Source organism: Stenotrophomonas sp. STEN029 (genome assembly GCF_056760015.1).
Genome location: NZ_JBRREC010000030.1, coordinates 1 through 45047, shown reverse-complemented (window position 1 = coordinate 45047; position 45047 = coordinate 1). Strand labels below are relative to the sequence as shown.

Below are 45047 nucleotides of genomic sequence, written 5' to 3'. Positions count from 1 at the left end.
TTTTTTTTTTTTTTGCGCGGGGTGGTGGGGGGGCGGGTCCTCGCTCTCCTGGGGGGGGGTGCCGGCTCTGGGCGCCCCACTACATGAAGCGGGGCAATGCCGAGCATGGCTTGGCACCACCTGCATAAAAAGCCGGGCCCGGAATGATCCAGGCCCGGCGGGTCACGCTATCCGGCAATGTTGCCTGCCGGCATGGATCAGAACTTGAAACGCAGGTTGGCCATGTAGCGGCGGCCGGTGAAGTATTCCGCAGCCAGTGCCTCTTCCTGGGCAACATACTGGCGGTACTTCTCGTTGAGCAGGTTCATCGCATCCAGCGACAGGCTCAGGTTGTCGGTGAAGTTCCAGCCCAGGCTTGCGCTCAGGTCGGCATACGCGGCGGTGGTGGCCGCCGGTGCACCGGCAACATAGCCAACGCCTTCGTACTTGCTGCGCCAGTTGTAGTTGACACGGGCGCTGAACTGCTCGTTTTCAAAGTACGGGCTGACGCTGACGGTGCTGCGCGACAGGTAGGGCATGTTGTTGCCGGCATCGGTATCGCCGGTTGCGTAGGTGTAGTTCGCGATCAAGCCCAGGCCGGTGTCGCCGAATGCCTGCTGGTAGTTGATGTTGAAGCCGCGGACGCTGGCGCCGCCAGCATTGCGCGGACGGGTGACGCTGTAGTCGCAGAAGCCATCGGCGGTACAGCCGTGCGAGCCAACCGTGGTCAACCAGGTGGTCGGGTTGCTGTCACGCATGGAGTTGTAACGACGCTCGGTGCCCGGGGTCTGCAGCACGTAGTTCTGGGTCTGCTTCAGGAACACCGAGCCTGCCAGCACCGACTGCGGGGCGAAGTACCACTCGGCCGAGAAGTTGAAGTTGTAGGCCTTGTACGGATCCAGGTCCGGGTTGCCACCCGAGCCGGTCATCATGGTGTCGTTGAGGAACAGGTTGTTCGACATCAGGTTGTACGGTGCCCAGGCGATGACCTTGGCAGCCGAAGCACGCAACACCACGTCGCCGCCATTGTCATACACCAGGTTGACGGACGGCAGCATGTTGCTCTTCTTGCTCTTGCTGGTCTGCCACCACTCGGCCGGCGCCGGCAGCACTGGCTGGTTGTCGCCGTACACATAGGCGCTGCTGTCGGTCTTGGTCTGGACCCAGCGTACGCCGAAGTTCCCGCGCAGGGCGCCGGTGGAGAAGTTCAGCTGCGTGTACGCGGCCGTGGTCTTCTGCTCCAGTTCCCAGGTGTTGTTCAACAGGCTGGACGCATCGGAACGCGAGTAGTCCACCGGGCTGCCATGCACCCAGCTGATCACGTTGCCCTGGCCGACCTGCGGGTGGTGGCTGGTGTTGCCGAACACGCCGCCCAGGCTGCCGAGCAGGTTGGTGTTGCCGATGGTGCCGACGTCGGCCAGGCTGCCGGTACGCACGCCGCCATACACGCCCAGGCCGTAGTTTTCGGTGTGCTCGGTGCGACGCACGCCGATCAGCAACTGGTTGAAGATGCTGTCGAAGTTCTTGCTGAAATCCAGCTGCGCGTACTTGTCCTTGGCTTCGGAGCTGAACACGCCGTTGTTGCCGAAGATGTTGCCCCAGTTCGCCGGATCGTAATACGCGGCCTGGTCATCAGCCTGGAAGCCCTTGCGGTAGTCCCAGCTGTAGGCGCCGCTGTAGACCGGCTCGATCAGGTACTGGCTGATGTTCGGGTTCTCGGACTTGCTGGTGCCGATCTTGCCGCCCAGCTTCCAGCCATCACCGCGGTACTGCAGGTCCAGGTCCACGCCCTTGGTGGTCACTTCCGAGAAGCGCACCTGGTTGTCGTAGATGATGCCGGTGCCGCTGCCGGGGTTGGCATTGGTGTGGCCGCCGGTGACGAAGCCGCCCGGGCCGGTCGGGTTGAAGTAGTCGACGGCTTGCATGGACGAGTTGTTCTGCGTCATGAAGTTGTACATCGACTGGTTGTAGCTGTCGAAGTTCTCCTTGATGTACAGGCCGCTCAAGGTGCCCTCGAACTGGTCGTTGGGCTTGAACTGCAGGTTCACCAGTGCGCTGTCACGCTTGCGCTCCTGCTGGAAGTAGGCAACGTTGATTTCCTGCGCGACCTTGTCGGTCGGGCGCAGTTCGCCCTTGCCGACCTGGGCGGCGACGTTCGGGTTGACCTTGGCAAAGTCGGCAACGGTGCTGTAGCCGAAGATTTCGATGCCCTGGCGGTCGACCTTTTCTTCATGGCGCTGGGCGGCGACGTTGACGCCCCAGGTGGAGTCGTCGTTCTTCCAGCTGTAGAGCACCGAGATGTTCGGGCTGCCCTTCTCGGCCTGGTCGTTGTAGCTGTAGCCGACCGAGCCGCTGACCGAATTGGCGTCCATGTCCAGCGGCTTGCGCGAATGCATCATCACGGTGCCGCCGAGGCTGCCTTCCGGCAGGCGGGCTTCGGAGGACTTGATGATTTCCAGGCGGCCCAGCACTTCCGGGGCCAGCATGGTGTAGTCGAAGCCACGGTTCGGCGACTCGCCGTACAGCCAGATGGCCTGTGCAACCGGATGGCCGTCGATGAAGCTCAGGTTGAGGCTCGGGTCGGTGCCGTCGATGCTGACGCGCTCACCCTGGCCGAAGCGACGGTCGATGGTGACGCCCGGGATCAGCGCCATGGCTTCGGCGGCGTTGGTGTTCGGGAACTTGCCGATGTCTTCAGCGGTGATCGACTCGGATACCGTGTCGTTGTTGCGCTTGGTATCCAGCGACTTTTCGAGACTGGCGCGGATGCCGGTGACGGTCACGGTGTCCAGGTCGGTGGCGGTCTTTGCGGCTTCCTGCGCGTGTGCGCTGAAAGCGAGACAGCTGATGATGGCTGCCGAAAGCATAGTCTTGCGATGCATGTTGTCTCTCCTCAACATCAAGATTGATTGGCACTGCGTGCCGCGTTACTACAGGGTCCTGCTGGTGGATCTGTTGCTTATGCTGCTGAAGGCTTACGTGGCCGACTTTTCCAGATACCAACTGGCGGCGCCGATGACGCCCAGTTGCCCGTGCTCTACCAGCTTCACGGGAATGCTTTGCAACGCCTTGCGCATCGGCCCCTTGTTGAGGAAGCGTTCGACGAAGGTGCTGTTCAGAAGAAACTGGCTGATCTTCGGCAGGATGCCGCCAGCCAGATAGATGCCGCCCTGCACGCCGTAGAGCAGGGCCATGTCACCGATGGTCGAGCCGAGGATTCCGCAGAACAGCTGCAGGGTTTCCACGGCCAGCGGATCGCTGCCATCGCAGGCGGCGGCGCTGACGGCATCGGGGGTGGTGTGCACCGGCGTGACGCCGCGCACTGCGCATAGCGCGTTGTACAGGTTGAGCAGGCCGGGGCCGGACAGTGCCTGTTCGATCGATACATGTGGACGGTCCTGCAGCATCTGCTGCAGCACCGCCATTTCCAGTTCGGTGGTGGCTGCCAGCGAGGCCTGGCCGGCTTCGGTCGCCAGGACCACCGAGCGGTTGCCGACCGGGATCCACACGGCGGCGCCCAGGCCGGTGCCCGGGCCGATCACCAGGGTCGGGCCGCGTTCGGCTTCGGCCGGGCCGGTCAACTGCAGGACCTGGCTGGCGCTGATGTGGCCGGCGGCATGCGCGACCGCTTCGAAATCGTTGACCAGATGCACGCCGGCAAAGCCAAGGTCATCGCGGATGCGGGTGGACGACAGCGGCCACGGCAGGTTGGCCGAGATCACCGTGCCGTCCGGCAGCGCGTAGCCGGCGGTGGCGATCACGCAATGCTCGACCGGTGGGTTATGGCTGGCGAAGTCGGACAGGATCGCGCTGAGGCTGGGATAGTCCGCGCAGCGGTACTTGCGATAGGACAGTACGTCGATCGACGGGTCGTTTGCTGCCGCGGCCCGGATCAGGCCGACGCGGACGTGCGTGCCACCCACGTCGGCGGCGAAGAAGGGCCGGGAGGCGGGGTCGAGGCGGGTGGTCTGCAGTGGGGGGACGACAGCTGTCACTCGGTTTCCCTATGGCGAGGCGGAGCGCCCGGAGGGGCACCATTGGGGGGCGAGTCTGTAATCGTTCTGACAACGATGTCAACGAATAATTGAAACTTTCGATGCTGCGCCGCAGCGTGTCTGCGCAAACCTTGCGCCGCCTGCATTTGTTGCATCCGATAGCGTGCAGGGGCTCAACTTGCGGGGTTTTCTGCCGAAAGCCTGATTCTTGCGGGCTTATGGGACATTCCCGATGCGGTGCCGGAATAACCCGGCGGAGCTGCGTTGTTGACAAACTTGTCCGCAGCAAACCATAAATGTGACAACGTTGTTCCCACGTAAGTCGCCGGACGGCCTCGATCCGTCTCCCGCATCCGCAGGAGCTTTGCCCATGTCTGCTGTTCCCGTCTCGACGCCGCGTACCAGCATGGCGTCGTCCATCGCCATCGTCGGCGTGCTGTTCTTCATCATCGGCTTCTGTACCTGGATCAACGGCCCGTTGATCACCTTCGTCAAGCTGGCCTTCGACGTGAACGAGGTATCAGCCTTCCTGGTACTGATGGTGTTCTACCTGTCTTACTTCTTCCTGGCCTTGCCTGCGTCCTGGATCCTCGGTCGCACCGGCATGAAGAAAGGCCTGGCGCTCAGTCTGGCGGTGATGGCGGTTGGTGCGATGGGCTTCGGTGAGTTCGCCACGCAGCGATGGTTCGGCGGTGCGCTCGCCGGCCTGTTCGTCATCGGCGGCGGCATGGCCCTGCTGCAGACTGCGGTCAATCCCTATATCAGCATCCTGGGTCCCATCGAGGGCGCCGCGCAGCGCATCGCGCTGATGGGCATCTGCAACAAGATTGCCGGCATCATCGCGCCAGTGGTGATCGGTACCTTCGTGCTGCACGGCATCGGCGACCTGGAAAGCCAGGTGCAGGCCGCAGACGCTGCCACCAAGGCCGATCTGCTCAATACATTCGCGGCCAAGATCCACACCCCGTACATGGTGATTGCTGGCGTGCTGCTGTTGGTCGCCGTGGGCGTGCTGTTCTCGCCGCTGCCGGAAGTGCAGCCGGACCAGGCCAACGCCGTGGCCAACGACGGCAAGGCCGCCAAGCGCAGCATCTTCCAGTTCCCGCACCTGTGGCTGGGCGTGATGTGTCTGTTCGTCTACGTCGGCGTGGAGGTGATGGCCGGTGACGCCATCGGTACCTACGGCAATGCCTTCGGCCTGCCGCTGGACCAGACCAAGCTGTTCACCTCCTACACCCTGTTCGCGATGCTGGTGGGCTACGTGATCGGCCTGTTGGTGATCCCGCGCTTCATCTCGCAGGAGAAGTACCTGGCGGTGTCGGCGGTGCTGGGCGTGGTCTTCACCCTGGGCGCGTACTTCACCCACGGCTATGTGTCGGTGGGCTTCGTTGCCGCGCTGGGCTTCGCCAACGCGATGATGTGGCCGGCGATCTTCCCGCTGGCGATCCGCGGCCTGGGCCGTTTCACCCAGATCGGTTCGGCCCTGCTGGTGATGGGTATTGCCGGCGGCGCGATCATCCCGCAGGCGTTTGCCCTGCTCAAGCACGCGTACCCGGAACACTTCCAGCTGGTGTTTGCTGCATTGATGATCCCCTGCTACCTGTACATCCTGTACTTCGGCACGGTTGGTCATAACGCGGGCAAGGCACGTGGCGCCTGAATCAAGCATCATGGCGGCAATCGAGCCAACGCGGGAACCGGTAATGCGTAGACCCACCATCAAGGATGTCGCCGAGCGGGCCAAGGTCTCTTTGAAGACCGTCTCGCGGGTGATCAACAACGAGCCTTCGGTGATGCAGGCCACCCGCGCGCGCGTGCTGCGTGCGGTGGCCGAGCTGGACTATGAGCCCGATCCTTCCGCGCGCAACCTGCGCAGCAACACTACTTTCGTGATCGGGCTGGTGTACGACAACCCCAATCCATACCACATCATCGGGGTACAGAACGGCGTGTTGTCGGCCTGCCGCGAGACCGGTTTCGGCCTGCAGATCCATCCCTGCGATTCGACCTCGCCGATGCTGGCCGAGGAACTGGCCGACTGGGTGCAGCGTTCGCGCCTGGCCGGGCTGGTGCTGACCGCACCGATGTCCGAGCGCCCGGAACTGGTGGCCGCACTCAATGCACGCGGCATCAAGACCGTGCGCATCATCGCCGCCACCGAGGACCCGGGCGATGGCCCCTGCGTGTTCGTCGATGACCGCGATGCCGCCTACGAGATCACCGAGCACCTGATCCAGCTCGGCCACCAGCGCATCGGCTTCCTGTGGGGCGGCACCTCGCACCGTTCCAGCGGCGAGCGCTACGCCGGCTACGAAGCGGCGCTGAAGGACTACGGCATCCCGCTGGACAAGCACCTGGTGATCCCGGGCGACTACACCTTTGACGATGGCTTCCGTGGTGCGCGCCGCCTGCTGGCGCTGCGTGAACCGCCTACCGCCATCTTCGGCTCCAACGACGAAATCGCCGCTGGCGTTTTGGCCGCAGCCAATTCGGCCGGCTTGAACGTGCCTTACGACCTGTCCATTGCCGGTTTCGAGGACAGCCCGTTCTCGCGCCAGTCGTGGCCGGCACTGACCACCGCCAAGCAGGCCACCGGCGACATCGCCCGCCATGCCGCGCGTTTGCTGATCAGCCAGCTGCGCACCGATGCCTACGAAGACAGCCCGGCACAGCTGCAGAACCAGGGCTTCGTACCGCAGCTGGTGGTACGTGGCTCCACCGCACCGCTGCGCCAGCAGCCGTCGCGACCTCCGTCATCTCCCCCCGACCTCTCCGAGTAACGATCCATGGCACTGCCGAGTGAAACCGAAACCCTGATGTTCAACGAGGCCGCGGAAAGCGCCTCTGTCATCGCCGCCCAGTTCGCACGCAACCGCGACGTGGTGCAGGCCCTGGCCGCAGACCTGCGCCAGAACCCGCCACCGTTCGTTGTCACCTGCGCCCGTGGCAGTTCCGATCACGCGGCTACCTATGCCAAGTACCTGTTCGAGACCCAGCTCGGCCTGGTGACCGCGTCGGCGTCGCCGTCGGTGGGCTCGGTCTATGAAGCGCCGCTGCAGCTGCGTGGCGCGCTGTATATCGTGATCTCACAGTCGGGCAAGAGCCCGGATCTGCTGCGCAATGCCGAGGCCGCCAAGGCTGCCGGCGCGCGTGTGGTGGCACTGGTCAATGTCGAGGATTCGCCGCTGGCATTGCTGGCCGAAACCGTCATCCCGCTGGGTGCCGGCGTCGAGCGCAGCGTCGCTGCGACCAAGAGCTATCTGGCGTCGCTGGCTGCGATCCTGCAGCTGGGTGCGTACTGGAAGAACGATCCGGCACTGATCGCCGCGCTGGATGCCTTGCCGGCGGCGATGTCCGAAGCATGGGCCTGCGATTGGACGGCGGTGACCGACGGCCTGGTCGATGCGCACAACCTGTTCGTGCTTGGCCGTGGCCCGGGCCTGGCCGCGGCGCAGGAAGCCGCGCTGAAGTTCAAGGAAACCTGCGGCCTGCACGCCGAAGGCTATAGCTCGGCGGAAGTGAAGCACGGGCCGATGGCGCTGGTTGGCCGCGATTTCCCGGTGCTGGCCTTCGCCCAGCCGGACGAAACCGGCGCCGGCACCCGTGCCGTGGCCGAAGAATTCGCCGCGCGCGGCGCGCAGGTATGGCTGACCGGCGAGGGTGGCAACCTGCCGACCGCAGTTGCTCCGCATCCGCTGTGCGCACCGCTGCTGACCATCCAGAGCTTCTACCGCGCGATCAATGCACTGGCGCTGCGCCGTGGCAACAACCCGGACCTGCCGCCGCACCTCAACAAGGTGACGGAAACGGTCTGATGAAAACCGCGCTGCGCAATGGCCGGGTACTTGCCGGCGAGAACTTCCGTGACGATGTCGCGGTGTTGATCGAAGACGGCCGCATCACTGCGCTCGTCGCCTGCGACGACCCGGCCGTTGCCGCGGCCGACGCGCAGGTGGATCTGGGCGGCGGCTGGTTGCTGCCCGGCTTCATCGACGCCCAGGTCAATGGCGGCGGCGGTGCATTGTTCAACAACCAGACCGACGTCGATGCGCTGCGCACGATGGTGGCCGGGCATCGCCGCTACGGCACCACCGGCATGCTGCCGACCCTGATCAGCGACGATGCCGAGGTGATGGCGCGCGCGGTGCAGGCCACCCGCGAGGCGATTGCTGCCAAGGTGCCGGGCGTGCTCGGCATCCACCTGGAAGGCCCCTACATCGCACCGGCACGCAAGGGAACGCACGATGCGGGCAAGTTCCGCGTACCGGATGCCGATGAAGTGCGCATGGCCACGGCGCTGGACAACGGCGTCACCCTGATTACCCTGGCACCCGAGCGCGTACCGCTGGCAACGATCCAGCAGATGGTCGCCAACGGCGCCATCGTTGCTGCCGGTCATACCGCCGGTACCTACGACGAGATCCGCGCCGGTCTGGACGCAGGCATCACCGGCTTCACCCATCTCTACAACGCGATGTCGCCGCTGCAGGGGCGTGATCCCGGTGCAGTGGGCGCGGCACTGGAAGATGCCGACAGCTGGTGCGGGGTGATCGTCGATGGCGTGCACGTGCACCCGGCCAGCCTGCGCGTGGCGCTGGCGGCCAAACCGCGCGGCAAAGTGTTCCTGGTCACCGATGCGATGCCGATGGTCGGTTCGGACAACCCGGCGTTCGAGCTGTACGGCGAGACCATCACCGCTGTTGATGGCGTGGTCCGCAATGCTGCGGGTGCTCTGGCCGGTTCTGCCTTGGACATGATCACCGCCGTGCGCAATACGGTTGGCCTGCTGGGTCTCTCGCTGGCCGAAGCTTCGCGCATGGCATCGACGTATCCAGCGCAGTTCCTGGGCCTGGATGATCGTTACGGGCAGATCGCAGCCGGCTACCAGGCTGATTTCGTCCTGCTGGACAGCGACCTGCAGGTGCAGGGCACGTGGATTGCCGGCCAGCGCGACTGAGTTCCAGCTTGTGAACAACGCCATGAATAAAGCCATCCGTTATGCCTCGGTGGATGCCCTGCGCGGCATCACCGTCGCGGCCATGCTGCTGGTCAACAACCCCGGCAGCTGGAGCCACGTCTACGCGCCCCTGCTGCATTCGGAATGGAACGGCTGCACGCCGACCGACCTGGTGTTTCCGTTCTTCCTGGTGATCGTCGGCGTGTCCATCGCGCTGGGCGTGGTGCCGCGGGTGGAGCAGGGCGCTGATCGTGGTGCATTGACGCGCACGGTATTGATCCGCGCCGGTCGTATCCTCGGTCTTGGCCTGCTGCTGCACTTCCTGGCCTGGTGGTGGTTGGATCTGGCGCACTACCGGCCATGGGGTGTGCTGCAACGCATTGGCCTGTGCTTCGCTGCTGCTGGCATGGCGGCGATCTGGTTGAAGCCGCGCTTGCAGTGGCTATGCATTGGCGTGTTGTTGACCGGCTACGCTGCGCTGTTGGTGGCAGGTGGCTCGCTGGAGCCCTGGCTCAATCTGAGCAGCCGCGTGGATACTTCGTTGTTCGGCGCGCTGCTGTATCAATATGACCCGGCGACCGGCCATGGCCATGATCCGGAAGGGCTGATGTCCACGCTGGGCGCATTGGCTTCGACCTTGCTCGGCCTGCGTGCCGGTGCCTTGCTGCGGCAACGTCCATGGCGATTGCTGCCTGCTGCGGTGTTGCTGTTGATTGCCGGCGGCCTGTGGGCGCAGTGGCTGCCCTTGAACAAGAACCTGTGGACCTCGTCGTATGTGCTGTGGACCGGCGGCTGGGCATTTGCGGGCCTGTGGCTGGCGCACATCCTGATCGACTGCCGGCAGTGGCCCGCGCTGGGGCGCCGCTTCGGTGTCAACGCGATCACCGCCTATGCAGGTTCCTCGGCGATGGTGCTGGCGATGATGGCCACCGGCAGCTGGGGCTGGCTGTGGGAACAGCTGTTCAACCGCTGGCTGACCCCGTTGGGCGGCGCACAGTTCGCCTCGCTGGTGATGGCCTTGAGCTTCGTGGCGATCTGGTGGTTGCCGATGGCGTGGATGGACCGCCGCAAAATCTATCTGAAGATCTGAAGTGGCTGGTTCTTGGCTGGTAGGAGCGGCGTAAGCCGCGAAGCTGGTGATGCATGGCCAACAGAGGAAATTGCAGTTGCACAATCCAGCGGTGTCTTTCGCATTCTCGGCTTCGCGGCTTACGCCGCTCCTACAAGCAGCCCCAGAATTTCTTTGTGTCTGAGGCAATCACCGCGCGGCGCTGATTGCCTTGATACGCGCCTTCTTCAAGGCTTCACCGATAGCTGGGCCTTGCAGGCCTTCAGTGGCGATATCACGTGCATTGATCGCCAGCGCAGCCGCATGCAGGCGCTGCAGGGTTGCGCGCTGTGGGTAGTCACTGTCCTCGAAGCCGAGCCGTCCGCGCTTGTCGCATTCGCAGACCAGGGCCATCTGTGCGATGCGTTCGGGGCGACGGAAACCGTCGCAGCGCTGGATCAGCTCCAGCACGGTGGCGTCGCGCAGTTCGTCGATGCGATGCACGTTGAGGTGTTCGCGGCAGACCGCTTCTGCCAACTGGCGATGGGCGATCGGAATCTTCAGGCGCTCACAGAGTTTGGCCAGCGGTTTCAGGCCGCGCTGCTCATGCATGATGTGGCGCGGCAGTTCGTCGGTTGGGGTCGAGGCCTTGCCAAGATCGTGGGTGAGGGCAGCGAAGCCGATCAGGTCATCGCCCGGTGCCAGCTGTGCGGCCATGTCGCTGACCATTTCCTGGTGCACGCCGGTATCCACTTCCGGGTGGAACTCGGCACGTTGCGGCACGCCATACAGCGCGTCCACTTCCGGCAGGATCACCGCCAGCGCGCCGGTGTCGTGCAGGCAGCGCAGGAAGGCGGAAGGTTGTTTCATGGTCAGGCTGCGGCGCAGCTCCTGCCAGATGCGTTCCGGCACCAAGGCATCGAGTTCACCGCTGGCTGCCATATCGCGCATCAATGCGGCGGTTTCCGGTGCCAGGGTGAAGCCCAAGGGGGCGAAGCGGGCCATGAAGCGTGCCGCACGCAGCACCCGCAACGGGTCTTCGACAAAGGCCGGGCCGACATGGCGCAGCACGCGCTGCTCGATATCGCGTACACCGCCCCAAGGATCGACCAGTTCGCCGGTTTCCTCGTCGCGGGCAATGGCATTGATGGTGAAATCGCGGCGCTGCAGGTCTTCTTCCAGCGTCACCGAGGGATCGGCATCCACCACGAAGCCGCGATAACCGCGGCCGGATTTGCGCTCGGTACGTGCCAGCGCGTGTTCCTCACCTGTCAGCGGATGCAGGAAAACCGGGAAATCCTTGCCCACGGCCTTGAAGCCGTCCGCTTCCATCTGCGCCTGCGTGGCACCGACCACCACCCAGTCACGGTCACCGGCCTGCAGGCCGAGCAGGGAATCGCGGACAGCGCCGCCGACGAGATAAGTCTTCATGCGGCCATGATAAGGCGGATGCGGTGCCGCACATGTAGTGCCGAGCCATGCTCGGCAAGGGGCGTTACCTGCCATGCATGTTCTTGTAGGAGCGGCGTAAGCCGCGAAGCCGACAATGCTGGAAGACCGCAAGAGCCGGCCCCTCCCCAACCCTCCCCTTCGCTGCGCGAAAGGGAGGGGGCAGCAGCGGTAGTGCCGAGCCATGCTCGGCGGGGGCTTTGCAAGCGAAAAAGCCGCCCTCACCCCAACCCCTCTCCCGCTAGCGGGAGAGGGGTTGAAGCGATAGTGCCGAGCATGGCTCGGCTCTACAGGTGTTATGGGGCTTGTTGGCAGCTGAAAGCTTTGCGCGCGCCCTGGGTCTTGCCGACCATGCGATCGCTCAGGGTCAAGGCGTTGTTGTTGAGGCGCCAGTCGTAGATCACGCTGAAGGCCAGCACGCGCGCCACGTATTCGCGGGTTTCCTTGTAGCTGATGGTCTCGATCCAGAAATCCGGGTCGTAGTTCGGGCGTTGACTCTGCCAGCGTGCGGTCGGGGTGGGGCCGGCGTTGTAGGCGGCGATGGTGACGTAGGGCAGGCCGTTGTACTTGTCCATCAGCTGGCGCAGATAGGCGGTACCGATGGCGATGTTGGTATCCGAGTCATACAGGCTGGACGCACCGCCATAGCCGCTCAGGCCAATGCTCTTGGCCACGTTGGCGCCGGTGGCGGGCAATACCTGCATCAAGCCCATGGCGTTGGCCGGCGAACGTGCATTCGGATTGAAGATGCTCTCGGCGCGGATTTCCGCCGCAATCCAGGCCGGGTCCAGCGCATTGCGAGCGGCTTCGCGGCGGATCGTGTCGTCGTGGTGCAGCGGGAAGCGCAGGTTGTACAGGCGCAACTCCTGCGGGCCCTTCAATGCAAACACCGCGCGGTCAAACCAACCGTTGTTGCTGGCTACTTCCACGGCGAGACGGCGCTGGCTGTCGTCGAAACGCGACAAGGCCTCCGCCCATTCGCGCGCGGCCCAGCTTGGGCGTTCGATCTTGAACAGCTCGATCGCCCGCACCAGCGCCGGGTCACGGCCGACGGTGGTCTTTGCCGCTGCGCTGTCGCCCGGATTCCACGGGCACAGGTTGTAGGGCTGCTTGAGCTTGTCGGCGGCCAGGAAGCCGTGGAAGGTCGGCTCGCTCGCAGCGGCGCGGTACAGCGCGGTCGCCTCGGCCGACTTGCCGGTCTTCTCCAGCAGGCGGGCCTCGAACCAGCGCCAGCGCGAATCATTGCGTTGGCTGGCCGGCATCTTGCGGATGGCGGTCAGTGCTGCCGGCCAATCGCCACGTGCCATCGCTTCGCGGGTGCGCCATTCGTGCAGGCGTTCGTCATAGGCCGACTCGGGCACGGCAGCCAAGCGTCGTGCCGAATCCGGCAGGTAGGAGGCCACCGTCCACAGTGCGATTTCGTACAACACCTTGCCTTGCTGCTCGGCGTTGAGGGCGAGTGCCTGGGCGTATTGCGGCAGCTGCAGCTCGGCGGCGCCGGGGTCGGCCTTTGCCAGCTTCTGCAGGCCGTCGACGGCGATGCGGCGGCTGCGTTCGTTCTTCGGCCAGTTCAGGGCGCGCGCGTCGGGCTTGTCGACGAAGGCGGCGTAGTCATTGGCCTGGGCCAGCTCGGCGGCTGGCAGGCCACGTGCGGCGGCACGCATTACCGCCGGTTGCTGCGCATCGGCGGCAGCGTCGATGCGTTCCCAGCGCAGCGCCGGGGTCAGGCCGCCGCGGCTGGCGAGTACCGCAAACACCGGGTCGCAGCCGTCGGGCAGCGACTTGCCGGCGCTGCGCCATACAGACTGGGCGTCGCTGGTCCATTGCGCATCGGCCTTGCCTGTTGCCTGGCGTGCGTTGAGCTCGGCACAGCGCAGGCCGGGATCGTTGCTGGTTTTCCAGTTGGCCAGCAGGGTCGGCCAGTCCTGGCGGCGGGCGAGGGCGGGCAACCAGGCCGAACGGAAGCTCTCGGCCACGGCCTGGCCCTGGTAGCGCTTGAGGAAATCCTGCGCTTGCGTGGTCGGCAACGTGTCGATGTTGCGACGCAGGGCGCTGAACTCCAGCCAGCCGTACAGCGGGTGGTTGCGCAGCGGCGCGGCGGCGTTGGCATCGAACTGCCCGCGCTCGGCATTGTCGATGGCGGTGCGCATCGCGGTGCGTTGTGCGTCCAGGTTCTGGGCCTGGACGCAGGCGCTGAGCAGCGCGGCGAGGGTAGCCAGAGGCAGCAGGAAGATTTTATTCATGGCGGAAGAATAACGGCCGCAGCGTCAACGGCAGAGCAGCAGCCCAACCCGCACATGAACAAGCGCGCCCCTTCCGTGCAAATGGAAGCTGAACAGAAGTCGCGGCATTGCTGGAAACCCTTGGAAGCAGGCGTAGCTTCGGTGGCGAGGCAGTCGGCCTCGCCCTGGGGGAACTGGAATGGCATTCAGTGCAGCAGGCAATAGCGGGCGTCCACTGGCCGATATCAACGTGACCCCATTGGTCGACGTGATGTTGGTGTTGTTGATCATCTTCATCGTGACCGCGCCGATGGTGGCGGTGCCGATCCCGGTGGATCTGCCACAACGAACCGACAAGATCGTGCAGCGTGTCGAACCGCCACCGCCTATCGAGTTGCGGGTGGATGCATCCGACCAGCTCTTCTGGAACGGTGAGTTGCTGGCGATAGGCGATTTGCAGGCGCGGCTGCAGGCACAGGCCGATCTGCATGAGGGCAACCAGCCCGAGTTGCGCATCGACGCCTCGCCGGATGCGCAGTACCAGGTGATGGCCAAGGTGTTGGCGGCGGCCAATAACACGCACATGCAGCGTATCGCCTTCATCCAGTAGCGTGCCGCGCGCGGCAGGCATCAACCAGCCGATGTGAAGGTTGATGCCTGTCGGGTGCTGATGGTGGCCGCACCGCCACGCAGGTCCGGCGACATCATCGGATCTGCCGCCCATCGCCATTTCGCCCAAGCGTTTGCAGCAGCGGCCGAATACACTAGCGGGATGCAAAATTCCCGATTCGCATCGCTGTTGCCGGTGCTGGCGGTGCTGGGCTCGGTGACCTCGTTGTCGATCGGCACCTCCTACGCCAAAAACCTGTTCCCCGTCATTGGCGCGCAAGGCACCAGCGCGTTGCGCGTGGGCTTTTCGGCGCTGTTCCTGTTGCTGCTGTGGCGGCCATGGCGCTGGCATACCAGTCGCGCCGATGGCGCGGCGATCCTGCGCTACGGGCTGACGCTGGGGCTGATGAACCTGCTGTTCTACATGGCGCTGCGCACGATCCCGTTCGGGATTGCCGTTGCCATCGAGTTCACCGGTCCGCTGGCGGTGGCGATGTTCTCCTCGCGGCGGCCGATTGATTTCGCCTGGGTTGGGTGTGCGCTGGTTGGGCTGGTGCTGCTGTTGCCACTCGATGGTGGCCAGGCCTTGGATCCAATCGGCGTGCTGTACGCCCTGGGTGCCGCGCTGTGCTGGGCGCTGTACATCATCTTCGGCAAGCGTGCCGGGCATCTGCATGCGGGCCACAGCGTGTCATTGGGCTTGCTGGCGGCATCGCTGGTGGTGGTGCCGGTGGGCGTTGCGCATGCCGGCATGGCGCTGCTGGAGCCCCAGATCCTGCTGGCCGGTTTCTTGGTGGCGGTGGTGTCCAGCGCCATTCCGATGTCGCTGGAGATGATGGCGCTCAAGCGCCTGCCCAAGGAAACCTTCGGCATCCTGATCAGCATGGAGCCGGCCGTGGCGGCGCTGTGGGCATTGCTGTTGCTGCACGAGCACCTGACCGGCCTGCAGTGGCTGGCGATCGGCTGTACGGTGTTGGCCTCGGCGGGCAGTACCTTGACTGCGCGGCGGCGACCACCGCCGGCGGCGATGGCCGGCTGAAGCGGCGCTCAGCGCAGGCTGTTGGCAGGGACTTCCACTTCCATTTCCACGGCCAGATGGTCCGAGTGCGCGGCGGGAACGGCGCGGGTGTCGATCATCTTCAGGCTGTCGGAAATCAGGATGTGGTCGATGGCGCGGTCCGGGCCCCAGCTGGGGAAGGTCGGCACCAGGCAGCTCGGCGGTTGCAGCCGGGTCTTGTGGTACAGCACGCGCATCTCCGGGCGATCCGCCTTGCAGTTGAAGTCACCCATCAATACCGCGTTGGGATGATCAGCCAGCACATCGGAAATGAAGTCCAGCTGCGACAGGCGCGAGCCGGTGCCCAGCGATAGATGCGCCACCGCCACCGTCAGGCCTTCGTCGCCATCGCCATAGCGGGCGACCAGCAGGCCGCGGCCACCGATGCGGCCGGGCAGGGCGTGGTCCTGAACTTCCACCGGCTCAAGCCGGCTCAGCAGGCCATTGGCGCTGGAGGCGACGCCGCCCATGCGCCGGTTGGGCTGGTGCGCCCAATAGTTGAAGCCCGCGCGTTCGGCCAGGTAATGGGTCTGGTTGGTGAAGCCCGAGCGCAGGCTGCCCGGATCGGCCTCCTGCAGGCCGACGATGTCACGGCCGCTGGCCAGCTTGGCGATCGCGTCAAGGCTGGAGCGCTTCTGGCCGGCAGGCAACGCATGTGACCAGCTGCGGGTCACATAGTCGCTGTAGCGGCGGGTGCTGGAGCCGGCCTGGATGTTGGCGGTCAGCAATCGCAATGTCTGGGTGGGGGATTTCACGACGGGTCGAACTCAAGGGCCTCGTTACCGAGGCCCTTGATACCTCACTTGGCGTTGGCAGCGCGTTCGCGCGCGATCAGGTGGTCGGCAATGCGGAGCATGTCCTCAAAGCTCTTGCCCTTGACCAGGTACTTGCCGTTGATGATCAGCGACGGGGTACCGGTGATCTTGCTGCGCTGGGCGAACTGCTTGCCGCGGTTGACCTTGGCGGCGACGCCGAAGCTGCCCATGGTGTCGGCGAAGGTCTTGGGGTCGACGCCGTACTTGCCGTAGAAGTTGGCGATGTCCTGCACCGAATCGGTGCCGCGCTCGCCCTTCAGGGTCTGCTCGATGTGGATGGCGGTGTACAGCGCGTCGTGGGTCTTTTCCTGCACGCCCAGGGTCTCGGCGGCGTAGAAGGCACGTGCGTAGTTATCCCAGATACCGCCGAAGGCGGCCGGTACGTAGACGAAGTTCACGTCCGAGGGCAGGCCAGCCTTCCACGAGCTGATCAGCGGCTGGAAGCGGGCGCAGGCCGGGCAGACGTAGCCGAAGATCTCGGTGACTTCGACCTTGCCGGTGGCCGGCTGGAACGGCTGGCCACCTTCGATGGCGACGTAGTCGGTGCCGGCAACCGGCTCCGGGCCGACCAGGCGGGCCTGCGCCGGGACCGGGGCTGCCGGAGCGGCGTCGGTGGCAGCCGGGGCAGCGGTGGCACCTTCAGGGCTTGCACCTTCAGCGGCCGGGGCCGGGGTGGCGGCTGCCGGAGCGGCCTCGGTTGCGGCCGGGGCTGCCGGAGCGGTGGTATCAGCAGTGCCGTCCTGGGCCTTGCAGGCAACCATCAGCGGCAACAGGGCAGTCAGGGCCAGGGCGAAGCGGATCTTCATCGGGAGGGATCTCCAGCAGGGTGTGTTTGGGGTGCCGGGCAGATGGGCTGCAACCGACGCGCGCAGGGACGCATTATGTGCGTATTCGGCTGAACAGGTGACCCGGCTCAGCCGGGCTTCAGCGGAGGTTTCAGCGGCGGCTGGCGCCAGTGCGTTCGCGGGCCACCAGGGCAGCGGCGATGCGCAGGGTGTCGTCAAACGTCCTGCCCTTGACCAGGTACTTGCCGTTGACGATCAGCATCGGCGTACCGGTGACCTTGACCCGCATGGCGAAGGCGCGGGCGTACTTGACCTTGTCATCCACCTGCTGGCTGCGCAGCGCTTCGATAAAGCGCTGTGGCTGCACGCCGTACTGGGCATAGAAGGTTGCCAGTTCGTCGGGCGTGACATTCTGTGCTGGCAGGCTGCCCTGCACATGCAGCGCCTTGAACACGTCGGCATGGCTGCGCTGGCGTACGCCGACCTGTTCGGCGGCATAGAAGGCACGCGCGTAGGAATCCCAGTAACCGCCAAACGCCGCCGGCACCGGGGTGAAGCGCACGTCGGCCGGCTGCTTGGCCACCCATGCCTCCAACTGCGGCTCGAAGTGGGCGCAGTGCGGGCAGGTGTAACCAAATACCTCGACGACCTCGATCTTGCCGGCCAGCGGCGCAAACGGACCCGGCTCGGCGATCACTTCATAGTCATCGCCTTCGACCAGCGCGGCAGGGGCGGCGGCACAGGCCGAGAGTGGGGCTATTGCCAGCAGCATCAGCAACAGTCGGGGGAACAACTTCATCGTGGGGAGTCTCCGTTGGAAAAACAGACGCCGACCTTGCGGCCGGCGTGTCTGCGTGAGGCAGTTGCCGGGTCGCCGGAGCGACCGGCGGGTATCAGGGTTGCGCGGCGGCGGTGGCTACCGCGGCATCGTTGGCTCGATCATGCAGGCCTTGGACGTAACTGGCTAGCGCCTGGATCTCCTGTCCGGTCAGCGCGTGGCTGATCTGGGCCATGATCTTGAACTGTGCGGCATCGGCCTCGCCGGTCTGGCCAGACTGGTAGCGCTGCAGACGTTGCGCGACGTAGCCGGCATGTTGGCCGCCGATATGCGGATAGGCTGGGCCCGGGTTACCAGCGCCGGTCGGACCATGGCAGGCGATGCAGGCCGGGATGTTGCGGCTGGCGTCACCGCCACGGTAGAGCTTCTGGCCGACTTCGAAGAACTTCATCCCCTGGTACGGGCCGTCGCTGACCACGGCGTCATCGGCCACACCGGCACCGGACTTCTGGGTGGCGAAGAAGGCGCCGATATCGCGCATGTCCTGCGGGGTAAGCCCCTGTACGAACGGCAGCATCGCGGCGACTGCGCCTTCGGTGCGCTGGCCACTGGCGATCAGGGCTGTTTCCTTGGCGATGTAGCGCTCGCTCTGCCCGGCCAGGCGCGGGTAGATCTCCACGGCGGAGTTGCCGTCGGCGCCGTGGCAGGCCGCACAGGTGGACGCTTTGGCCTCGCCGGCCTTGGCATCACCGGGCTTGGTCTTGCTGAAGTCGATTTCCAGCGAAGCGGTCTGTACAGGCGCATTGTCCGGCACGGCGATGACCGAGCTCTGGGCAAAAGCGACGGCGGCAATTACGGGGACTACCAGTGCTGCAACGGCAAGAACACGAGCATGGCGCATGCTGAAGCTCCGTGTGGACCGGGCCGGGCGGGGCTTTCCGCCGGCATCGCCCGGATTATCAACGGCGTTTTGCGGCACGGTCAACGCAGCAGTGCAGCAAAATCGGCCGGGTCGGTGGTCCCGGGACAGCGGCCAGGCCGACGCGCGGCGTCGCAACATGCGATCCTATGCCAATGTCATTGCTCATCGAACGCGCCCGTTACCACCTTTCCGCCCACAATTCCCGGCAGTTGCCGCCGGATCTGGGGGCCGAAGTGGCATTTGCCGGTCGCTCCAACGCCGGCAAGTCCAGCGCGCTCAACGCGCTGACCCGCCAAAATTCCCTGGCCCGCGTCTCCAAGACACCTGGCCGCACCCAGCAGCTGGTGTTCTTCGAGGTAACCCCCGAGGCGCACCTGGTCGATCTGCCCGGCTACGGTTACGCCAAGGTGCCGCTGGACCTGCAGGCGCACTGGCAGGCCTTCATCGACCAGTACTTCCGCACCCGCAATGCCCTCAAGGGCCTGGTGGTGGTGATGGATATCCGTCATCCGCTGAAGGACTACGACCGGCAGATGCTGGGGTATGCGGTCCAGCGCGGCCTGCCGGCGCATGCGCTGCTGACCAAGGCTGACAAGCTCGGCCGTGGCCAGCAGATGCAGACCCTGCAGAAGGTGCGCAAGGAACTGCACTCGGTTTTCGGTGACACGGTCAGCGTGCAGACCTTCTCCGGCGAATCGCGCCAGGGCGTGGACGAAGCGCGCGGCATCATCGGTGGCTGGCTGGGCCTGAACCCGCCGGCAGCTGACGGTGCAGAGGATGCAGGAGTGGCGTAAGAATTGTAGGAGCGGCGTAAGCCGCGAAGCCCAAGATGCTCGGATTGTGGGAGCGGCGTAAGCCGCGAAGCTGATGCTCTGTCAGTATCCACCGCAGAACAAACGCCGCCTTGTCAGGGCGGCGTTTTTGTTTTGTGGTTTTTTGGTTGTTGCCAAAGCCAAAGCCAAAGCTTCCCTCACCCCTACCCCTCTCCCGTAAACGGGAGAGGGGACAGCAACGGCAACGGCAAGAGCCACAGCCACAGCAACAGCCACAGCAACAGCCACAGCCACAGCCACAGCCACAGCATCACTTCAGCGGCGAGAACTCACCCGGTACCCACGCAAACGCCTCAGCTGCGCGACGCACATGGCCGAGACCCGGGAACGGCAGGTGCGCACCGGCGACCCACCAGCCCTGGTCGGATGCTTCGGCCATCAGCCGGCGGCGGCTGGCAATGGCGGCGGTGCGGTCGCTGTCGGCTTCGAAGGCGGCATCCGGGCGGGCGAACTGCACCGCATGGAAGTGCACGATGTCGCCCCACACCAGCAGCTGCTGATCGCTGCCGCCATCAAGCAGGTACGAGACATGGCCGGGAGTATGACCGTGGCTGTCCAGCGCGGCGATCCCTGCCGGCAGGGGCTCACCCGGACCGAACCGGTGCAACTTGCCGGCGGCCACATAAGGCGCCACCGCATGGCGGGCCAGGCCAAACGCGAACCGCAGCGGTTGCGGGGCAGTGGCTTCGCTGGCCGGATCGAGCCAATAGGCGGCATCGGCCTGCGACAGCCACACCGTGGCTTTCGGGAAGGTCGGCTTGCCCTGTGCATCCAGCAGGCCGCACATATGGTCCGGATGGGCGTGGGTCAGCAGCACGTCATCGACATCGGCCGGGTTGTAGCCGGCGGCGCGCAGGTTGCCCAGCACCTGGCCCAGGCCGATATCAGCGCCGAAGCATTGTGCAGTGCCGGTATCGATCAAACTCAGGTGGTCGCCGCGCTGCACCAGATAGGCGTTGACCGCGGTCTGCAGGCCTTTGCCATCCTCCGGTACATAGCCATGCTCAAGCAGGCGGGTGACCGCGCCGGGATCAATGCCGACCAGTTCCTGGCGGCCCAGTGCCACTGCGCCGTCAAACAAGGCGGTTACCTGCAGGTCGCCGATCTGTTGGTGATAGACACCGGCAACCTGCTGCTGCACGACATGCGTGCTGCGCGCCTGCGCGGTGCAACTGGCGGCGAGGATCAGCAAGGCAGCGGCGATACGGTGTCGGGGGCGGATGCGCATGGGGGGTCCTGCAGATACGGCTGTGCCGCGGGAACTCAATGCTGCGCCGGAGTGCCGCCGCGTTTCGCTCACAATGCTGCGCGAAACGCTCGCATCGCGGTCAGCTGTTGCCGATTGCCGCAGGCTCCAGGCCGTAGCGCGCGGCGAAGCGCTTGTTGAAGCTGCCCAGTGAGCGATAGCCGGCGCGCGCTGCCACGGTCTTCAGCGGCAGGCGGGTGGTGTAGAGCAGCTGCATGGCATGCGCCAGTCGCGCATCGGCTACCAGTTCGCGCACGCTGAGTTGTTCACCGGCCAAGCGCCGACGCAAGGTGGCACCGCTGATGCCCAGGTGCGATTCGAAATCACGGGACTGCCACTCGCGCTCCGGCTGCGCGGCAACCAGATCGCGGATACGGTCACCAATACCGGGTTCGGGTGCGGCGAGCAGGCTGCCATGGCCTCGACGGCAGAAGGCCACCACCAGAGCGGCCAGGGCCAGTCGCGCCTCGGTGTATTGGCCCTGCTGCAATGCCTGCCGCCATTGCAGCAGGGCCGCACCGTGTTCGGCCAGCGACAGGCATGCCAGCGCATTGCCGGCATCGGGCAGGGCGTCAGTCCACAAGGCGCGCGCTGCAGCCAGTACTTCCGGGCATAGCGGCACGATGGCACTCAGATACAAACCACTGTGCGGATCGGGAATATTGACCACGTCGATGCGGCTGCGACGGGTAATCAGGAACAGATCGCCAGGGCCGAATTCCAGCGACTGCTGTGCAGTACGGGCCTGCTTGCGCCCCTGCAGCAGGATGGCGAACTGTGGCTGCGGAATGTCCACCGAGCTTGCGCCGTGCTCGCGACGCGCGGTGATGCAGGCGTAGCCTTCGGCACGCTCGCAATCGACCAGGGAGGACAGCTGAGCCAGCAAGTTGAGTGTGGGATCGGCTTCGGTAGTCATCGTTTACACGGTGATCTGGAACAGGTGGCCGATGGCTGCGGCGGCGGCCATCGCCAATGCGCCCCAGAACACCACCCGCAACGCGCCGCGCAGCACGGGGGCGCCGCCGGCGCGCGCGGCCAGTGCGCCGGTGATGCACAGCCCGACCAGGGTGGCGGCGGTGGTCACCTGCGCTACCAGCGCATGCGGGGCCAGTAGTGCGGTCAGTACCGGCAGTGCCGCGCCGACGATGAAGGCGCGGGCTGACGCTGCCGCCGCCTGCAGCGGGCGGGCGCGCAGTTCCTCGGTGATGCCCAGCTCGTCGCGCGCATGCGCGGCGAGGGCGTCGCGGGCGGTCAGCTGCTCGGCAACCTGCTGGGCCAGATCGGGGCTGAGCCCGCGGCGGCGGTAGATGCCGGCCAGCTCCTGCAGCTCGCTGTGCGGGTCTTCGTGCAGCTCGCGTCGCTCCATGGCCAGATCGGCATGTTCGGTGTCGGCCTGGGACATCACCGAGACATATTCGCCAGCCGCCATCGACATGGCGCCGGCCACGGTGCCGGCGATGCCGGTGGCCAGGATCGCCGAGGCGCTGGCGCCGCCTGCGGCCACGCCGACAACGAGACCGGCGACCGAGACGATGCCGTCGTTCGCGCCCAGCACGGCGGCACGCAACCAGCCGACGCGGTCCGAACGGTGGGTTTCACGATGATGGGTGCGACTCATGCCTACAGTGTAGGACGAGTGCCCAGTCAGCCGCGGAATGACTCGCAGCCGCAGCGCCAGCGGCGGTCAAGTCTGCTTTTATAGGACGCTGAAAACCGCTGCCGTGACACGATGGCAATGTGCGCCACGATATAGTGCGCCCTTGCGATGGCGGGGGCTGGCCCCCACCTTCCCGCCCTGACCAGAATTCTGCGAGCCTGCCCTTGTCGAGCCCGAGCCACGTCGCTGACACACCCATCACCCACCGCGACCAGTTGGTCCAGAGCATCGCGGCGGGTGAAAAACCCAAGTCGCAATGGCGGATCGGCACCGAGCATGAGAAGTTCGGGTTCCGCCTGGATGACCTGCGCCCGCCCACCTTTGAAGGCGAGCGTGGCATCAATGCGGTGCTCGATGGGCTGACCCGCTTCGGCTGGGAGCCGGTGCAGGAGAACGGCAATACCATCGCGCTGCTGCGCGATGGTGCCTCGGTGACCCTGGAGCCGGCCGGTCAGCTGGAGCTCTCGGGCGCGGCGCTGGAAACCATCCACCAGACCTGCGTGGAGACCGGCAGCCACCTCAATGAAGTCGCACAGGTGGCCAGTGAGCTGCAGCTTGGCTTCCTCGGCATGGGCTTCCAGCCCAAGTGGGCACGTGCGGACATGCCGTGGATGCCCAAGGGCCGCTACCAGATCATGAAGAGCTATATGCCCAAGGTCGGTTCGCTCGGCCTGGACATGATGACCCGCACCTGCACCACCCAGGTCAACCTGGACTACGCCAGCGAAGCGGACATGGTGAAGAAGTTCCGCGTGTCCTTGGCGTTGCAGCCGATTGCCACCGCGCTGTTCGCCGATTCGCCGTTCACCGAGGGCAAGCCCAACGGCTACCTGAGCTACCGCTCGCACATCTGGACCGATACCGATCCGGACCGCACCGGCATGCTCGACTTCGTGTTCGAGGATGGCTTTGGTTACGAGCGCTACGTCGACTATCTGTTGGACGTCCCAATGTACTTCTCTTACCGCGACGGCATCTACCACGATGCCAGCGGGCAGAGCTTCCGTGATTTCCTGCAGGGCAGGTTGCCGGTGTTGCCGGGCGCGTTGCCGACCCTGCGTGACTGGTCGGACCACACCACGACCGCCTTCCCGGAAGTACGACTGAAGAAGTATCTGGAAATGCGCGGCGCCGATAGCGGCCCGTGGAGCCGCATCTGCGCGCTGCCGGCGTTCTGGGTTGGCTTGTTGTATGACGAGACCGCGTTGAATGCAGCCTGGGACCTGGTCAAGGACTTCAGCCTGGCCGAGCGCAACGTGCTGCGCGATGGCGTGCCCAGGCAGGCGATGAACCTGCCGTTCCGCAATGGCACGGTACGTGACCTGGCCCGCGAAGCCCTGGCGATTTCGCGCGATGGCCTGCGCCGTCGTGCCGCGCTCAATGCCGATGGTCAGGATGAAACGCGCTTCCTGGATGTGCTGCAGGAGATCGTGGATTCGGGCAAGACCGCGGCCGAGCGCAAGCTGGAGCTGTTCCATGGACGCTGGAATGGCAGCGTCGATCCCTTGTTCGGCGAGTTCGCCTATTGAGTCCGCGCGTGCAACCTGATCGGGTATCGGGTTGCTGCGTTCAAGCAAGCGCGCCTTGATCAGCAGGCAGGCACGGCAGCGTCATCAATGCACGAAGGCCGCCTTCGCTGCGGTTGTGCAGGCGCAAGCTGCCGCCGTGGTCCAGCACCACGCCATGTGCCACGGACAGGCCCAGGCCGATGCCGCCAGTATCGCGGTTGCGTGATTCGTCACCGCGCGCGAACGGCAGGAACAATTCGTTCTCGCGCGCAGGATCGATGCCGGGGCCGTCGTCATCCACCTCAAGCACGACATTGCCGTTGTCGCGGTAGAGCTGCAGCCGCGCGCTGCCGGCGTACTTGAGCGCGTTGTCGATCAGGTTGGATACCGCACGCCGCAGTGCCAACGGATCGCCCAACAGGACCGCCGGCTCGGCGGCAGTGAGCACCACGTCCTGGCCGGTATCCGCCAGGTCGCCGACCGCGCTTTCCACCAGGCTGGCGAAATCGAGGCGGTCGCGTGGGCCAGGCTGCGATTGGCCGTGCAGGAAGTCCAGCGCAGCGCTGATCATCCGGCTCATCTCGTCGATGTCGGCGCTGGCCTTGTCGCGTGCTTCCGCTGGTAGTGCCTGCAGGCGGAACGACAGCCGCGCCAGCGGTGTGCGCAGGTCATGGGCGATCGCGCCGATGGTGCGGGTGCGCTCGTCCAGCAAGCGGTTGATGCGGGCCTGCATGGTGTTGAACGAATCCGCCGCGCGCGCCAGTTCGGCCGGACCGCTGCGGTCCAGCGGCGCAGCACCGGGATGGCTGCCGAGGCGATCCGCAGCTTGGGCGAAGCGGCTTATGGGGGCGGACAAGGCGCGCGAAAACCACCATGCCAGCGGCAGCATCGCCACTGCGCCACACAGGAACAACAGGCCGACCTGGCGAGCGACGCTGGGCAATGGTCCGGGCATGCGGTGTACAACGCTGCGCCAATGGCCATCGGCTTTGCGTGTGGCGGCAACGAAGTTGCCGAACAGCGGTGCATTGGCGGGGAAGCCGTCATCCCCAGGCGGCATCGCATCGCGCATGGGTGGCGGGCGCCGCACAGCCGGCGGTACGGCAGGTTCTGTCCCTGCTTCGCCAGCGGCTGCTGGCGCAAACGCTGCCGCCCGGTCGGGGCCGGCGGGACGCTGGTGAAACGCGCTGCCGGGACCCAGCCCGGGCATGCGCATGCCGTTGCAGTAGCTCACCTGGTCCTCGGCCACCCCCAGCCAGCGAGCCAGGCGCATCCTCATGAAAGGGTCCTGGCGATGGCCTTCCGGGCAGGCCGGTCGCTCGCTGCTGTCGGAGACGGTCAGCCGGTCGTTGGTCGATGGCAGTTCGCTGGACAACAGTGCTACCACTTCCGACAGTGGTATGTCGGCCGGGCGCCGCGGGGGCATGGTCAACAACAGCGCGATGCCCAAGGCCAATGCCACCAGCAATGCGCCCAGCAGCAACAGGAAGGTGCGCGCGAAGATCGGCAGCGCTTTCACAGGCGGCGCACCGTGGGCAGCAGCAGATAGCCTTCGTTGCGAACGGTGCGGATCAGTTCCGGATGGCCGCGATCATTCAACTTGCGGCGCAGGCGGCTGATCTGGCTGTCGATGGCGCGGTCGTAGACGTCACTGCCGCGGTTGCGGGCGTTATCCAGCAACTGGTCGCGGCTCAGCACCCATTGCGGATGCTCGACGAAGGCACGAAGCAGGGTGAACTCGCTGTCCGACAAGGTGACGTAGACACCATCGGGGTCGCGCAGGTCACGCCGCAGCGCATCCAGTCGCCAGCCGCCGAATTCGTAGACCGGGTGAGGACTTTGGGTCTGTTCGGCATCGGCCTGCGTACGACGCAGGCGGGCGCGGATGCGCGCCAGCAGCTCGCGTGGATTGCAGGGTTTCGACAGATAGTCGTCGGCGCCCACTTCCAGGCCGATGATGCGGTCGGTGTCGCTGCCCAGTGCGCTGAGCATGATCACCGGCGGCGCGTTGCGTTCGCCGACCAGTTGGCGCATCGCGCTGAGGCCATCTTCGCCGGGCATCATCACGTCCAGCACCACCAGGTCGGGGCGCTGGCTGTTCATGGCCAGGCGCATCTGTGCTGCGCTGTCGGCGGTGGCTACGCTGTAACCATGCTGGCCGAGGAAGTCAGCTATCAGGTTGCGCAGATCGGGATCGTCGTCGACCACCAGGAGATGGGTGGGCATGGGCTTCCTTTCGCTGCGACCGTGCTGGGGGACTCCGCATCCGGGGCCGCGCGACGCATCATAGCGCGCCAATTTGTCAATGTTTGTCAGTGCCCGGCGGCCTGTCGCCCGGTTCAGCATCCGGCGGTGAAGACGGCTGCCTAGAGTGCGCCATCCCATTCTGGCGCACTCCACGATGACAGCCCCACGCGTTCGTTTGATCAGCCGCGAAAACGGTGTTGGCCTGAGCCGTGACCTGGATCTGATGCAGCGCTTGTTGGCGCCGCGATTTGCCACCGAGCGGGTGGGATTCGGCAGTACCGGGCGTACCCGCGCGCAGGTGGCCGGTCTGTGGGGACGCCGCCTGTTGCAGGGGCGGGTGCCGCTGCAGATTTTTTCCGAGCGGGTTTACCCGCGCTGCCTGCCATTGGCGGAGCGCAATTTCCTGCTGCCCAATCCGGAGTGGTTCCTGCCGCGCTGGCACCCGAGCCTGGCCAGGTTCGATGCGGTGCTGTGCAAGACCCGTCACGCCGAGCGGATCTTCGCCGGATTGGGTTGCACCACCCGATACATCGGCTTCACCAGCGAGGACCGCCTGCTTCCCGATGTGCCGCGGCAGCGGGTGTTCTTCCATCTGGCCGGGCGCAGCAGCGCCAAGGGCACGCGGGTGTTGCTGGATACCTGGCGCAGGCATCCGCAGTGGCCGCTGCTGATCGTGGTGCAGAATCCGCGCACCGCTGGCGAGCGGGTGATCGCGGACAACATCGACCATCGCATCGTGGTGCTCGATGAGGCGGAGCTACGCAGGTTGCAGAACCAATGCCTGTTCCATATCTGCCCCTCCGAGACCGAAGGCTACGGTCACTACCTGATGGAAGCCTTGAGCGTGGGTGCGGTGACGCTGACCACCGACGGTGAACCAATGAATGAGCTGGTCACTGCGCAGCGCGGGCTGCTGATGCTGCCGGCACAGGCAATCAAACGTGACCTTGCATGGCGCTATTACGTTGACCCGGCGGGCATCGAACTCGCAGTGACACGCGCGTTGCGGCTTTCCGAGGCTGCACTGGACGCCATGTCGCGGCAGGCACGGGAGCACTTCGTGGACAACCAGGAGGCCTTCATCCATCGCTTCCAGCGCGTGGTCACGGAAGGGCTGCCATTGCAGCAGCGGTCCATGCCGGCGCTGCTGCGGGTGAAGGAATGAATGCTGCCATCGGTCAGGTATTCCTGGTGGGGTGCCCGCGCTCGGGAACCACCTTGCTGCAACGCTTGCTGAGCACGCATCCGGATATCGTCTCGTTGCCGGAAACGCATTTCCTGCAGCGTCTGCTGCGCTACGGCGACCGCCATCGCGAATCAGTGCGGGCGTGGCGCTGGAAGCAGCTGCATGGCATGCGGCATGCGCTGCAGGCCTGGCTGGGGTGGGTGCCGGGCGGGCAGGTCCGGCGTGCCTGGGCTGGCGTTCCCGAACTGGCAGCTGCATCGCCATCGGCGTTCGCCCCGGTCAGCGCGCAGCTGCAGGCGTTTGCAGATGCGATGGCGGCGCACTGCGATGGTTCCGGCGGACAGCTCTGGTTGGAGAAAACGCCAGACCACCTGTTCTATCTGCGCTCGATCAGCAAGCACCTGCCGGATGCACGGGTGATCCATCTGCTGCGCGATGGCGAAGAAGTGGTGGCATCGCTGCATTCCGCTGCCGCGCGCTATCGGCCCTGGCATGTATACGCCGATGTCGATCGTGCGATCGATCGCTGGAATCGAGCGGTCGTTGAAAGCGGGGCGTGGTTGCATGACCGGCGCCATCTCTGGGTGCGCTACGAACAGCTCATCGCGCAACCGCAGCAGGAACTGGCGCGGATATTTGCGTTCCTGGGCTGCGGTGTCGTCGATTGCGCGACGGCAGGATCCGCTGATCTGAGCGTCCTGGTCCGCAGCGATGAACCCTGGAAACAGGACGCGGGCGAGGCGTTGCATGATCGCCGCAAATTCCAGTTTTGCTTCGATGCTGCACGACGCGCGTATATCCGCGCGCGCCTGATCCCGTTGTCCGACGACCTGCTCGCCGCAACGCGGCGCCCCTTTCCCCATTGAACCCAGAGCATTCCCATGCGCTTGTCATTGCAGAAATTCATACCCTTCGCAGCCTCGCTGCTGGTGTTGTCGCTTGCCGGCTGCGGCGCGTTTGGACGTTGCCAGGATGGCCCGCCGCCTGGCCCGCATCGTGGTGGCCCCGGTGGACCCGGTCGATCAGATGGCCCGCCACCTTCGCTGCCACGTGATCCGGCATTCACCAAGGCATTTGACGCTTGCCTGGCCGAACAGGCAGGTAGCCCTGCGGCCGGGTCAGCGGAACAAGGCGATTCGGAACGGCCCAGGCTCGATCGGCAAGCCATGGACGCCTGCCTGAAGGGCAAGGGCGTGCAGCCACCAGCACCACCGCCGCGTCCAAGCGAACACCGCTGAGCCCTGCACCTTCCCCTGTCCCGGTGGCGGGGCGCAGTTGCTAGACTGCCGCCTCATCCTCCGGAGGCAGGCGCATGGGCAGCACGGCAGAAGAGATCGTCTTCTATACCAACCCGATGTCACGCGGGCGCATCGTGCGCTGGATGCTGGAGGAGTTGGGCCAGCCGTATCGCACCGAGGTGCTGGAGTACGGCCAGAGCATGAAAGGCCCGGAGTTCCTCGCCATCAACCCGATGGGCAAGGTGCCGACCATCGTGCACCGTGGCGTGGTGGTGACCGAGGCTGCAGCGATCTGCGCCTATCTGGCCGATGCGTTTCCCGCTGCAGGACTGGCACCCGCCTTGATTGATCCGCTGCGTGGTAGCTACCTGCGCTGGCTGTTCTTCGCTGCCGGGCCGGTGGAGGCAGTAGTCAGTGCCAAGGCGCTGGGGCTGCTTGCACCGCTTGAGAAGGCCGGCACGGTCGGTTACGGCAGCTTCGAGCAGACCATTGACACCCTGGAGCAGGTTGCCGCGTCGGCATCACCGTGGCTGCTCGGCGAGCGCTTCAGCGCTGCTGACGTCTACGTCGGCAGCCAGATCCTGTGGGGGCAGATGTTCAAGAGCATGCCGGCGCGCGACGCGTTTGCCGCGTATGGCGAGCGCCTGCGTGCCCGCCCGGCCTGGCAGCGTGCAAGTACCCTGGATGATGCATTGATCCCGCCACGTAGCTGATGCGCAGGCTCCTGCTCTGCTTGGTCCTGCTGGTCGGCGCAGCCAGTGCCGTGACCGCAGCTGCGGCCGAGCTGTCCTCGCTGGACTGGCTGCTGGGCAACTGGCAGCGCACCGGCATGGCAGCTGGTACGAACGGCGCTGAGCACTGGCGTCGGCAGGCTGATGTTCTCGAAGGCGAGGGCCGCAGCTATCGGCAAGGCGAGCTGCGGTTCCAGGAACGTCTGCGCATCATCGATGAGGGCGGGCAGCTGTACTACGTCGCCGATGTTGCCGGGAATCCCGCGCCGGTCAGGTTCGCGCTGGTGGAGCAGGGGGCGCAGTCGGTGGTGTTCGAGAACCTCCAACATGACTTCCCGCAACGGATCGCCTACCAGCGCAACGGCCGGCAGCTGAGAGCCACTGTCTCCGCTGGCGAACGCGTGCAGGTATTCGAGTTCGAGCAGGCCGCACAGGCGGCTGACTGAGCGACGGCCGACGTCACGGCCGCCACGTTAGAATCCGGGTTCCGTGATGAAGGGACGCCCGGTGTCGCCATTCAACCTGTTCCAGCGCCTGTCGCAGGCGCCAACCAACCCGAAGGCCGAGCCGGTGGCGCGGACCTTCGATGTGGCCGAACTGTATGAAGGACCGGTGCAGCTGGCCGGCGCCGCCGATGCCGCGCCGCTGGCGTTGGACGAGAAGCTGCGCCAGGCCTACTTCTGGATCGTCAACAACGCCATCATCAGCCCGCATTACGACATCGAGTACCACGCCGGTCCGTCGGCCAGCTTCAATGTTGGTGATACCCGCCGCCAGCTGACCTTGCCGTCGGCGCAGAGCTATTCCAGCTATGTGCTGCTGCCGCTGCTGACCTTCGCCACCCGCCGCAAATGCCTGTTCGTCGGCGGCCCCGGCCGTGGCAAGACCGCCAGCGCGATCCTGATGGGCGTGCTTGCCGGTTACCCGGTGCGCGAGGTGCGCCGCGCCATGCAGCACGGCCACCCGCAGATGACCATCGCCGACCTGCTCGGCAATCCGCTGCCGGCCGATCTGGTCGCCGCGCAGGACATGTCGCAGATCCGCATCGCGTGGCGCAGCTGGTTGGGCATGCGGGTCAAAATCATCGACGAGTACAACCGCATCCCAACCCGTACCCAGAGCGCACTGCTGACGGTGATGGGCGACAACTACGCCGAAGTGCTCAACCAGGTCTACGAATGCCCAGAGTCGGCGTGGTACCTCACTGCCAACGACGACCGCGGTGGCGGCACCTACCAGGTGATCGAGGCCCTGCGCGACCGCATCGACGTGGTGGTGCAGGCATTGGCCTTCAACCCGCGCTTCCTCGAAGAGATGCTGCTGCGCATCGAGCAGAACATCCGTCCGGAAGAAGTGGTGCCGCGCGAGATCATTTTCAGCGAGGAAGAAGGCGACCTGATGCTGCAGCAGATCCGTGCGGTGGAGGTACCGCAGGATGTGCGCAGGCGCATTGAATTCTTCAGCAGCCAGTTCGAGTTGATGGAGACCGCGGGTGCGCAGTTCGAGTACCTGACCAAGGACACCGTGCGCCTGGCCGGGGTTGACTGGGCCCAGGCGATTGCCGCCGATTCCGGCCGTGATCGCATGAAGGACCTGGGTTGCCAGACCCGCAATGGTTTGTCGGTGCGCAACCTGATGACCTTGCTGATGTTTGCCAAGGCGTTGGCCTGGTTCCGCGGCAATGCCGCGGTCGCGCTGGACGACGTGCGCCAGGTGTTGCCGTTCGTGCTCAACGACAAGCTGCAACCGGATCTGGACGCGCCGTTCTTCGCGCTGCCGGAGAACGCCGCTTACCGCAGCGACCGGCTCAGCTGGCTGCGCTGGTTGCTGGACAGCTCCAATGCCGAGTACGACCGCCTGGACCTGGATCGTAACGATCCGGTCGGCGAGCTGTCCGCACAGTTCGCACGCGGCCTGGATGGCATCAGCGAGCGCGAGACGCGTGCGCGCCTCACGCGCATCGAACGGCTGGTGGAGGAACGGGTGAAGGGCCGCAAGCTCTACGGTCATCTGTACGACGACCTGCTCAAGCTCAAGTACCTGCACCAGCGCTATACCAATTACCTGCATTGGCAGCAGGCGCGCTGAGGTGCTGTCACCCGCACTGACCGGCCTGCTGGCATCGCGCCGCAGCCTGCTCAATCAGCAGGTTGCCGAAGCACGGCAGCGCTGGCCAAATTTGGACACCGCGGCGTTCTCGGTCTTTGTCGCGCAGACGCTGGACCCTTTGTGCCTGGCGATTGCTGCTGTGGACGAAGCGGCGATGCCGGCGGCCACCGAAGTCGCCTTCGAACTGGGCCTGGAACTGGTGGCACAGGGACTCGCAGGCCCGGCAGCTCGCCTGCCGTGGGTGGATGCCGCGTGGCAGCAGCTGGCAGTGCCTGCCGCAGCACTGATCGCAGCTGCACCACTGGAAACACTGGGCGCACTCAGCAACGCGGTCGTGCGTATGCACGAGGTGCCGGGCGTGCGCGTCGATGCATGGTTGCAGCGCATGGTGGCATTGGCACCGCGTTGCGACAGCACGGCGGCCTTGCGCAGCGTCGGCGCGCTCTATGCGTGGCAGGCCGGCATGGCGCATCTGCGCGAGGCAGCGTTGGCGCAGGCCGATAGCCTGCCTGTCGCCTTGGCTGCAGAAGCGATGGGCGTCGACGAAATGCAATGGCCGTCGCTACGCAGCCAACTCGGCAGCGAGCGCTGGTGGCACCCGCAGGGTGCGGCGGCGAGCGCGCAGGGGCAGACGGTGGGCGGATTCAGCGGGCTTGGCGGCCCTTTCGCCGCGCCGCCGGAGCTGCGCGCCAGCGCGGAAGGTTTCATCGCGCGTAGCGGCGACCGCCATTACCTGCTGATTGCCGATGCCTTCGGTGGCGTGGTGTTGCCCGCCAGTGCGGCAGAGTTTGCTGCCGCGCGGGTCACGCCGGCCACGCAGCTATCAATCGACAGCCAGGGCGCGCGCATTGGCGCGACCGCCATCGCTTACGCCGCTCCCGCTGATGGCCTTGTGGCAGTGGCCGGGCCTGCGGGTATCGCACTGTACTCGCCGTGGTCGCACCACGTGCGCCTGCTACCCGGCGCGGCATGAGCAGCACCGAACAGGAAAGCCTGCTGGCCAGCTGGCGCGCCGCCTGGCCGCTGGCGCTGGCCGATTGGAGCCGTTTCACCCGCTTGCAGGACCCGCGCCTGTGCGACAGCAGCGTCGAGGCGGCGAAGGAGGGCCTGACCGGCAGCTTCGCGATGATCCGCCTGGCCGACCAGCGGGTGGTGATCGATCTGCCACAGGTGCAGCGTTTGGGGCTGCAGGATCACGCCCGCGAAATCCTCGCCCACGAGATCGGCCATCACGTGCTGGCTCCGGCTACGGCCACCGATCACGCGCGGCTGTTGGCGCGCATCCACCGCGCATTGCCGACATTGGAAGCGCACGCGCCGATGGTCGCCAACCTCTATACCGACCTGTTGATCAACGACCGCCTGCAACGCCAATGTGGCCTGCGCATGGCCGATATCTACCGGCGCCTTGCCACCGGCGCCAGCGGCAGTTCGCCGCTGTGGCAGCTGTACATGGGCATCTATGAACAGCTGTGGCAGCAGCCGGCAGGCAGCCTCGGCGGACCAGCGCTGGAAGCTGCAGGCCTGCGCGGCGATGCCTGGCTGGGCGCACGGGTGATCCGCACCTATGCCGGCGAGTGGATGGAAGGTGCCAGCCGTTTCAGCGCCTTGCTGCTGCCGCACTTGCTGGAGACGATCAGTGACGCGCGCGTCGACGCGCTGATGGATACCCGCCATGCCGGCCGTGGCAGTCAACCGGTGGGACTGGACCGGCTGGAAGAAGACGAACTCGCACCGGTGCTGCATCCGGCGCTCGATCCGCGCATCACTGGTGAGGAAGATACTGGCACGGTAGACGTGGTGGCGGAGGACGCATTGCTGACCAGCACGCCCGGTCACGGCCAGACCCGGGAGCCGTTTGAGTACGGCGAAATCCTGCGCGCGGCGGGACTGGACATGGACCCGCAGCAATTCGCGGTGCGCTACTACCGCGAGCGCGCCTTGCCGCACCTGATCCGTTTCCCGGTCAGCCCACAGCCGCAGGCGCAGGAGCTCGAACTGGAAGGTCTGGAGCCCTGGGAACCAGGCGATCCTCTGGATGCGGTGGATTGGCTGCAGACCTTGATGCAGTCGCCCACCGTGGTGCCGGGGGTGACCACGGTGCAGCGGGTGATGGGGCCGGCGCCGGGCAACGAACCTGCCAATGAACCGATTGATCTGGACCTGTACGTGGACAGCTCCGGCTCCATGCCCGATCCGCAGCAGGTCACCTCATGGTTGACCTTGGCCGGTGCGGTGATCGCCTTGTCGGCGTTGCGCGCGGGTGCGCGCGTGCAGGCCACCTTGTGGAGCGGCAAGCAGCAATGCCTGCACACCGATGGTTTCGTGCGCAGCGAGGACGACATCCTCAAGGTGCTGGTAGGTTACTTCGGTGGCGCAACGGCTTTCCCCATCCATCGCCTGCGCAGCACCTATGCGCAGCGGCCGGCGGCTGCGCGTGCCGTGCATATCCTGCATATCTCCGATGACGGCATCACCACCATGTTCGAGCAGGACGAGCGCGGCAACAGCGGCTGGGACGTCGCCGCGCAGGCGCTGCGCGCGGCCCGGGCTGGCGGCACCATGGCGCTCAATCTCTACAGTCCGTTGCCGGCAAGCCTGGTCGGCGCCAAGGGTTGGACCGCGGACTTGCTACGCGCACGCGAGCAGGGCTGGGATATCCACGTCGTGCGTGACATGACCGACCTGCTGGCCTTCGCGCGCGAGTTCAGCCAACGTCATTACCAGTCACCGGGCGTGGTCGGCCGATGAAAAGCACCTTACGGAACCAACCATGAGCAACAGCGCCTCGCTGGACGCCCTGCTGCGTCGCCTGATCGATACACCACCGGACTTCCTCGATCCGCCACGGCGCGGCCGCGAAGGGCAGCTTCAGGTCGCAGCCGTGGTCAACGACGTGCTGGCGCTGCATGGTGTCGCCTTGCCCGCTGCGTTGCAGGCCAGCCTGTCCGGCAACCTGGCAGCGGTCACCGTCAACCAGCTGAGTCTGTCCGCGGTGATGGCCTGGCTGCTGGCCGATGAAGCGTGGCACGCGCTGCGCTTCCCGCGCGAGGCGCTGCTGCAGGTATTTGGCGAGGCAGTGCCCGCGTTGGCAACGGAGGCCGCAGTGAACCGCTATCTGCACGATCCGGATCGGCGCGAGGAACTGGTGCGTACCGCCATCGCGCGGCTGGGTCTGCTGCCTGCGGGTGAAACCGCGGCACAGGCAGCCGATCGCCTGGCCAGCGTCAGCAGCGTCGAACGCCGTCGCCTGCTGGACGCCAGCCGCGCTGCTGAAGCGCGCGCACGTGCGATCCGCGAGGCGCTGGCACGCAAGGCTGCCGAGGAATCGGCGGACAAGTGGACACGCGAGTGAATCAAGACCCGCACGACGGTGAGCGCTATCCCACCCTGAGCGAAGCGGGCAGGGCGATGCTGCAGTGGATGCGCGAGCATCCGGCGGCACCGCGCTACCGCAACCAGAGTGGCAATCGACTGCTCGCCGGGGAAGTGCAGCAACTGCGCGTGTACGAACACCATATCCTCGGCGCTGGTTTCCAGTGGCAGCCGGGTTCACCTCCGCCGTGGTTGGGAGCCTTTGTCGATGAGGTGATCGCGCAGGTGCCGTACTTCCGTGCGCGCGGTCGTGCTGCATGTTTCGAAGACATCGCCACCACCCATCGCGGTGACCTGGCTGCCGATATCGCCCAGTTCGTTCCCGATCCGGTGCCGTTGCAGCGGATGATGAATTTCCGCACCACCGGAACCACCGGCCACCCGCTGGTGCTGCCCTCGCATCCAGTCGTGGCCGGCCGCTATCTGGCCTATCACAAGCGTGCCTTGGCACGCGCTGGCGTGGTCTTGCGCAATGGCCGCGGGCAGATGGGCGTGATGCTGCTGGGCATGCAGCAACGCTGCTTCACCTATGTATCGGTGACGCCGAGCATGGACGAGTCCGGGCTGGCCAAGATCAACCTGCATCCGGATGAGTGGCGTCATCCCGATGACCGCGCGCGCTATATCGATGCGCTGCAGCCGGAAGTGATTGCCGGTGATCCGATCTCCTTCGCCACCTTGCTGGAACTGGGGGTCAGCCACCGGCCACGCGCGCTGCTGTCGGTGTCGATGGCCTTGTCGCCGGGCCTGCGGCAGGCCTTGCAGCAACGATTCGACTGCCCCGTACTGGACATTTACTCGATGAACGAAGCCGGTCCGCTGGCGGTGCATGATGCCGCCGCCGGTGGCCACGTGCTGCTGCAGCCGGGCATGTATGTGGAGGTGCTGGACGATGCCGGTCGTGCCGTTGCGGATGGACAGGTCGGTGAGATCACCTTGACCGGTGGTTTCAACTTCTGCCTGCCGCTGCTGCGCTACCGCACTGGCGACCGTGGCGCGCTGGCGATGTGTGGTGATGTGCCGATGATTGTCGACCTGCAGGGCAGGCGACCGGTACGCTACCGCACCCGCAGTGGCCGCTGGATCAACAACATCGACCTGACCCACGCCTTGGCGGCGCTGCCGCTGTCGCGCTTTCGTGTGCACCAGCAGGGCGACGGCAGCGTCAACCTGCATCTACCAGCCGCCGAGGCCGGTTACGCACAGCAGGCGCAAGCGGCCCTGCAACATACCCTGGACGACCTGCTGGTACAGGTCGTGCTGATGCACGTGGAGGACAAAGTGCTGCAATACACCACCGATCTCAACGAAGGCCTGGGCGCATGACCGCACTGGAAATCGCGGCCAACGCCTTCGCCACCGCGTCCATCCTGTGTGCGGCGCGCAACAGCGTACATACCTGGTGGACGGGCATCATTGGCTGCTCGCTGTTCGGCCTGCTGTTCTGGCATACCCAGCTGTATGCCGATGTGCTGCTGCAGGTGTTCTTCGTCGTCGCCAGCATGTTCGGCTGGTGGAACTGGCACGCCAGCGCCAGCCATGCGGCACTGCCGATCAAGCGCACGCCGTTGCGCAGCTTCCTGTTGATGGGCGCCGCTGCGCTGCTGGCCGGTGCTGCCTACGGGCTGGTGCTGCATCGCTTCACCGATGCCTACGCGCCGTTCGCTGATTCCTCGGTGCTGTGCCTGTCGGTGCTGGCGCAGCTGCTGCTGATGCGCAGGCGCATCGAGACCTGGCCGGTGTGGGTGTTGGTCAACACCATCGCAGTGCCGCTGTACGCCTCGCGCGGGCTCACCCTGACTTCTGTCTTGTATGCCGCCTATTGGATCAACGCCTGGTTGGCCTGGCGGCATTGGCGCCGGCTGTGGCGCGAGCAGGGCGCCGCTGCGTGAGCATGCTGCGGGTCGGCCTGGTGGTGGGCAAGTTCTGCCCGCTGCACCGCGGTCACCAGTTGCTGCTGGATCATGCACAGGCGGCCTGCGAGCGCCTGGTCGTGGTCAGTTACACCAAACCCGAGTTTCCCGGCATGGCGCCCGCGCGACGCGAGGCCTGGCTGCGAGCGCTGTATCCCGACGCCAACCACTGGGTGCTCGACGACGTGCGCCTGGCCGCACATTGCCAGCGCTTGGGGCTGCCGCAGCGATGCCTGCCGGATAACGATGCCAGTGACGAGGCGCATCGCCTGTTCATGGCCTGGCTGCTGCGCGAGGTGATCCAGAGCGAGGTGGATCTGGTGTTCACCAGCGAGAACTACGGCCCCGGTTTCGCCGCAGTGCTGTCGCAGCAACAGCAACTGCATGGCGGCCGCGCGGTGGCGCACGTTGAGGTCGATCCGGCACGGCGCAGCGTGCCGGTATCGGGCACTGCAGTGCGCGCGGACCTGCATGCGCAGCGGCAGCAGCTGGCGCCGCAGGTGTATCGCGATTTCGTCAGGCGGGTGGTGTTGCTGGGCGGTGAATCCACCGGGAAGTCAACGCTGGCGCGGACGCTGGCCACGCGCTGTGACAGTGTCTACGCGGCCGAATATGGTCGCGAGCTATGGGAGGCGCAGGATGGCCAGCTGCAGGAGTCGGATCTGTTGCATATCGCCCAGACCCAGGTGGCGCGCGAGGAAAATCTGCTGGGCGCCGCCACCGGCTGGCTGGTATGCGACACCTCGCCGTTGACCACCTTGTTGTACGCCGAGGCGATGTTTGGTCGCGCCGATCCGTGCTTGCTGGAATTGTCGCAGCGTCGCTATGACCTGGTGTTGCTGTGTGACCCTGATGTTCCATTCGTGCAGGACGGCACCCGCCGCGACGAGGCGTTCCGGCGCTGGCAGCATGCCTGGTATCTGCGTGAGCTTGGCAGCCGGCAGATTCCTTTCCGCCAGTTGGGCGGCGATTGGCAGCAGCGAGAGGCGACGGCGCTGGCAGCCATGGCCGAGCTGCTGCCGGATGTGGATGCAGCCAGGTCGCGGCCAGCGCTGGTTCAGTAGCGCGCAGCTGCCAGCGGCGCATCTGCCCATTGCCAGGCTGCTGTGTGCTGGCGTTTGGTTTCGGCTGCCGCATCGGCCTGGCCCAGCATCTGTTGTGCCTGTGCCAGCCCGAACAACGACCAGCCATTGGCCGGATAGGTCTTCAGGTCCTGATTGAAGGCTTCGGCTGCGGATTCCGCATCACCTGCATCCAGCAGCGCGGCGCCCAGATAGGGACGCACCGGCAGCGGCCAGTCGGCGGGTTCGTTGTAGGCCAGGGCATCTTCGGCGGCTGCGGCCTCCCGCAATGCAGTGATGGCAGCATCGTGTTTGCCCTGTGCGCGTAGCAACTCGCCACGCAGGAGTGCATCGGCAACACGCAGCACGCTGTCGGCATGGTTGATGTCGAAGAAGCTGACCTGCGCCATTGCCGTATCGGCGGTGATGGCATGCAGGGCTTCGGCGTCGCGTGTTGCTTCTGCCAGTGCGCCTTTGCGGGCATGTGCCATGCCGCGGGCGAAATGGCGGATCGCGGCAGGATAGGGAAGTTCGGCTGCAGTGCCGGTGTCGGCGAGGATGCCGTCCCAATCACCGAAGCGGACCTGGGTAAGCGGCGGTGCCACCACGAACTGCTGCATGAACTGCATCGGGGCCTCGCCCATGGCCGCACGGTCCGCCCGATCGGCCGTCTGTCTGGCGGCCTGCATGGACAGCGTGCGTGAGCCGGTCAGTCCCGTGGTCATCGTGGCGAAGTGCCAGTTATGCGGCACATAGCCCAGCGGATAGACGCCATTGCTGCCACGGCAGACCGCGAGGAAATCCTTGTCGGCGGTGGTAGCGGCCAGATTGGTCAGGGTTGCATCGTGGTAGCGGCCAACGCGGATGTAGATGTGCGCGGGCATATGCACCAGGTGGCCCGAACCCGGCGCCAGCGCAGCCAAAGCATCGGCGTAGGGCTCGGCACGCTTTGGCTCGGGAGACGATTCCATGGCATGGATGTAGTAGTGCATCGCGCCGATATGGCGCGGGTTGCGCGCCAGCACGCGCTCCAGCTCGCCGACCAATGCCTGGGTGAACTCGGCGGGCTTGCCATCCTGCCAATAAGCCCACGGCGAGAGATCCATCAAGGCCTCCGCGTACATCGTGGCGGCATCATCGTCATGCGGGAACTTTGCGACCACTCCAGCCATCGCATCGGCGTAGTTGCGGTCCAGCTGCTTGCGGTCCTCCGGTGCGGGGTCGGCGTAGCGCTTCTGTAGTGCCTGGATCAGCGCTTGGTCGGCAGGTCGCGCGCCAGTGGCAAGTGTGGCGGCACGTGCCGCCAATGCGGCGGCTTCCTTGGCGGCCGCCGGGTCCATCGGCAGATTGATGTTTGGCCCAAGCACCAAGGCCTGGCCCCAGATGCACATTGCACATGCCGGGTCCAAGCGCGCGGCTTGGGCGAATGCACGTCCGGCAGCTTCATGGTTGAAGCCATAGACCAGACGCAGGCCTTGGTCGAAATAGCGCTGAGCCAGCGGCACCTTGCTGCCGATGTCGCGGTGCAGGTCGCCGAAGGTGTCGAACAGCGGGAGTTCATTGGCATCTGCTGCCGGGGCCTTATCGACAAGGGCGGTTGCGTTGTCGGGAGCGTCGCAGCCCGACAGCGCTGCAGCCGCAAACAGGGACGGAAGCAGCAGGGACAAGGATCGACGGATCATTGTGGCTTCTCGGGGCGGATGGACGCGAAGATACTGCTGGGCGCGGCTGGGTGGTGATATGCCGCGATGAAAACACCGTAAAAATTGCAGGCCGGAGAATCGCAATTACGGTGTGCTGCGGACGCCGGCCGTTCATTGCCGGATGGCGAGGTGCCTGGCACGTATCGTGCCGGCCTGCCCGCGGATAGGCGAAGGCCAAGGAAAACTCATGGCTCGGCCCAGTTCTACGCATTTGTCGCAATCTCCTCTACGGCGCACAGTTCCTGCACGTATTGGACAAGGCGCAGAGATGATGCAGAAGCAGGGAATTCGCAGGAGATTGCAGGTGGCGGCGATGCTGCTTGCCGGAGCGGCGTCGTCGGCGGCGTGGGCTGGACCGCCCGCGGACTGGACGACACCGATCAAACCATTTCATATCGTCGACAACATCTATTACGTAGGCAGCGAGGGACTGGCGGCATACCTGATCGTGTCGGAGCAGGGGGCGATCCTGTTGGATGCTCCGCTTGCTGCCAATGCGGATCAGATCGAGCGCAACATCGAAAGCCTGGGTGTGCCGCTGCATGATGTACGGCTGTTGCTCAGCAGCCATGCCCATGCGGATCATGTCGGCGCCATGGCAGCACTCAAGCGCGACACCGGTGCACGTTATGCCGCCAGCGCTGGCGACCGTTGGGCGCTTGAGAACGGCAGGAACCAGGGCGACAACAACTACGGCATCCAGCCCTTCGATCCGATCAAGCTGGATGAGATCGTCAGCGATGGGCAGAAGCTGCGGCTTGGTGACGTCGAGCTGACGGCGCATCTCACGCCGGGGCACACCGCCGGTTGCACCAGCTGGAGCATGACCGTGAATGACCGTGGCACGCCGCGCGAGGTGTTGTTCCTGTGCAGCATTACCGTCGCCGGCAATACGCTGGTTGGGAATCGCAGCTATCCGACGATCGCCGAGGATTTCCGCGCTACGTTTGCAAAGCTTGGCGCAATGCAGGCCGACATCGTCCTGAGCGGCCACCCTGATACCACCGGCATCCTTGAGCGGCAGGCGCAACGCGTCGATGGTGACGAGGATGCATTTGTGGACCCCGGCCTGCTCGCCCGGCTGGTGGACGAGCACAAGGAGAGTTTCGAGGACGCCTTGAGCAAGGCGCGTTCAACGACCCCGCGCCCTTGAGCAGGCGCCGCAGATTCCATCGGCAGACGAACCGCCTGAGATCTTCAGCGTAACCACGTAGCCCGGGTAAGCGCAGCGCACCCGGGGAATCGTTGAGTCAGATATGGCGTTGACGTGCTTGTATGGGCACGCGACTTCGCACCGCTCTGCAAGCTCCCGGGTGCGCTGCGCTTACCCGGCTACGGCGTCTGCTCGCTTTCATGTCGTCGGCTGGTTCACTCAAGCGCGAGTGCCTGCCGCAGGCCGGCCACATGGGCACGCCCGACCGGCAGCTCCCCGCCGCCATTGAGTACCAACCAGTACCGACTGCCGCTACCCGAATGCAAGGTGCTGACATGGCGAAGGTTGACCAGGTAGGAACGGTGGCAGCGGATGAAATCGGGTGGCAGCACCGCGCTCAGTCCGGCCAGGGATTTGTCGTGCAGCTCACTGCGGCCATCACGCATGCGCAGCTCGCTGTAATCGCCGTCGGCACGGATCCACTGCACATCGGCCAGTTCGACCAGGGCGGTGCCCTGCGCGCGCCAGATGCCCAGGTAACGCGCGCGGCCGGAACTGTAGCGGCCTACGTCCAGCAGGCGCTCCAGTGCCTGGCCAAGCCGCTCGCGCGAGAACGGCTTGGGCACGAAATCCAGCACGCCGTGCTCAAACGCCTGCAGGGCGCGCTCGCGGTGGGCGGATACAACAACACAGTGATATCGGCCGGCGACCGCGCTGCGCAGCAGATCAAAGCCGTCCTCACCGCCGAGGTTGAGGTCCAGCAGCAGGCCGTCGTAGACGCTGCGCTGCAACCGGTCACCGGCGGCATCCAGGTCGGCGACCGCATCGAAGCGCGCACGCGTGCCCGCTATTTCCGCACAAAGCCGCAGCAGGCGCTGGCGGACCAGCGGCTCATCTTCGACGATCAATATGCGCATGTGAGCTCGATACGGCTGCACCAGTCGGCGCCATCGGCGCCTTGGCTGTAGTGCCAGCGATTGGGATGGGAGGCGGCCAGGCTGGCCTCGATGTAGCGGGTGCCGGTGCCCTGGCCACGATGCGGTGCGGAGCCACGTGCGCTACGCAGTTCCAGAATCCAATGCTGCTTGTCGCGTTGCACGCGCAGGCGGAACGGTCGTTGCGCGCAGGCGACCGCGCCGGCATGGGTCAGCGCGTTCTCCACTTGTGCATGCAGCACGCCGGGGGGCAGCGACAGCTGCAGGTCGTCGGCATCCACCTCCAGCGTCATCGGCTGGTCAAGGGCCTGGCCGACGATATCCAGATGGTTGCGGCACAGGGCCAGTTCTTCGCTGAGCGGCACGCTCTGGCTGCTGCTGCTTTCGCGCAGGCGATCGAACTGCTCGGCCAGCGATTCGACCAGGCGGCTTGCCTTTGCCGGAGCCTGTTCGATCAGCTCCTGCAGGCAGGTGAGGGTATTCATCAGCCAATGTGGCTGGATGCCCCGCTGCAGCAGCTGCAGCGACAACTTTGCACGCTCTTCGCGCAGGCGCGCGTTGTGCAGGTCCAGGTTGCGAACCTGCTCCGCATGGCAGAGCAGCAGGAAGCCCACCAGCACCGCGAGCAGCAGGAAGTAGGGGCCATCGAGGAAGGCCCCGGGCGCAAACAACAAGGCCAGTACGCCGGCGACCAGCAGGGCCAGGATCGGCCAGCGTTCTTGGCGCTCACTATTGGCCCGCAGCAGCAGCGCAGACGAGGCCAGCAGACTCAGCAGTAGCGCCACCGCCGAACGGATGTCGAAGCTGGGTAGCAGCACGGCCGTCATCACCAGCGCGGCGGCGTAGGCGATGCCCAGGCCCTTGGGAACGGCAACGCCATAACGTCGGGCAAGATAGGTAGGCAGCAGCATGGCCGCTGCCACGTGCAAGGCCAGCAGCGCATACAGGCGCAGGCCGTGCCATGGATAGAGATAGCCGAGCAACGGTCGCCAGCCTTCGACGACTGGTAGTGCAATCCCGACAGCGCACAGCGCGAGCAACAGTCGCCCGCCAGGCATCTGCGGCCGGCCGTGCTGTAGTGCAAGGAAGTAGAGGCAGGCTGCTGCGAGTGCGCCGGTGGCGAGGGCCGCGATCAACCAGGGCAGGACCATGCGCTGGTACAACACCACGGCCGGCGCCACTGCTACCAGGGCATCGGCGCTGTACAGGCCGAACTGCTGGTGGTGGCTGGACGCGAGCACCAGCAGTTCGTCGGTGCCTGTGGGCGAGGAAGGCGGCAGTACGCGGGTGATGTCGACCTGACCGGGCTGTTCCTGCTCGGCGCTGGTGCCGACGACGCCATTGCCCTGCATCGGCTGGCCGTTCCAGTAGAGCTGGCTGGCGCCACGCAGCGACAGGCGCAGGGCGCGGCCGCCATCGTCAGGCTGGATGGACGCGGGCGATTGCCAGCGCAGCCAGTACGGGCCGCGCCAGCTGGCCAGCGTTTGTTGATCGATTGGTTGCCAATGGATGTCGGCTGGCGGAGAGGTCGGCAAGCCGCCAGCAGCGGTTGCGCTGGCGGGCGCCATCTCTCCGCCCAGTACTTGCACGCTGTTGACGTCGCGCAGCAGCACGGCCAGCCACGCGGCGACCGCGAAGACCAGCACGGCCAGTACGCTCAGGATTCGTAGGATCGGCATGGGCCTATCGTATCGGCTGCGCGGAGACGCTGGGCGGTGAGTTGGAGCTGTTCGGCGGACGCGCGCCCCGCAAGCGCCGTCGAGGGAGGGATGCTGGCTTCGTGGCGAGGCAACGGGAGGTTTCTCCGGGTTGCCAGGGCCACGGCAACACCCATCTTCCCACCTGGTCGGAGCCCGCCATGTCCAACAACTCTCTGTCTGTTTCCAGTGCTTGCCGTCCTTGCCTGCAGTCGTTGGCGGCTCCTTCAAACGCCTCGCTTGTCGCTGGGCATCAACACGACGCTGGCGGAGTGCTTGTGACCGGCAAGGGGAAGCTGGGACGTAGCGGTCGCCTGTTGGCGCTGTGCCTGGCCCTGGCGTGCGCCTCGCCGGCGCTGGCCAAGGACTCGGTTGCGCCGCTGGTGTTTGCACCCTATGCAATGCAGACCAAGGCCAATGGCACCATCGCCACCGAAGAGGCCTTCCTCGAAGTTCCGCGTCGCCACAGCGAGCCGAACGGACCGCGCATCCGCCTGCGTGTCGTGCGCTTGCCGGCGACCGGTGGCGATGGCCGCAATGCCCCGGTGGTCTATCTGGCCGGTGGCCCGGGCGGTTCTGGCTTCGGCACCGCACTCGGCCCGCGCTGGCCAGTATTCGACCGGGTCCGGCGCGAGACCGACGTGCTGCTGCTTGATCAGCGCGGCACTGATTTCTCCGAGATGCCCCCGGAGTGCCCACACGAGCACAAGTTCGATGATGCCCAACCGCTGCAGCGCGACGCGGCGCTGGTAGCGGTGAAGGCGTCACTGGTCAGCTGCCTTGCCTTCTGGAAGGACGCCGGGGTTGATATGGGCGCCTACACCACCGCCGAGAGCGCCGACGATATCGAGTACCTGCGCAAGGCGATGGCGCTGCCCAAGCTGAGCCTGTGGGGCATGAGCTACGGCACGCACCTGGCGCTGGCGACCGTGCGCCGCCACCCCGACAGCCTGGAGCGCGTGGTGTTGATGGGCAGCGAAGGCCCGGATGACACGATCAAGCTGCCGCTGGCTGCTGATGCCTTGCTGGCGGACCTCGCCGTCATCGCCAAAAAGGATGGTTTCGAAGACCTGCAGGGATCGGCGCAGCGCGTGTTGGCCAAGTTGCGGCAACAGCCGGGGCAGGGCAGCAGCCCGATGCATGACGGCAGGAAGGTGACCATCGGCGAGTTCGATGCGCAGATGGCGATAGCGATCGCCCTCGGCCGTCGCTCAACCCAGTGCATGTTGCCGCTGGCACTGCGTGAGGCCGAGGCTGGCAACTATGACCTGCTAGGTGCGATCGCCTTGATGGTGCGCGAGGGCCTGGGCGGCTGGCGCGCCATGCCGACGGCGATGGACGTGGCCTCCGGGCAGAGCCCGCAGCGGCGCGCATTGGCGGCGGCTCAGGCCCGCCAGAGCCTGCTCGGCGATGCCTTGAACTTCCCGTTCCCGGACGTTGCTGATGGCTTGGGCATGCTGGACCTGGGTGAGGCCTTCCGTGCGCCAGTGCGCAGCGACGTGCCGGTGCTGTTCATCAGCGGCACGCTGGACGGCCGCACCCCGCATGCCAATGCCCAGGCGCTGCTGCCGGGCTTCAGCCACGGCGAGGAGCTGCTGGTGCGCAGTGCCAGCCATGACAACGAAATGTGGGTGGGCAATCCGGCCATCGCCGACAACATCGCCGGTTTCCTGGCTGGGCGCGGGCTGAGTGCGGACGTGCTGGATGTGCCGCTGCCGGTGTTTGTTACTGACAGGGCCAAGCTGTAAGCCAGAGCAACACCAGGTCAAAACCGGGGTCGGCCGGGGGTGTTGGACGGCACACCCAAACTACCCACCCGTATTTCCCCCCCTGTGGGTG

At 65.6% G+C, this 45047-nt stretch carries 38 protein-coding genes; 22 read left to right on the top strand and 16 right to left on the bottom strand.

Annotated features, from left to right (window positions below):
• Positions 1–197 precede the first annotated feature (197 nt).
• Positions 198–2861: a TonB-dependent receptor gene (locus tag ACVOLI_RS08910; protein ID WP_481534331.1), complete on the bottom strand. Its 2664-nt coding sequence runs from the start codon at positions 2859–2861 to the stop codon at positions 198–200.
• Positions 2862–2954: 93 nt separating this feature from the next.
• A complete protein-coding gene (locus tag ACVOLI_RS08905) occupies positions 2955–3974 on the bottom strand; it encodes a glucokinase family protein (RefSeq protein ID WP_481534330.1) in 1020 nt (339 codons plus the stop codon).
• Between the two features lie 370 nt (positions 3975–4344).
• On the opposite strand from ACVOLI_RS08905, the gene ACVOLI_RS08900 reads away from it, so the two are divergent.
• The 5 genes from ACVOLI_RS08900 to ACVOLI_RS08880 are packed head-to-tail and all read left to right on the top strand — an operon-like array spanning position 4345 to position 10021.
• On the top strand, positions 4345–5634 hold the full coding sequence (locus ACVOLI_RS08900; RefSeq protein ID WP_481534329.1) for a sugar MFS transporter: 1290 nt from the start codon (positions 4345–4347) through the stop codon (positions 5632–5634).
• A gap of 43 nt (positions 5635–5677) precedes the next feature.
• Positions 5678–6754 (top strand): LacI family DNA-binding transcriptional regulator, encoded by a 1077-nt coding sequence (locus ACVOLI_RS08895; RefSeq protein ID WP_057627176.1) that lies wholly within the window; start codon positions 5678–5680, stop codon positions 6752–6754.
• Positions 6755–6760: 6 nt separating this feature from the next.
• A complete protein-coding gene (locus ACVOLI_RS08890; RefSeq protein ID WP_481534328.1) occupies positions 6761–7789 on the top strand; it encodes an SIS domain-containing protein in 1029 nt (342 codons plus the stop codon).
• Positions 7789–8931 carry an N-acetylglucosamine-6-phosphate deacetylase gene (gene nagA, locus ACVOLI_RS08885; RefSeq protein ID WP_481534327.1) on the top strand — a complete coding sequence of 381 codons (1143 nt, stop codon included), beginning with the start codon at positions 7789–7791 and terminating at the stop codon, positions 8929–8931. The genes ACVOLI_RS08890 and nagA overlap by 1 nt, the downstream gene beginning before the upstream one ends.
• Before the next feature lie 22 nt (positions 8932–8953).
• Complete coding sequence (locus tag ACVOLI_RS08880) at positions 8954–10021, top strand: acyltransferase family protein (RefSeq protein ID WP_481534326.1); 1068 nt, start codon at positions 8954–8956, stop codon at positions 10019–10021.
• Between the two features lie 168 nt (positions 10022–10189).
• Here the strand turns inward: ACVOLI_RS08880 and ACVOLI_RS08875 are convergent, their stop codons facing one another.
• Both ACVOLI_RS08875 and ACVOLI_RS08870 read right to left on the bottom strand, forming a co-directional pair.
• Entirely contained in the window at positions 10190–11410 is a 1221-nt protein-coding gene (locus ACVOLI_RS08875) for a multifunctional CCA addition/repair protein (protein WP_481534325.1), read from the bottom strand.
• Between the two features lie 314 nt (positions 11411–11724).
• Positions 11725–13671 carry a transglycosylase SLT domain-containing protein gene (locus ACVOLI_RS08870; RefSeq protein WP_481534324.1) on the bottom strand — a complete coding sequence of 649 codons (1947 nt, stop codon included), beginning with the start codon at positions 13669–13671 and terminating at the stop codon, positions 11725–11727.
• A gap of 178 nt (positions 13672–13849) precedes the next feature.
• Here ACVOLI_RS08870 and ACVOLI_RS08865 point away from each other — a divergent pair, with 178 nt between their 5' ends.
• The gene (locus ACVOLI_RS08865; RefSeq protein WP_282268055.1) at positions 13850–14260 is read left to right on the top strand and encodes an ExbD/TolR family protein; all 411 of its coding nucleotides are present in this window, start codon (positions 13850–13852) and stop codon (positions 14258–14260) included.
• A gap of 162 nt (positions 14261–14422) precedes the next feature.
• The gene (locus tag ACVOLI_RS08860) at positions 14423–15298 is read left to right on the top strand and encodes an EamA family transporter (protein WP_481534323.1); all 876 of its coding nucleotides are present in this window, start codon (positions 14423–14425) and stop codon (positions 15296–15298) included.
• 8 nt (positions 15299–15306) lie between these two features.
• Here ACVOLI_RS08860 and ACVOLI_RS08855 read toward each other — a convergent pair whose 3' ends face one another.
• The 4 genes from ACVOLI_RS08855 to ACVOLI_RS08840 all read right to left on the bottom strand — a co-directional run bounded on the left by ACVOLI_RS08855 (position 15307) and on the right by ACVOLI_RS08840 (position 18595).
• Complete coding sequence (locus ACVOLI_RS08855; protein ID WP_282268060.1) at positions 15307–16044, bottom strand: endonuclease/exonuclease/phosphatase family protein; 738 nt, start codon at positions 16042–16044, stop codon at positions 15307–15309.
• Positions 16045–16115: 71 nt separating this feature from the next.
• Positions 16116–16937: a thiol:disulfide interchange protein DsbA/DsbL gene (locus tag ACVOLI_RS08850; RefSeq protein WP_481534322.1), complete on the bottom strand. Its 822-nt coding sequence runs from the start codon at positions 16935–16937 to the stop codon at positions 16116–16118.
• A 130-nt stretch (positions 16938–17067) separates the two neighbouring features.
• Complete coding sequence (locus ACVOLI_RS08845) at positions 17068–17715, bottom strand: thiol:disulfide interchange protein DsbA/DsbL (protein ID WP_481534321.1); 648 nt, start codon at positions 17713–17715, stop codon at positions 17068–17070.
• Between the two features lie 94 nt (positions 17716–17809).
• On the bottom strand, positions 17810–18595 hold the full coding sequence (locus ACVOLI_RS08840; RefSeq protein WP_296248461.1) for a c-type cytochrome: 786 nt from the start codon (positions 18593–18595) through the stop codon (positions 17810–17812).
• A gap of 173 nt (positions 18596–18768) precedes the next feature.
• On the opposite strand from ACVOLI_RS08840, the gene yihA reads away from it, so the two are divergent.
• The gene (yihA, locus tag ACVOLI_RS08835; RefSeq protein WP_481534320.1) at positions 18769–19410 is read left to right on the top strand and encodes a ribosome biogenesis GTP-binding protein YihA/YsxC; all 642 of its coding nucleotides are present in this window, start codon (positions 18769–18771) and stop codon (positions 19408–19410) included.
• Positions 19411–19699: 289 nt separating this feature from the next.
• Here the strand turns inward: yihA and ACVOLI_RS08830 are convergent, their stop codons facing one another.
• The 3 genes from ACVOLI_RS08830 to ACVOLI_RS08820 all read right to left on the bottom strand — a co-directional run bounded on the left by ACVOLI_RS08830 (position 19700) and on the right by ACVOLI_RS08820 (position 22313).
• The gene (locus ACVOLI_RS08830; RefSeq protein ID WP_481534319.1) at positions 19700–20677 is read right to left on the bottom strand and encodes an MBL fold metallo-hydrolase; all 978 of its coding nucleotides are present in this window, start codon (positions 20675–20677) and stop codon (positions 19700–19702) included.
• A gap of 100 nt (positions 20678–20777) precedes the next feature.
• Positions 20778–21611: a helix-turn-helix transcriptional regulator gene (locus ACVOLI_RS08825; RefSeq protein WP_481534318.1), complete on the bottom strand. Its 834-nt coding sequence runs from the start codon at positions 21609–21611 to the stop codon at positions 20778–20780.
• Positions 21612–21614: 3 nt separating this feature from the next.
• A complete protein-coding gene (locus ACVOLI_RS08820; protein WP_481534317.1) occupies positions 21615–22313 on the bottom strand; it encodes a VIT1/CCC1 transporter family protein in 699 nt (232 codons plus the stop codon).
• 203 nt (positions 22314–22516) lie between these two features.
• Between ACVOLI_RS08820 and ACVOLI_RS08815 the strand changes: the two genes are divergently transcribed.
• The gene (locus ACVOLI_RS08815) at positions 22517–23881 is read left to right on the top strand and encodes a glutamate--cysteine ligase (RefSeq protein ID WP_481534316.1); all 1365 of its coding nucleotides are present in this window, start codon (positions 22517–22519) and stop codon (positions 23879–23881) included.
• A gap of 40 nt (positions 23882–23921) precedes the next feature.
• Here ACVOLI_RS08815 and ACVOLI_RS08810 read toward each other — a convergent pair whose 3' ends face one another.
• Entirely contained in the window at positions 23922–25379 is a 1458-nt protein-coding gene (locus ACVOLI_RS08810) for an ATP-binding protein (RefSeq protein ID WP_481534315.1), read from the bottom strand.
• Entirely contained in the window at positions 25376–26086 is a 711-nt protein-coding gene (locus tag ACVOLI_RS08805) for a response regulator (RefSeq protein WP_481534314.1), read from the bottom strand. The genes ACVOLI_RS08810 and ACVOLI_RS08805 overlap by 4 nt, the downstream gene beginning before the upstream one ends.
• A gap of 175 nt (positions 26087–26261) precedes the next feature.
• Between ACVOLI_RS08805 and ACVOLI_RS08800 the strand changes: the two genes are divergently transcribed.
• The 11 genes from ACVOLI_RS08800 to ACVOLI_RS08750 all read left to right on the top strand — a co-directional run bounded on the left by ACVOLI_RS08800 (position 26262) and on the right by ACVOLI_RS08750 (position 37723).
• Positions 26262–27272, top strand: coding sequence for a glycosyltransferase (locus ACVOLI_RS08800; protein WP_481534313.1), 1011 nt, complete (start codon positions 26262–26264; stop codon positions 27270–27272).
• Positions 27269–28159: a sulfotransferase family protein gene (locus ACVOLI_RS08795; RefSeq protein WP_481534312.1), complete on the top strand. Its 891-nt coding sequence runs from the start codon at positions 27269–27271 to the stop codon at positions 28157–28159. Before ACVOLI_RS08800 ends, ACVOLI_RS08795 begins: the two co-directional genes overlap by 4 nt.
• A 446-nt stretch (positions 28160–28605) precedes the next feature.
• A complete protein-coding gene (locus ACVOLI_RS08790; RefSeq protein ID WP_481534311.1) occupies positions 28606–29244 on the top strand; it encodes a glutathione S-transferase family protein in 639 nt (212 codons plus the stop codon).
• A complete protein-coding gene (locus ACVOLI_RS08785; protein ID WP_481534310.1) occupies positions 29244–29708 on the top strand; it encodes a DUF6265 family protein in 465 nt (154 codons plus the stop codon). Before ACVOLI_RS08790 ends, ACVOLI_RS08785 begins: the two co-directional genes overlap by 1 nt.
• A 46-nt stretch (positions 29709–29754) precedes the next feature.
• Positions 29755–31350, top strand: coding sequence for an AAA family ATPase (locus ACVOLI_RS08780; RefSeq protein WP_481534309.1), 1596 nt, complete (start codon positions 29755–29757; stop codon positions 31348–31350).
• Between the two features lies 1 nt (position 31351).
• Entirely contained in the window at positions 31352–32344 is a 993-nt protein-coding gene (locus ACVOLI_RS08775; RefSeq protein ID WP_481534308.1) for a hypothetical protein, read from the top strand.
• Entirely contained in the window at positions 32341–34122 is a 1782-nt protein-coding gene (locus tag ACVOLI_RS08770; protein ID WP_481534307.1) for a hypothetical protein, read from the top strand. The genes ACVOLI_RS08775 and ACVOLI_RS08770 overlap by 4 nt, the downstream gene beginning before the upstream one ends.
• Positions 34123–34144: 22 nt before the next feature.
• Positions 34145–34726, top strand: a complete 582-nt coding sequence (locus ACVOLI_RS08765) for a hypothetical protein (protein WP_481534306.1) — start codon at positions 34145–34147, stop codon at positions 34724–34726.
• Complete coding sequence (locus tag ACVOLI_RS08760) at positions 34723–36072, top strand: AMP-binding protein (protein ID WP_481534305.1); 1350 nt, start codon at positions 34723–34725, stop codon at positions 36070–36072. The genes ACVOLI_RS08765 and ACVOLI_RS08760 overlap by 4 nt, the downstream gene beginning before the upstream one ends.
• A complete protein-coding gene (pnuC, locus tag ACVOLI_RS08755; RefSeq protein WP_481534304.1) occupies positions 36069–36638 on the top strand; it encodes a nicotinamide riboside transporter PnuC in 570 nt (189 codons plus the stop codon). The genes ACVOLI_RS08760 and pnuC overlap by 4 nt, the downstream gene beginning before the upstream one ends.
• Before the next feature lie 2 nt (positions 36639–36640).
• Positions 36641–37723: an AAA family ATPase gene (locus tag ACVOLI_RS08750; protein WP_481534332.1), complete on the top strand. Its 1083-nt coding sequence runs from the start codon at positions 36641–36643 to the stop codon at positions 37721–37723.
• On the opposite strand, the gene ACVOLI_RS08745 is transcribed toward ACVOLI_RS08750, so the two are convergent.
• The gene (locus ACVOLI_RS08745; RefSeq protein ID WP_481534303.1) at positions 37717–39402 is read right to left on the bottom strand and encodes a tetratricopeptide repeat protein; all 1686 of its coding nucleotides are present in this window, start codon (positions 39400–39402) and stop codon (positions 37717–37719) included. The genes ACVOLI_RS08750 and ACVOLI_RS08745 overlap by 7 nt on opposite strands.
• Before the next feature lie 292 nt (positions 39403–39694).
• Between ACVOLI_RS08745 and bla the strand changes: the two genes are divergently transcribed.
• Positions 39695–40576, top strand: a complete 882-nt coding sequence (bla, locus tag ACVOLI_RS08740; protein ID WP_481534302.1) for a subclass B3 metallo-beta-lactamase — start codon at positions 39695–39697, stop codon at positions 40574–40576.
• Positions 40577–40791: 215 nt separating this feature from the next.
• Here bla and ACVOLI_RS08735 read toward each other — a convergent pair whose 3' ends face one another.
• Both ACVOLI_RS08735 and ACVOLI_RS08730 read right to left on the bottom strand, forming a co-directional pair.
• Positions 40792–41493, bottom strand: coding sequence for a LytR/AlgR family response regulator transcription factor (locus ACVOLI_RS08735; RefSeq protein ID WP_296248420.1), 702 nt, complete (start codon positions 41491–41493; stop codon positions 40792–40794).
• Positions 41481–43190 (bottom strand): histidine kinase, encoded by a 1710-nt coding sequence (locus ACVOLI_RS08730; protein WP_481534301.1) that lies wholly within the window; start codon positions 43188–43190, stop codon positions 41481–41483. Before ACVOLI_RS08730 ends, ACVOLI_RS08735 begins: the two co-directional genes overlap by 13 nt.
• A 296-nt stretch (positions 43191–43486) precedes the next feature.
• Here ACVOLI_RS08730 and ACVOLI_RS08725 point away from each other — a divergent pair, with 296 nt between their 5' ends.
• Positions 43487–44956: an alpha/beta fold hydrolase gene (locus tag ACVOLI_RS08725; protein WP_481534300.1), complete on the top strand. Its 1470-nt coding sequence runs from the start codon at positions 43487–43489 to the stop codon at positions 44954–44956.
• Positions 44957–45047: the final 91 nt, after the last annotated feature.

What these genes read in the sequence shown, in the direction of transcription:
- ACVOLI_RS08910 (WP_481534331.1), bottom strand. Translation starts at nt 2,861, where the DNA reads ATGCATCGCAAGACTATGCTTTCGGCAGCCATCATCAGCTGTCTCGCT.
- ACVOLI_RS08900 (WP_481534329.1), top strand. Translation starts at nt 4,345, where the DNA reads ATGTCTGCTGTTCCCGTCTCGACGCCGCGTACCAGCATGGCGTCGTCC.
- ACVOLI_RS08895 (WP_057627176.1), top strand. Translation starts at nt 5,678, where the DNA reads ATGCGTAGACCCACCATCAAGGATGTCGCCGAGCGGGCCAAGGTCTCT.
- ACVOLI_RS08890 (WP_481534328.1), top strand. Translation starts at nt 6,761, where the DNA reads ATGGCACTGCCGAGTGAAACCGAAACCCTGATGTTCAACGAGGCCGCG.
- nagA (WP_481534327.1), top strand. Translation starts at nt 7,789, where the DNA reads ATGAAAACCGCGCTGCGCAATGGCCGGGTACTTGCCGGCGAGAACTTC.
- ACVOLI_RS08880 (WP_481534326.1), top strand. Translation starts at nt 8,954, where the DNA reads ATGAATAAAGCCATCCGTTATGCCTCGGTGGATGCCCTGCGCGGCATC.
- ACVOLI_RS08875 (WP_481534325.1), bottom strand. Translation starts at nt 11,410, where the DNA reads ATGAAGACTTATCTCGTCGGCGGCGCTGTCCGCGATTCCCTGCTCGGC.
- ACVOLI_RS08870 (WP_481534324.1), bottom strand. Translation starts at nt 13,671, where the DNA reads ATGAATAAAATCTTCCTGCTGCCTCTGGCTACCCTCGCCGCGCTGCTC.
- ACVOLI_RS08865 (WP_282268055.1), top strand. Translation starts at nt 13,850, where the DNA reads ATGGCATTCAGTGCAGCAGGCAATAGCGGGCGTCCACTGGCCGATATC.
- ACVOLI_RS08860 (WP_481534323.1), top strand. Translation starts at nt 14,423, where the DNA reads ATGCAAAATTCCCGATTCGCATCGCTGTTGCCGGTGCTGGCGGTGCTG.
- ACVOLI_RS08850 (WP_481534322.1), bottom strand. Translation starts at nt 16,937, where the DNA reads ATGAAGATCCGCTTCGCCCTGGCCCTGACTGCCCTGTTGCCGCTGATG.
- ACVOLI_RS08845 (WP_481534321.1), bottom strand. Translation starts at nt 17,715, where the DNA reads ATGAAGTTGTTCCCCCGACTGTTGCTGATGCTGCTGGCAATAGCCCCA.
- ACVOLI_RS08840 (WP_296248461.1), bottom strand. Translation starts at nt 18,595, where the DNA reads ATGCGCCATGCTCGTGTTCTTGCCGTTGCAGCACTGGTAGTCCCCGTA.
- yihA (WP_481534320.1), top strand. Translation starts at nt 18,769, where the DNA reads ATGTCATTGCTCATCGAACGCGCCCGTTACCACCTTTCCGCCCACAAT.
- ACVOLI_RS08830 (WP_481534319.1), bottom strand. Translation starts at nt 20,677, where the DNA reads ATGCGCATCCGCCCCCGACACCGTATCGCCGCTGCCTTGCTGATCCTC.
- ACVOLI_RS08825 (WP_481534318.1), bottom strand. Translation starts at nt 21,611, where the DNA reads ATGACTACCGAAGCCGATCCCACACTCAACTTGCTGGCTCAGCTGTCC.
- ACVOLI_RS08820 (WP_481534317.1), bottom strand. Translation starts at nt 22,313, where the DNA reads ATGAGTCGCACCCATCATCGTGAAACCCACCGTTCGGACCGCGTCGGC.
- ACVOLI_RS08805 (WP_481534314.1), bottom strand. Translation starts at nt 26,086, where the DNA reads ATGCCCACCCATCTCCTGGTGGTCGACGACGATCCCGATCTGCGCAAC.
- ACVOLI_RS08800 (WP_481534313.1), top strand. Translation starts at nt 26,262, where the DNA reads ATGACAGCCCCACGCGTTCGTTTGATCAGCCGCGAAAACGGTGTTGGC.
- ACVOLI_RS08795 (WP_481534312.1), top strand. Translation starts at nt 27,269, where the DNA reads ATGAATGCTGCCATCGGTCAGGTATTCCTGGTGGGGTGCCCGCGCTCG.
- ACVOLI_RS08790 (WP_481534311.1), top strand. Translation starts at nt 28,606, where the DNA reads ATGGGCAGCACGGCAGAAGAGATCGTCTTCTATACCAACCCGATGTCA.
- ACVOLI_RS08785 (WP_481534310.1), top strand. Translation starts at nt 29,244, where the DNA reads ATGCGCAGGCTCCTGCTCTGCTTGGTCCTGCTGGTCGGCGCAGCCAGT.
- ACVOLI_RS08780 (WP_481534309.1), top strand. Translation starts at nt 29,755, where the DNA reads ATGAAGGGACGCCCGGTGTCGCCATTCAACCTGTTCCAGCGCCTGTCG.
- ACVOLI_RS08770 (WP_481534307.1), top strand. Translation starts at nt 32,341, where the DNA reads ATGAGCAGCACCGAACAGGAAAGCCTGCTGGCCAGCTGGCGCGCCGCC.
- ACVOLI_RS08765 (WP_481534306.1), top strand. Translation starts at nt 34,145, where the DNA reads ATGAGCAACAGCGCCTCGCTGGACGCCCTGCTGCGTCGCCTGATCGAT.
- pnuC (WP_481534304.1), top strand. Translation starts at nt 36,069, where the DNA reads ATGACCGCACTGGAAATCGCGGCCAACGCCTTCGCCACCGCGTCCATC.
- ACVOLI_RS08750 (WP_481534332.1), top strand. Translation starts at nt 36,641, where the DNA reads ATGCTGCGGGTCGGCCTGGTGGTGGGCAAGTTCTGCCCGCTGCACCGC.
- ACVOLI_RS08745 (WP_481534303.1), bottom strand. Translation starts at nt 39,402, where the DNA reads ATGATCCGTCGATCCTTGTCCCTGCTGCTTCCGTCCCTGTTTGCGGCT.
- bla (WP_481534302.1), top strand. Translation starts at nt 39,695, where the DNA reads ATGCAGAAGCAGGGAATTCGCAGGAGATTGCAGGTGGCGGCGATGCTG.
- ACVOLI_RS08735 (WP_296248420.1), bottom strand. Translation starts at nt 41,493, where the DNA reads ATGCGCATATTGATCGTCGAAGATGAGCCGCTGGTCCGCCAGCGCCTG.
- ACVOLI_RS08730 (WP_481534301.1), bottom strand. Translation starts at nt 43,190, where the DNA reads ATGCCGATCCTACGAATCCTGAGCGTACTGGCCGTGCTGGTCTTCGCG.